We start from the raw sequence: 57120 nt of genomic DNA, 5'->3' as shown, positions 1-57120 counted from the left end.
CGAGTCGGCGCTGCTCGACCTGCTCGGCCAGCACCTGAACGTGCCGATGGCGGCACTGCTGGGCGAGGGGCAGCAGCGCGAGGCGGTGAAGATGCTCGGTTACCTGTTCTACATCGGCGACCGCCAGCAGACCGACCTGGCCTACCGCAACGAAGCCGATGCCGAGGACGACTGGTTCCGCCTGCGCCACGAAAAGGCCCTGACCCCGGACGCGGTGGTGCGCCTGGCCGAGGCCGCCAAGGCGCGCTATGGTTTCAGCGACTTCAAGCTCAAGGGCGGGGTGTTGCGCGGCGAGGAGGAGATGGAAGCGGTAACGGCGCTGGCCGAGCGGTTCCCCGAAGCCCGCATCACCCTCGACCCGAATGGTGCCTGGTCATTGAAGGAGGCCATTGCCCTGTGCCGCGACAAGCACGATGTGCTGGCCTACGCCGAAGACCCGTGCGGTGCCGAGAACGGCTATTCGGGCCGTGAGGTGATGGCCGAGTTCCGCCGTGCCACCGGCCTGCCCACCGCCACCAACATGATCGCTACCGACTGGCGGCAGATGGGCCATGCGATCCAGTTGCAGTCGGTGGACATTCCGTTGGCCGACCCGCACTTCTGGACCTTGCAGGGTTCGGTACGGGTGGCGCAGATGTGCAACGACTGGGGGCTGACCTGGGGTTCGCATTCCAACAACCACTTCGATATCTCGCTGGCAATGTTCACCCAGGTGGCGGCTGCGGCGCCGGGTGAAATCACTGCGATCGACACCCACTGGATCTGGCAGGACGGCCAGCGCCTGACCCGCGAACCACTGCGCATCGTCGACGGGCATGTGCACGTGCCGGCGCGGCCAGGGCTTGGGGTGGAGCTGGATGAAGACCAGTTGGCCAGGGCGCATGAGTGCTACCGCAACATGGGGTTGGGCGCGCGGGATGACAGCGTGGCAATGCAGTTCCTGATTCCGGGGTGGAGCTTCGATAACAAGCGGCCTTGCCTGGTGCGTTGAGGCATAGGGCCCTTTCGCGATTCCTGTTGCTAGTCCGGTGCTTCGAGCGTACCGGGCAGGCGTAGGCAGACGCCTGGCAACAGAGGCCCCGGGAGACCGGGGCTTTTTTGTGGCTGGCAGAAAGTGGTGATGCCTGCACCGGCCTTTTCGCGGGCTTGCCTGCACCCGCAGGTACACCACAGGTTTGAGGGGCGTGAAGTACCTGTGGGAGCGGGCGAGCCCGCGAAAGGGCCAGTACAGCCATAAACACACCCAAATGAAAAACAAAAGCTCCAGACGGCCTGGTGACGCGATCGGGCATGCCATTCGCGACATCTGGCGTTCGTGGAAATGCCCTGTCGTGATCGAACAGTTCCGGGGCGTTCTCGTGTAATTTCCCACAGCCCTGCGGGGCTTAAATGAAGCCCGACCTGCACTGACACGTTGCTCTGTGACGCGTGCCAAATATCAACAACAGAGCGCGAGTAACGTGTCGACTTATTGATTTCAAAGGAGATATTTTCGCCTACACCTGCCCGTCCATCCTTGTGTCAGCAAAAAGAGAACAACATCAATGAACACCGTGGGATCTGATGGCAACCTTGCACAAGGTTTCAAGCCACGTCATGTAACGATGCTGTCTATCGCCGGCATCATCGGCGCCGGACTTTTCGTCGGCTCTGGCCACGCCATCGCGGCAGCCGGGCCAGCTACCATAATTTCCTATTTCGTGGCCGGGACCCTGGTGGTACTGGTCATGCGCATGCTCGGCGAAATGGCCGTGGCACACCCGGACACCGGATCGTTTTCCACCTACGCCGAGCAGGCCATCGGCCGCTGGGCCGGCTACACCATCGGCTGGCTGTACTGGTGGTTCTGGGTACTGGTAATCCCGATCGAAGCACTGGCCGCCGGGCATGTGCTGAACGCCTGGTTCCCGCAGGTGGACAGCTGGATATTCGCCCTGGCTTCGGTGCTGCTGCTGGCTGGTACCAACCTGTTCAGCGTGGCCAAGTACGGTGAGTTCGAGTTCTGGTTCGCCATTCTCAAGGTCACGGCCATTCTCGGTTTCATCGGCCTGGGTTTCGCCGCACTGATGGGCTGGCTGCCCAACCGCGAGGTCAGCGGCCTGAGCGGCTTGATGGCCGAGCACGGCGGCTTCGCGCCGAAGGGCTGGTCGGCCGTGGTGGGTGCGTTCATCACCGTGATGTTCAGCTTCATCGGCACCGAAGCGGTGACCATCGCCGCGTCCGAATCCAGCGACCCGTCGCGCAACATCGCCAAGGCCACTCGCTCGGTGATCTGGCGCATCAGCACCTTCTACATCCTGTCGATCTTCGTGATCATTTCGGTGGTGCCGTGGAACGACCCGCAGCTGGCGGTGGTGGGTTCCTACCAGCGTGCGCTGGAGATCATGAACATCCCCAACGCGGCCTTCATGGTCGACCTGGTGGTGCTGGTGGCAGTGACCAGCTGCATGAACTCTTCGATCTACATTGCCTCGCGGATGATGTACTCGCTGGCCAAGCGCGGTGACGCACCGGCCATGCTCAACAAGACCTCCAGGGTCGGTGTGCCACGCGCTGCGGTATTCGGCAGCACGCTGATCGGCGCGGCCATTGCCATCCTCAACTACTTCGCGCCGAAGGGCGTGTTCGAGTTCCTGCTGGCCAGCTCCGGCGCCATTGCCTTGCTGGTGTACATGGTCATCGCCATTTCGCAGCTGCGCATGCGCCGCCGCCTGGAGCGGGAAAACACCGAGCTGAAGTTCCGCATGTGGCTGTTCCCGTACCTGACCTGGGCGGTGATCCTGTTCATTGGCGGAGCACTGGCGGTCATGATGTTCACGCCTGAACACCGGGCAGAAGTGAGCTCGACATTGGGCCTGGCGATCGTGATTTCCTTCCTGGGGATCGTGACCACGCGGGGCAATGCGCAACCTGTGGGGGTGCGTTCGATGGGGTGATTGAGTTCACCTGGCGGTAGGGCAAAGGGCACCAGTGGATGGGTGCCCTTTGTTTTTTCAGCCTTTCATCATCTTGATGTATCTGATTGCCGCCGGCGCTTTCTCGAAGCGCCGGTGGATCAGGCTAAGCCACGAGCTGGCCTGGCAGTCGACAATACGCCGGTAGTTCACCTGCGGCAGGCTGATGCGTTGCACCACCGATTCCGGCACCACTGCGATGCCTTGGCCGAGTGACACCAAGGTGATCACCGCCACCAGGCTGCCCGGCTGGGGGCCGAGCCTCGGGACGAAACCACCTTGTGCGGCCACCTCCAGCGTGCCGGAGATCTGTTCGGGCAGGATGAAGGTTTCATTGGCCAGGCGCGAGGCCGGGATCTGCGGCACTTCATTTATCCGTGAGCTGGCGGGCAGGGCGAGGACGAAACCTTCCTGGTGCAAGGCGATGGCTTCGAGTTCCTCGGGTAGCTCCATCGGCGAGCGCACATAGGCAAGGTCGAGCAGGCCGTCGCGGACCATGCCGGGCAGTTCGGCCATGGGCAGTTCGCGAATGTTCAGGCGCACGCCGGGGCAGGTTTCGTTATAGCGGCTGACTTGCTGCTGGAGCATGCCCGAGTACGCGGCCGAGGCCACATAGCCCAGTTCTATGCGCCCGCTTTCGCCTCGGGCCGCCCGTTGCGCGCCCAGTTGTGCAGCATCGAACTGGCGCACGGCATGTTCGGCCTCGACCAACAGGGCCTGGCCCGCTGCGGTGAGGTTGACCTCGCGCTGGTTACGCTCGAACAGGCGCACGCCCAGCTCGCGCTCCATGTCCTGGATCTGCCGGCTGAGGGTGGGCGGGGCGATCCCCAGCTGTTCGGCGGCACGGGTGAAATGACCGTGGCGGGCGACGCAGAGGAAGTAGCGGAAATGGCGGATTTCCATGGGTGTTACCTGCAGGGTAATGACGCGGGCCGCCGGGGCTAACAAGCCTGGGGGCTGGCGGCGTTATGGTGAGGCCAACACTACAAGGCTGATGGCTTGGCGGCAAAGGCTGCCGGGGAATTGCAGGGGACCGCTTTGTGGTCCATCGCAGGCAAGCCAGCTCCTACAGGTATTGCGCAATCCTTGAAGGCGGTGCGGTCCCTGTAGGAGCTGGCTTGCCTGCGATGGGCTGCAAGGCAGCCCCGGCGATTTGACCAACCAGCCCTGCATCCGGAGCCTCACCATGCCCTCTGCGCGTTTCACCCTGCTCACCGCCTCCCTGGTCTGCGCCCTGATCATCCTCGACACCAACATCGTCGCGGTCAGCCTGCCCAGCATCGCCCGCGACCTGTCCGGCTCGTTCGCCGATATCGAATGGGTGGTCAGCGCCTACCTGCTGGCCTTTGCCGCTTGCCTGCTGCCCGCTGGCAGCCTGGCCGACCGCTTTGGCCGCCGCCGCATGCTGCTGCTCGGCCTGGCCCTGTTCGGCATCGCCTCGCTGGCCTGTGGCGCGGCGCCCAACCTGCTGTTCCTCGACCTGGCCAGGGCAGCCAAGGGCGTTGGCGCGGCGCTGCTGCTGACCTCGGCACTGGCCGCGATCGGCAACCGCTTCCACCAACCCCAGGAACGCATGCGCGCCTGGGCCTTCTGGGGCGCCTGCATGGGCGCCACCATCACCTTTGCGCCGCTGCTGGGCGGGTTGATCACCAGCACCCTTGGCTGGCGCTGGATCTTCTACATCAACCTGCCGTTGGTGGCAGTGCTCGCAGTGATGGTGCTGCGCAGTGTCGAAGAGTCCCGTGACAGCACTGCGGCCCGGCTCGACCCATGGGGCAGCCTGACTTTCGCCGGCAGCCTGGGTTACCTGATCTGGGCAATGATCGATGCCAACCAGGTGGGCTGGGGCAGTGCGCAAACCCTGGGACGGCTGGTGATCAGCGCCTTCCTGTTCGGCCTGTTCGTCATGGTCGAACGCAGCCAGGATCGGCCGATGATCGACCTGCGGCTGATGCGCAGCGGGCGTTTCGTTGGTGCCTTGCTGGGCATGTTCGCCTACGCGGCCTGCGCCCAGGTGATGATGACCCTGCTGCCACTGTACTTGCAGAACGGCCTGCAGCTGTCGGCCCTGGCCGCAGGGGCGGGCATGCTGCCGTTTGCCGTGGCCATGCTGCTGACGCCACGCCTGGGCATGCGCATGGCTGCACACTTGAGCCCGGCGCAAGTGTTCGCACTCGGCCTGGTATTGGTCGGTGCGGGTAACCTGCTGTGTGCCTGGGCCACGCAGCAGGGCGGTTACGGTGTATTCGCCCTGGCCAGCCTGGTGCTGGGTGCTGGTGCCGGGCTGCTGAATGGCGATACGCAGAAGAACATCATGGCTTGCGTGCCGCGTGAGCGTACCGGCATGGCTTCGGGGTTGAGTACAACCACGCGGTTCGGGGCGATCGTGCTGGCCATCGGTGGGCTGGGTGGTGTGCTGGCTGCACGTAGTGGGCAGTTGCTGTATGAGGCCATGGCTGCCGTGGCGCCTGGGCAATCGGGCCAGGTTGCCGCAATGGTTACGCGGGTTGCTGCGGGTGATTTGCAGGCGGCGTTGGCGTTGCTTGAGCCCGGGTTGCAAGAAACGGTGGCACCCTTGGCCCGCCAGGCGTTCATCGGGGGCTTCGAAGCCGTGTTGCAGGTCGCTGGTGTGGCGGCGCTGCTGTTCGCGATGCTGGTCGGCGTGTTGCTGAGCCGGCCGCTGCCGGCCATGCCGGAGGTGTTGCTGGCCGAGGGGCGATCATGAAACGTGCGGCGGGACACCACGACACAGCGACTGGGGGCATCGAGCCCCTCGTCGCGGCATTCGACAATCAGTCATTCAACAGCCATGGCTTCAGTTCCTTGAGGTTGCTCACCACCAGTTGCTGCGCCTCGGGAAGTACTGCCAGGTTGCGGTGGTCGATCTGGTAACGCTGCAACACGTACTTAACCAGCGCCCTGCGGCTGGGCACCACCAGTTGCCCCTGCGTCATGCCGAAGTCGGTTTCGATGATTGCCTTCTGCGCCGCGTTCAATCGCCCGTCAGGTTCGAAGATGACCGGCACCTCGACATTCCAGTCTTCATCCTGCTCGCGGGTGTTCGGCGATTGGTCGAGCAAGTCTGGCTGCCCACGCAGGCGGCTGAGGACGAAGTCGCGATACTGGCCGTTCTTTTCGCAGTAAGCCCTCACGTGCCAGCGCATGCCGGTGTAGACCAGCGTGTGCGGGGCGATGAGGCGCACTTCCACGTTGGGGGTGTTGAAGGACACGTATTCGGTTTCCAGGCGCAAACCTTCACGGCAGGCCTTGAGCAAGGGGCGCAGCACTTCCGGGCGAATAGGCCGGTCCGGCACTTCCAGCACCCGGGTATGCGCATAGGCCAGTGCCAACCCGTCGATGTGCGGGGCCCGCTCATTGTTCTGATAAAGCAGGTGCAGGTAGGCGCTGGCGCTGTCGTCGATGAACAGCGGCTTGAACTGCTTGCTTGGTACATAGCCCTTGAGCTGCTTGTCATATGTCAAGTTTTTGGGCGCATGTTCGGTGATGTAGGTATTGATGTCCTTCGACGCCTGCTGGCGGCTGATGCCAAAGCTCTGCATCAGGTGGCCCGTGGTCAGCCGGCCTTCCCACCAGGCAACGGTCTCGATCAAGCGATAGCGAAGTGCCAGGTCCCAGCGTACCTGCTCGATGGATTGCTTGCGTTTCATACCCTCTCCATGTGCGCGATAACTTTACCTGTATAAGTCTACATTCTAGACCTGTCACTAAACACTACATATCGTGTTCCTGTCTTCGAAATAAATTGAAGTCACGAAAGGAAGTGGACATGACCATGTCTGAAGCGGTTTCAACAGGAGCGTTGGTGTTGATCGGGGTGATCCTGGTGGTGCTCCTGATGCAGTACCTGCGGTTGCGAGAAATCTGGCACCTGGTTTTCGCCTGTCGCCAGGACGCGCGTTGGGCGCGGATATGGGAGATGGAAAACCGGGAGCTACGTGCGGAACAGCGCGCCGACAAAGCGCACATCGCGCAGCTGCAAAGCAAGCTGGTGCTTTTGCAGAACCTGGTCTCTGCAGAAGAGTGACAAGGGAAGACATGAACAGACTTGAACGGATCAAAGGCTGCCTGCTGGGTGGCGCAGTGGGAGACGCGCTTGGCGCCCCCGTGGAGTTTCTCGAGTGGCCTGTGATCAAGGCCAGGTTTGGCGCGCAGGGCATCATTGATCTTGCCCCGGCCTACGGCATCACCGGTGCGATCAGCGACGATACGCAGATGATGCTGTTCACCGCAGAAGGCTTGCTGCGGGCTTATGTGCTTGGGAGCTCACGGCAGCGCTGTCATGTTCCCAGCATTATTCATCACGCGTTGCTGCGCTGGCTGATGACACAGGATTACCCCTCGACGATACCGGTGACCACGGATGGCTGGCTGATCAAGCACCTGGAGCTCTGGTCGCGCCGCGCCCCCGATGCAACTTGCCTGAATGCGCTCAAGAGCAGCGGGCGGCTGGGTGCGGTTGCCGAAAACAACAGCAAGGGCTGCGGTGCCCTGGTACGGGTTGCACCCTGTGCATTCTTTGCCCATGCATTTGACTACGCAGCGCAGTCCGGGCGACTGACGCACGGGCATCCGACCGGTTACCTGGCGGCAGGTCTGTTCGCCGACATTCTCCAGCGCATTGTCGATCGACAAGATAGCGTGGAGCACGCTGTGACTCAGAGCCTGGCCAGGTACGGGCAGGTGCCTGGCATGGAGGAAACGCGCAGCCTGATCGAGCGCGTGTTGTTCTTCTATTACGAGGGCTATGCACCCACCCCGCAACGCATTGACGATTTTGGCGCTGCTTGGGTCGCTGACCAGGTGCTGGCGGTTGGGTTGTGGTGTGCGCTGACAGCTCGGTCACTCGAAGAAGGGGTAGCCATGGCGGTGAATCACAGCGGCGACAGCAGCAGTACGGGGCTGGTCGTCGGGCACTTGCTGGGTGCGCAACATGGTGCTGCAGCTATTCCTGGCCGCTGGCTCGAGCACCTGGAACTGCGCCAGGTGATTGCGCAGGTAGCCGAAGATATCGAGCGCATTCCGCGGGAGTATTGTGGGGTTGGCGGGGAGTTCGATCAGCAGATCGAACTGGCTTATCCGGGTAGTTGAACGCAGTGAAGGCCATGAGTTTGCACGGGGGCCGAGGAGCCGGGACGTTTCGTTTTACAGCCCGCCCCCGGTTCTCGAGTCGAGTGGATGATATTGATATCCACTTGAAATTCGTCGATGAGCCTGTTGATCGCCTGATCGCCACTGAACCTGTTAGCCGAGACGCCTATAAAAAGTAGACCAATCCGTCAAGATGCTGGCCGGGTGGTTTTGAAACTTTATGTTGCAGCTGTTAATCGGTATCATTAAGATTAAATTTCAGGACGCAAGGAAAGCATTGTCCATATAAAAAGAAGGTCATAAAAATAATGCTGAAGATGCTCCTCGTGTATGTTCATCTGCTCGCCACCTGTATTGCCCTCGGTAGGGTCTTGCTTGCCGATCACAAGCTTTGGAGTTGGCGCAAGGAAGCGCTGGATCAGGCAAAGCATGAGTACCTGGAAGAAACCAGGAAAATTGCCACCCTCGCGTTACTGGCTCTTTGGGGCAGTGGTCTGCTGTTGATACTTCAGGGATATCTTCTCGAGGGCGCAGCGTATTTGCTCAACCAGAAGCTCTGGGCCAAGGTTGCGGTTGTCAGGCTGCTGACATTGAACGGCGGTCTTTTACATCGCATCGGCTTCCCGTTGTTGCAAAAAGCCCCTTTCGTCTTGTTACCGGGTTCCGATCGCGGTCGCCTTGCACTCTTGGGGGCGTTCTCCATGAGTGGTTGGCTGTTCGCCGCCTTTCTGGGGGTAGCCCGAGCCTGGAACCATGTCATGCCATGCATGCATGTGATGGCGGTGTTCACGGCATTCGCTTTGCTGGCTTGCATCGTGGCGCTTGTGGTCGCCAGCACGGCAGGCACCATGGAAACTACGGCTTCATAGTGGCTGTGACACGCCATAACGTCACGCATCCTTTCAGCAGCGTGGCGGTCGAGCGCACGTATGACGAATGGCAGGAGAGCGCGTACAGCCTCAACGGTGTCACCTGCCGCTATACCGGTCAGCCCTTGGCGTCATTGGCTGGCTTGGCTTTGCTTTCAGCTACAGCGGCTTCTGCTTTCTGTTTCTCTGCGAGCTGGAAGGCCTGCATCGAGGCTTTGCGGGCTGACTCCATGCGTGCGAAGGTCCGATCACCACCGCCGGAGGCCATCGCCAGAGTAGAAGCGGTCAGGGCGGCGGCAACGAAGAGAACTTTCATGGTTTTCATCTGGATATCCTCAAGTAAAACTTTGTGAACTGCTCAGCATGACCCAGCACTGTTTGGCTGGAGTGTGCTGTTGTTGGCTGAAATTGAATTTCAGCTATTCTGGTAATTAACTTGCAGAATTAGGCTTTCAAGATAATGGTGTTTCTCGCGAATGAACTTTTAATCATTCGCTCATATCCGTTTTCAGGTGATGGAAACATCATTCGCACTGAATGCGTACGAGGTTTGACTTCCGTTTCTGGGGGGGGGGCTTTAACGTTGGGCGGATCAGGCCACGCCAGTAGGGGCTGCGGGGCTTCCACCCCATTCGAGGAAGCGGATCTTGTGAATCTCGCCCTTGCTGTCTTCATAAACTACGGTTACCGGTACTACACCGGTCTTGTCGGTTGTATCGGTGCGTTGCAATACGCGTTTCACATCGATGTTCATCCCGTAGTGGTATTCGACGGCCGAGATATGCGCGCCGGGTTCTTGCCGGCTGTTATGGTCAAAGACACTTGGTGCGAGACTGGAAATCACGGCACTTACAATTGTGGCCATGCTCATAAGGCTGTACCTCTACTGAAGTTCGCTTGACAAGGACCTAATCTGACACGCCGAGAAAGTGAAGTTCATTTCACCACGACGAACGCGCTTGGCTGAAACGCCAGTAGTGGCAAAAAACTCCCAGCAATTCCCCGTGCCTGACACATTTCGACCATTCGTCCTTTGACCCCCGTATCTGTTGGGCGAAGTCCGTTTTTGAGGTTGGCTGAGCACGGGGAAGGGCAGTGCGGGGTTCAGCGCATCATGCCGAGTTCGGCATCATCCAGCAGTGCTTTGCCCAAGGCGCAGAGGTAGTGCGCGGCCCAGATCAGCTTCGGTTTGTCTTCCATCAGGCCGTCGATGGTCAGGTCCCGCGCGTAGCCGATCAGTTCCGAGGCTTGTTCACGGGCGTTCTGGCAAGGTATGCCGGGTTCGATGCGGAACAGTGGATGGGTCTGGTTTTCACCTTGGTAGAAGATGGTTTTACCGACTGTGCATTGGGTGTCTTCGTTGGCCATTGATCAATCTCCCTGGTAGTGATTCAGTGCACGGCTTGCGGGCCCGCTGGTTTGTGTATTTGCGCCAGCGCTGATTCGAGTAATTTGCGCAGGGCTTCAAGCTCGTGCATCGACGCCATGATCAACAGTGACGCTGGCGATCGCGGCTGCATCAGCATTGCCTGCTGCGCTACGGCTTCTGCACAGAGCGCGTAGTCCGAGGCCAACATGATGGTGTCTTCTAGGGAATGGAGATGGTGGGGTGGATCGGGGACTATCTTCAACATGATTGCTTCCATTTCAGGGCCGTCACCATCTGCTGTCAAACAGAGGGTGGCAGCTGTACGCGGGTTGACAGACCGGCGGAAACAACAAGTTCCGGCGCACGCAAGCGTGCCCGCACGTACAGCCGCCATAACGACGAGCCGTTTTGTTGTTTACCGTCGCGACCTGTCAAAGTCATGCCGTTGATGAGCAACGACCCACCGAGCCTAGAACGCTGAAAAAACGACCGCAACGGAAAACAGGCGTTGGGAGTATCTTTGGGAAACGCCCTACACGGAAGGGGTGAAATCTGATTTTGGGGCTCGCGCACCCCAAAACCCAGGCACAAAAAAAGACGCCCGAGGGCGCCTTCTTCTTTGGAATTTGGTGGAGCCGGGGGGATTTGAACCCCCGTCCGCCAGTACTCCGCTGTCGGTACTACATGCTTAGCCGTGTCTACTGAGTTAATCCGCAGCCGCCCGACGGGCAGGGTGCTTTGGACGAGTTGGGTAAGTTTTAGTCGCTTTGCCCCCAACGTGCTACACGACGATCCTGTTCTGTATGACAATCATTTCGGGTTTACAGGCATCCCCTGATGATTGCTGGAGCCGAAGCTACCAGAAGGTCGGGCTCGGCTGCTTACGCAGCGAGAGCGTACTCCGCCTCGAAGTTTTCGTCATTGGCAACTATAGAAAGTTGCAACAGTGGATTTACGAGTTCTGTTACCAACTCGGCATGCACCTAGAGTTTCGCTACCGGCGTCGAATCCTGATCGGCCCCACACTAGCTCTTGGCTAACGCACCTTACGGTACGTGAGGCGGAGTATACGCCATTGCGCGGGCGACGTCGACAGCCGGTCCGGTCGCCCGCTTTTGGGCTCACGCGCCGCTACCGCCGCCGCTGGTGCCGCTGCCTTTCTCGGTTTTTTCCAGGCGCTCCAGGACTTTGCTGGTAATGGCGATGCATTCCTTGGTGTCGCCCGAGGCTTGGGCAGCCTTGGCTTTGTCGACGTGCTCGGTGATGGCCTTGTCCAGGCCTTCGGAGGTGGCGCCGGCGGTGGCCATGCTGTCGTCGATCTTTTGCAGGTTGGCGGTGCACAGGTCTTCGGCAGCGAACACCGGCGAAGCCAGCAGGGTGGCGGCCGCGAACAGGGCCGAAAGCGCGGTACCTTTCATGGGAGTCTCCTTCTGGGCCTCTGGAAGGTGGGCCTGTAAGAGTGGACTGTGGGGGAATGGCGGGGGTTCAATCGGGATGGCACCGGCTTTGCCGGTGTTCGCGGCTGAAGCCGCTCCCACAGGTACAGCGTGGGCCCAAAGCCGGCGCGATACCTGTGGGAGCTGGCGTGCCCGCGAAGCAGGCAGTGCGGTGTATGACACCGGCTGCGCCGGTGTTCGCGGGCTTGCCCGCTCCCACGGGGCATTGCGGCAGCTATCAGGTTTTGCGTTAAACGGTCATATGCTACGCGGCCGGGTGACGCGGTCTACCAGGTAGACCAGCCCGTGGTAGTCGATGCCGCTATGGCTGGACAGGCCGATCTCGCAGGTGCGGCTTGTGGAAATGCCTTCGCTGCAATACTGCACCGCATCCTTCAGGCTGCGCAGCGAGTGGGCGTTGAGTTCGGGGGTGGTGAAGCCTTTGTCACCGGCAAAGCCGCAGCAGTGTATGCCCTCCGGGATCACCACCTGTTTGCTGCAACGCCGCGCCAAATCGATCAGCGCCTGGCTTTCGCCCAGGTGTTGGGTGCTGCAGGTCACATGCACAGCCACTGGTTCGTCCTGGGGGGTGAACTCCAGGCGCTCGAGCAGGTGGGTGCGGATGAAGCGCACCGGGTCGTACAGGTCCAGCCGGGTGTCGCTCAGGTCTTGCACCAGGCGCAGAGTGCAGGGGCTGGTGTCGCAGTAGATCGGGTCGAGGCCGCCGCGGCTTGCGTGCAGCAGGGCGGCAATCAGTTCCTGGCGTTTGTGCTCGGCCTGCTCGGGGTAGCCCTTGGAGGCGAACGGCTGGCCGCAGCACAGGCTGTCGGCGTTGTCGGGGAACACCACCTGGTAACCGGCCTTTTCCAGCAGGGCGCGGGTCTTGTCCAGCAGCGAACTCTGCTCGCGGTCGGCATAGGCCGGGCCCATCACCCGCGAGACGCAGGCGGCCAGGTACACCACGCGAGGGCGGGCGTCGTTGCTGGCCTGGCCGAAGTCCAGTGGGCGCAGGGGTTGTGGCATCGCCGGGGTCCACTGTGGCAGGCGGCCTTTGCTGGCTTTGTTCAGCGAGGCGCTCAGGCGGCCCAGGCGTGGAGCGCCGAGCAGCTTGCGTGCTGTGTTGGCGGCGGTCAGGGTCAGGCGCGCGCCGCCCAGGGCGGTGTGGAAGTGTTCGGCCAGCCAGTCGGCGGTTTTTTCGTGCTCGGCGGCCTGGCTGCGCAGTTTCTTCACCAGTTCGCCGGTGTTGATGCCGACCGGGCAGCGCTGGGCGCACAGGCCGGTGGCGGCGCAGGTGTCGATGCCCTGGTACTGGTAGGTCTGGCGCAGTTCGCGGGTGTCGATGCCGGCGCGCTGTTTGGCCTGGATGTCACGCCACATGACGATGCGCTGGCGCGGGCTGAGGGTCAGTCCTTTGGACGGGCACACCGGTTCGCAGAAGCCGCACTCGATGCACTTGTCGACGATCTCGTCGGCAGCGGGCAGCGGCTTGAGGTTCTTCAGGTGGATGTCGGGGTCTTCGCTCAGCACCACGTCGGGGTTGAGAATGCCATTGGGGTCGAGCAGGCGCTTCAGCTTCCACATCAGTTGGTAGGCGTCATGGCCCCATTCCAGCTCCACGAACGGTGCCATGTTGCGCCCGGTGCCGTGCTCGGCCTTGAGCGAGCCGCCGAACTCCACCGCCACCAGTTGCGCCACATCGTCCATGAAGGCCTGGTATCGGGCGACTTCCTCGGCACTGTTGAAGCCCTGGGTGAAGACGAAGTGCAGGTTGCCTTCCAGGGCATGGCCGAAAATGATCGCTTCGTCGTAGCGGTGCTTGTCGAACAGCCGGATCAGGCGGTTGACGCCTTCGGCCAGCTGCTCGATGGGGAAGGTGACGTCTTCGATGATGACTGTGGTGCCGGTCTGGCGCACGGCGCCGACGGCGGGGAAGGTGTCCTTGCGGATTTTCCACAGCTGGTTGTACACGGCCGGGTCTTCGCTGAAGTCCACCTGCTGTTCCAGCGGGAAGTCGGCGATCGAGGTCATCACCTGTTGCAGCTGTTCATGCAGCAGGCTCTGGCTGGCGGCGCGGGACTCGATCAGCAGGGCGCAGGCATTGTCCGACAGGCCTTTTACCCACAGTGGCATGCCGGGCATGTTCTGCACCGAGCGCAGGCTGCGGCGGTCGAGCAGCTCCACGGCCGAGACCGGCTGGCGCTTGAGTACGGTCACCGCGCGGCAGCAGCTTTCCACGCTGGGGAACACCAGCAGCGCGCTGGCCTTGTGCGGGTGGTCTGGCACGGTGTCATAGGTGACAGCACTGATGAAGCCCAGGATGCCTTCGGAACCGACCAGCAGGTGCTGCAGGATATCCAGCGGCTGGTCGTAGTCCACCAGTGCGTTCAGCGACAGACCGGTGGTGTTCTTCAGCCGGTATTTGTGCCGGATGCGCTCGGCGAGTGCAGTGTTGGCGCGGGTCTCGCGGCCCAGGCGGGCCAGTGCTTCCAGCAGGTCGGCGTGGCTGGCCTCGAACGCGGCGACGCTGGCCGGGTCTTCGCTGTCCAGGCGCGTGCCGTCGGCCAGCACCAGGCGCAGGCCGGCCAGGGTGTGGTAGGTGTTCTGCGCGGTGCCGCAGCACATGCCGCTGGCGTTGTTGGCGACGATGCCGCCGATCTTGCAGGCGTTGATCGAGGCCGGGTCGGGGCCGATCTTGCGCCCGAAGGGGGCCAGCCAGGCATTGGCCTGGGCGCCGATGACGCCGGGCTGCAGGCGGATCTGCTCGCCTTGGCCGCGGATTTCACGGCCGTTCCAGTTATCGCCCAGCACGATCAGCACCGAGTCGCTGATGGCCTGGCCGGACAGGCTGGTGCCGGCGGCGCGGAAGGTGACCGGCACCCGCTCGCGCTGGGCCAGTTTGATCAGGCCGACCACTTCGTCTTCGGACTCGACGCGCACCACCAGCTTGGGGATCAGCCGGTAGAAGCTGGCGTCGGTGCCGAAGGCCAGGGTGGAGGTGGGGTCGTCGAAGCGGCGTTCGGCGGGGATCAGGCGCTCGGCATCACGCAGGAACGCGGCGGGCAGGCTCATGCAGTCTCCTCGCGGGGCCGCGGCGTCTGTGCGCCACATGCCCCGGGTCAATCAGGCGGTCGTTCTTGCGGGCGTTCAGGCGCCCAGTTCGCGTACCAGCGAGTCGCGGGTGATTTCGCTGATCGACTTGGCGCCGGTCAGCACCATCGCTACGCGCATTTCCTTCTCGAACAGCTCCAGCAGGTTCTTCACCCCGGCCTGGCCGTGCACGGCAAGGGCGTAGAGGAAGGCGCGGCCGATCAGTACGGTATCGGCGCCCAGAGCGATCATGCGCACCACGTCGAGGCCGCTACGGATGCCGGAGTCGGCGAGGATCTTCAGGTCACCTTTGACCGCATCGGCAATTGCCGGCAGGGCACGGGCGCTGGACAGCACGCCGTCGAGCTGGCGGCCGCCGTGGTTGGACACGACGATGCCGTCGGCGCCGAACCTGACCGCATCGCGGGCGTCATCGGCATCGAGGATGCCCTTGATGATCATCGGGCCGTCCCAGAACTCGCGGATCCACTCCAGGTCTTTCCAGGAGATCGACGGGTCGAAGTTGTTGGCCAGCCAGCCGATGTAGTCGGCAAGGCCGGTGGGGTTGCCACGGTAGGTGGAAATGTTGCCCAGGTCGTGCGGGCGACCCATCACACCGACATCCCATGCCCACTCGGGGTGGGTCATGGCTTGCAGCACGCGGCGCAGCGGGCCGTTCTTGCCGCTCATGCCAGAGTGGGCGTCGCGGTAGCGGGCGCCGGGGGTCGGCATGTCGACGGTGAACACCAGGGTCTTTACCCCGGCGGCCTTGGCCCGCTCCAGCGCGTTGCGCATGAAGCCGCGGTCCTTGAGCACGTACAGCTGGAACCACATCGGCCGGTCGATGGCCGGGGCCACTTCTTCGATCGGGCACACCGACACGGTGGACATGGTGAACGGAATACCGTGGGCAGCCGCTGCGCGCGCCGCCTGCACTTCACCACGGCGGGCGTACATGCCGGTGAGGCCGACCGGGGCCAGGGCCACCGGCATGCTCAGGGTTTCGTCGAAGAGTTTGGTCTGAAGGCTGAGCTCGGACATGTTCTTCAGCACGCGCTGACGCAGGGCAATGCTGGCCAGGTCCGATACGTTGTGGCGCAGGGTGTGCTCGGCGTAGGCGCCGCCGTCGGCATAGTGGAACAGGAAGGGAGGCAGCTTGCGTTGGGCCGCGGCGCGATAGTCGGTAGAGGCGGAAATGATCATGGATTCTCGCAGCGTTGCGTGTGGGGATTGCCGGGCGCGCGATGGCGCCCGGCCCCTTTCACTTTAGTGATGAACCAGCATGCCGGTCAGCCAGTAGGCCTGGATCAGGGTGATCAGGCCGACGATGGTGGCGAAGAACAGGCTGTGCTTGACGGTGAAGCGGAACAGGTCGGACTCCTTGCCAACCAGGCCGGTGGCGGCGCAGGCCACGGCGATCGACTGCGGCGAGATCATCTTGCCGGTCACGCCGCCGCTGGTGTTGGCCGCTACCAGCAGAGTGTCGTTGACCCCGATCTGGTGCGCAGTGGTGGCCTGCAGCGAGCTGAACAGGGCGTTGGACGAGGTGTCGGAACCGGTCAGGAACACGCCCAGCCAGCCGAGGAACGGCGAGAAGAACGGGAACGCGGCACCGGTACCGGCCAGCACCAGGGCCATGGTCGAGGACATGCCCGAGTAGTTGGTGACGAAGGCGAAGGCCAGCACCATGCCGATCGACAGGATTGGCCAGCGCAGCTCCCAGAAGGTTTCCTTGAAAGTGGTCAGACCAGTTTTGAAATTGATCTTCAGCACGGCCATGGAGATCAGCGCCGAGAGGAAGATCGCGGTGCCGGTGGCAGAGATCGGGTCGAGCTTGAACACCGCTGGCATGGCGGTTGGCGCAGCGACGATCGGTGCGGTCTTGATCACCAGTTGGTCGAGGTGCGGGATGGCGAAGTTGAACACGAAGTTGTACATCGCGCCGCCCGGGGCGAAGGCCGCCTTGAACGGTTTCAGGGTCCAGATGGTGACCAGCACGGTGAGGATCAGGAACGGCGACCAGGCTTTGAAGATCTCGCCAAAGCTGTAGGGGCTTGGCTGGCTGCCGCTTGGCTGAACCACGGCGGCGCCGACGCTGCCTTTGGCTTCGGCGAACGAACGCTTGGGCTGCCAGACTTTCAGGAACAGGGTCAGGGCGATCAGGCTGGCCAGGGCCGAGGTGATGTCCGGCAGCTCCGGGCCGATGAAGTTCGAGGTGAAGTACTGGGTGACGGCGAAGCTCAGGCCGGCGACCAGGGCGGCAGGCCAGGTTTCTTTCACGCCACGCAGGCCGTCCATCATGAATACCAGCCAGAACGGCACGAACAGCGACAGCAGCGGCAGCTGGCGACCGGTCATGGCGCCGATGTGGAAGGCGTCGATGCCGGTGACCTGGCCGGCCACGATGATCGGGATGCCCAGGGCGCCGAAGGCCACTGGCGCGGTGTTGGCGATCAGGCACAGGCCGGCGGCGTACAGGGGGTTGAAGCCCAGGCCCACCAGCAGCGCGGCAGTGATTGCCACCGGTGCGCCAAAGCCTGCCGCACCTTCCAGGAAGGCACCGAAGCAGAAGCCGATCAGCAGCACTTGCAGGCGCTGGTCGTCGGTAATCGACAGCACCGAGCTGCGGATCACTTCGAACTGGCCGCTCTTGACCGTGAGTTTGTACAGGAACACCGCGGCAACGATGATCCAGGCAATCGGCCAGAGGCCGTAGAGGAAGCCATAACCTGCGGCGGCGAATGCCATGTCGACAGGCATCTGGAAGGCGAAGATCGCCACCAGGATCGACAATGCGAGGGTGATGCTGCCGGCCACGTGGCCTTTGAGGCGGAACACGGCGAGGGCAAGGAAGAAGAAGACGATGGGAATGACCGCCGCCAGTGCGGACAGGCCAAGACTACCAAGCGGACTATAGATTTGTTGCCAGGTTTGCATATGGGGTGGCCCCTAATTGTTGTTGGTCAGGCACTGGCATTGGATAATTGGTAAGACCAATTTACAATGGCTGGGCGCTAGGTTAAAAGCGTCTTCGTGGGTGTGTCAATTTGTCCCGTGCAAAACTTTGGTCGCGTGCCGATGAGCGGGCGCCTGGTGGGCAGGGAAAATCGTCGCCTGGTGGGTGTTTGCGCGATCTGGATCGGCGAGAATAGGCGCCCCCTGAAATCTGCCGGGGGTTTGTGGAGAGCATGTGATGGTTTTTGATCAGGTCCGCCAGCGGCGCCTGTCCGACGACATTGTCGATCGGTTGGAAGGGATGATTCTGGAGGGCACGCTGACCTCGGGGCAGCGGCTGCCGGCCGAGCGCGTCCTTGCCGAGCAGTTCGGCGTGTCCCGCCCGTCACTGCGTGAGGCGATCCAGAAGCTGGTGGCCAAGGGGCTGCTGGTCAGCCGCCAGGGTGGGGGCAATTTTGTCGCCGAGTCCCTGGGGTCCACTTTCAGCGACCCGTTGCTGCAGCTGCTCGAGCACAGTGCCGAGGCGCAGCGTGACCTGCTCGAATTCCGCCATACCCTGGAGGCTTCCTGCGCCTACTACGCGGCCCAGCGCGCGACCCAGCCGGACCGGGCGCGGCTGAAGGCGGCGTTCGATGCGCTGCAGGACTGCTATGCCAGGGCCGACGAAGTGACCCGGGCGGAGGAGGGCGCGGCCGATGCGCGCTTCCACCTGGCGATTGCCGAGGCCAGCCATAATGCCGTGCTGCTGCACACCATTCGGGGCTTGTTCGACCTGCTCAAGCGCAACGTGGTGACCAACATCGGCGGCATGTACCAGCAACGGACCGAGACCCGGGACATGCTGATCAGCCAGCACCGGGAGCTGTACCTGGCGATAGTCGAGGGCAGGGCGGAGGATGCGCGGGAAGTGTCCAGCCGGCACATTCTGTATGTGCAGGAGGTGCTGGAAGAGGCGCATGAAGAAGCGCAGCGAGTGGCGCGGGCGGAGCGGCGGAGCGGGCGTTGAGATTTGTACTGGCAGTGCTGGCCTCTTCGCGGGTAAACCCGCTCCCACAGAGACTGCACCGAATCTGAACTCGGTGTTAATCCTGTGGGAGCGGGTTTACCCGCGAAGAGGCCGGAACAGGCTGAAGAAGAGGTATTACTCTTCCTTGCCCTTGTTCCGCACAGCCCGCTGCAGCTCGCGGTTGGAATCGCGCTCGCGCATGGTGTCGCGCTTGTCGAATTCCTTCTTGCCCTTGCCCAGTGCGATTTCGCACTTGATCAGGTGCTTGCTCCAGTACAGCGCCAGGGCCACGCAGGTGTAGCCCTTTTGCGCCACGGCCGCTTCCAGGCGCTCGAGCTCGCGCTTGTTCAGCAGCAGCTTGCGAGTGCGGATGGGGTCGGCGATGACGTGGGTGCTGGCCGTGGTCAGCGGGGTGATGTGGCTGCCGAACAGCCAGGCCTCACCGTCTTTCAGCAGCACGTAGCTGTCAGTCAGGTGCGCCTTGCCGGCTCGCAGGCTTTTTACTTCCCAGCCGGACAGGACCAGCCCGGCCTCGAACTTGTGTTCGATGAAGTAATCGTGTCGCGCCTTCTTGTTCTGCGCGATGGTCCCGGTCGGATGTTTCTTTTGTTTAGCCATAGGGGCGGCATTATAGGCAGTCGCCGCGTCGTCGGCTATGGGATTTCGGTGTGCTTGAGCCACTGCAATGAATACCGGACAATACAGCCCCTGTCTTTGCGACAGAACCTGTTTTCGGCACGCTGCGAAGCGCCGCCACCCAGCCTTGGAAGTGATGCCTGGATGACTACCCATATTCAACGCTCCGCCCTGCTGCCATACCCTGCCCAGGCGCTTTACGATCTGGTCAACGATGTGGCCAGCTATCCGCAGTTCCTGCCTTGGTGCTCGGCCTCGACGGTGATCGAAGCCAGCGACACGCACATGCGCGCCAAGCTCGATGTTGCCAAGGGCGGCATGAGCCAGCACTTCGTCACGCGCAACGTACTGGTGCCGGGGCAGTCCATCGAGATGAACCTGGAAGAGGGGCCGTTCACCCAGTTGCATGGCCTGTGGGTGTTCAAGCCGTTGGGTGACAAGGCCTGCAAGATCAGCCTGGACCTGTCGTTCGATTATGCCGGCCCGCTTGTGCGCGCGACCCTGGGCCCGCTGTTCAACCAGGCAGCCAATACGCTGGTGGATGCGTTCTGCCAGCGTGCCAAGCAGCTGAATGCCTGACTGAAAAAGCGGCAACAAAAAGCCCGGACCAGGTCCGGGCTTTTTTGTATCTGCTCGCCGCTTATTGAGGCGAGGTCTCCAACGGAGCCGGAGTCGGGACCGGGGTGGTCTCGATGGTGTCGATCTCGCGCTGGATGGATTCTTCCACCGAGCCTGGCTTGGCTGGTTTTTCTTCAGGCTGCACGGCTGGCTGCTCTGGCTGGTTGGCCGGGCTGACCGTGGTATCGCTGCTGCCACCGAGGATTTCCTGGTCGCGGCTGACGCCTGGCATGAAGTCGCCAGAAAGGCTTACCAACTGGTCGCTTTCGTTGAAGAACACGCTCATGCGTTCTTGCTGGCGTTTGCCGCCGCCTGGCTGCAGGCTGTACAGGTAATCCCAACGGTTGGTGTTGAAGGTGTCCTGGATCAGCGGGTTACCCATGATAAACCTTACTTGCCGGCGGGTCATTCCGGGGCGCAATTGGTCTATCATGTCTTGCGTAACGACATTGCCCTGCTGGATGTCGATTTTGTAAACCCCGGGAAACGAGCAACCGGCGAGTGCGAGCAGTCCCACTAGGGTGAGGCTGGTTAGCAAGAGCTTGGTGTTTTGCATCGGTGGGCGACTTCCACTATCTTGGCTGGACAACGTAAACCCCGATCATACCCGTATTAAGAGAAGCTGCGAAGCAGCATCGGCGAGAAAGCTGACCATGGTTGAAAATAGCGAATTGCGCAAAGCCGGTCTCAAGGTGACCCTGCCTCGAGTCAAGATCCTTCAGATGCTCGACTCCACCGAGCAGCGTCACATGAGCGCCGAGGATGTCTACAAGGCGCTGATGGAGGCTGGCGAGGACGTGGGCCTGGCCACCGTCTACCGCGTACTGACCCAGTTCGAAGCGGCGGGTCTGGTGGTTCGCCACAACTTCGACGGCGGTCATGCGGTGTTCGAACTGGCCGATGGCGGTCACCACGACCATATGGTCAACGTGGAGACCAGTGAAGTCATCGAGTTCATGGATGCCGAGATCGAGAAACGCCAGCGCGAAATCGTGGCCGAGCATGGCTACGAGCTGGTGGACCACAATCTGGTCCTGTATGTGCGTAAAAAGAAGTAACGATTTTTTATCGTTATGAATGGCAAAGGCGACCTTCGGGTCGCCTTTGTGCTTTCTGAGGCAGAGAGCTGTGTCGTTTGTGCCGGCCTCTTCGCGGGTAAACCCGCTCCCACAGGTACTGCGCAGGCTCAGGTCCGGTGAATATCCTGTGGGAGCGGGTTTACCCGCGAATGGGCCTGAAAAAGAAGGGTTCAGGCCTTGCCGCTTACCACCATCTTGCGCGCATGCGCCAGGGATTCCTTGGTCAGGTCTATGCCGCCCAGCATCCGCGCCACTTCCTCCACTCGCTCGCGCTTGCCCAGGTTGGCCACGGCGGTATGGGTGGTGTCGCTGTTGCGCACCTTGTGCACGAACAGGTGGTGATGCCCTTGTGCCGCCACCTGCGGCAGGTGGGTAACGGTCAGCACCTGGCCGCGTTCGCCCAGGCGACGCAGCAGTTGGCCAACGATTTCGGCAGTAGGCCCGCCGATACCGACGTCGACTTCGTCGAACACCAGGGTTGGAATGCGTGAGGTCTGCGCGGTAATTACCTGGATCGCCAGGCTGATGCGGGACAGTTCGCCACCTGAAGCCACCTTGGCCAGTCCCTTGAGCGGTTGGCCAGGGTTGGCGCTGACCAGTAGCTCGATCTGCTCTAGGCCATGAGGCGAAAGATCTGCTCCCTCATTGGGGGTAAGTGCGATGCAGAAGCGCCCGCCGGGCATGCCCAGGCGTTGGATCTCCTGCTCGACGGCCACTGCCAGCTGCTGGGCAGCCTGTTGGCGTAGTGCGCTGAGCTCGCGAGCCTTCTCTTTATAGTGCTGGGCGAAGGCGGTCAGCTCTTCACCCAACCGCTCGATCGACTCGTCACTGGCGTTCAGGCCCTCCAGCTCTTCCATCAGCTGCTGTTGCAGGTGGGGCAGTTCGGTGGGGTGCACACGGTGTTTGCGCGCCAGCGTATAGATAGTGTCGAGGCGTTCTTCCAGTGCCTGCAGGCGCATGGGGTCGGCGTCGAAGTTGTCGAGAAAACGGTTGAGCTCGCCCACGGCTTCCTCGACCTGGATCTGCGCACTGGCAATCAGGTTGGCTGCTTCGCCCAGTGCCTTTGGCGAATTGGTGGCGGCACCCAGGCGGTTGAGGCTGGAGGTGAGGGCGCTGAGCACGTTGCCCGAATCGCTCTCGCTGCACTGGTCGATGACCTGGCGGCAGATGCCGAACAGGGCTTCGGCGCTGGTCAGGTTCTTGTGTTCCTGCTCCAGCTGCTCCAGCTCGTGTTCGCCCAGGCCGAGGTTGTCCAGTTCCTCCAGCTGATAGCTCAGCAGCTGATGGCGGGCGCGCTGCTCATCGCCGGAGTTGGACAGGCGCTCCAGTTCCAGGCGGGTCTGGTTCCAGCGCTTGGCCGCCAGCTGTACCTGGCGGGCCAGGTCGACGGCGCCGGCGTACTCGTCGAGCAGGCGGCGGTGGGTGTCGGTCTTGAGCAGTGACTGGTGCTCGTGCTGGCTGTGGATATCGATCAGCAACTCGCCCAGCGCCTTGAGGTCGCCGAGCGGGCAGGGCGTGCCATTGATGTAGCCGCGGCTGCGGCCTTCGGCGGTGATCACCCGGCGCAGGATGCACAGGCCGTCGTTGTCCAGGTCGCGCTCGGCCAGCCAGGCATGCGCCTCGGGGATGTCCACCAGATCGAAGGTGGCGAGGATGTCTGCCTTGTCCGTGCCGGGGCGCACCACGCCGCTGTCGGCCCGGTCGCCCAGTGCCAGGCCGAGGGCGTCGAGCATGATCGATTTGCCGGCACCGGTCTCGCCGGTAATGACGGACATGCCGCGGGCGATTTCGAGGTCGAGGTGCTCGACGATGGCGTAGTTGTGAATGGACAGGTGCACCAGCATGGGGCGGCTCCCGAAAGTCAGGTCTGGTTATTTATACAGTACTTTTTTCAGGCCTGCCAATGCCCCTTGGCAGATTCTGTTGCAGCCGGGAAAACCACCTTGCCCCTTGAAGCTGGTTTTTCCGGCCCCATATAGCCGACATCCAAGGCGAGCCTGGCTCGCAGTCCACAAAATTGCGCAGGAGAGACCCCATGGCTGACGAACAGCTGAACGAGAAAGACCTTAACGTCGAAGAGACCGGTGCAGGTAATGCTGCCGACGCCCGCGTCCTGGAACTCGAGGAGCAGCTGGCCGCCGCCAAGGACCAGGCGCTGCGCGCCGTTGCCGACGTGCAGAACGCTCGCCGTCGTGCCGAACAGGACGTCGAGAAAGCCCACAAGTTTGCCCTCGAGAAGTTCTCGGGCGACCTGCTGCCTGTGATCGACAGCCTGGAACTGGCCCTGGCGCACTCCAGTGCCGACGATGAGCACGTCAAGCAGATCCGCGAAGGTGTCGAGCTGACCCTGAAGATGTTCCAGGACACCCTCAAGCGTTACAACCTCGAAGCAGTCGACCCGCACGGCCAGCCGTTCAATCCAGAGCATCATCAAGCCATGGCCATGCAGGAAAACGCCGAAGTCGAGCCGAACAGCGTGCTGAACGTCTTCCAGAAGGGCTATCTGCTCAACGGCCGCCTGCTGCGCCCTGCCATGGTGGTGGTCAGCAAGGCGCCGAGCGCGGCGCAGCCCTCGATTGATGAAAAGGCTTGAAATCGTTCCGGGCATCCCCATCTAGGTGTCAAGCCTTCAAGTATTACTGCAGTTGGCCAAAGTAGTCGCTGCTACCAAATTCAAGTTTCGGGAGAGTTAACATGGGTAAAATCATCGGTATCGACCTGGGGACCACCAACTCGTGCGTCTCTGTTCTGGAAAACGGTAACGTCAAGGTCATCGAAAACGCCGAAGGTGCGCGTACCACCCCTTCGATCGTGGCCTACGCCAATGATGGCGAAATCCTGGTTGGTCAGTCGGCCAAGCGTCAGGCGGTCACCAATCCGCACAACACTCTGTTCGCAGTGAAGCGTCTGATTGGCCGTCGCTTCGAAGAAGACGTGGTGCAGAAAGACATCAAGCTGGTGCCTTACAAGATCGTCAAGGCCAGCAACGGCGACGCCTGGGTACAAGCCAGCGGCAAAGACATGGCTCCGCCGCAGATCAGCGCCGAAGTCCTGAAGAAAATGAAGAAAACCGCCGAAGACTACCTCGGCGAGCCAGTTACCGAAGCGGTCATCACCGTTCCGGCCTACTTCAACGACAGCCAGCGTCAGGCCACCAAGGATGCCGGTCGCATCGCTGGCCTGGACGTAAAACGCATCATCAACGAGCCGACTGCCGCTGCGCTGGCTTACGGCATGGACAAGGCCAAGGGCGACCACACCGTCATCGTTTATGACCTGGGTGGCGGTACCTTCGACGTTTCGGTCATCGAAATCGCCGAAGTCGATGGTGAGCACCAGTTCGAAGTACTGGCTACCAACGGCGACACCTTCCTGGGTGGCGAAGACTTCGACATGCGCCTGATCGACTACCTTGTCGACGAGTTCAAGAAAGAGTCCGGCATGGACCTGAAGAACGATCCGCTCGCGCTGCAGCGTCTGAAAGAAGCCGCTGAAAAGGCCAAGATCGAACTGTCCTCCGCTCAGTCGACCGACGTGAACCTGCCGTACATCACTGCAGACGCTACCGGTCCGAAGCACCTGAACGTGAAGATTTCCCGCGCCAAGCTGGAATCTCTGGTCGAAGACCTGGTTGCCCGTACCATCGAGCCTTGCCGCATCGCTCTGAAAGACGCTGGCATCGATGCCAGCAAGATCGACGACGTGATCCTGGTCGGCGGTCAGACCCGCATGCCGCTGGTGCAGAAAGCCGTTGCCGACTTCTTCGGCAAGGAAGCGCGCAAGGACGTCAACCCGGACGAAGCCGTGGCCATGGGTGCTGCCATCCAGGGCGCCGTGCTGGCCGGTGACGTGAAAGACGTACTGCTGCTGGACGTCAGCCCGCTGACTCTGGGTATCGAAACCATGGGTGGCGTGATGACTTCGCTGATCGAGAAGAACACCACCATCCCGACCAAGAAGTCGCAGGTGTTCTCGACTGCCGACGACAACCAGGGTGCCGTGACCATTCACGTGCTGCAGGGTGAGCGCAAGCAGGCTGCTCAGAACAAGTCGCTGGGCAAGTTCGACCTGGCTGACATTCCGCCGGCTCCACGTGGCGTGCCGCAGATCGAAGTAACCTTCGACATCGACGCCAACGGCATCCTGCACGTCAGCGCCAAGGACAAGGCCACCGGCAAGTCGCAGTCGATCGTGATCAAGGCCAACTCCGGCCTGTCGGACGAAGAGATCGAGCGCATGGTGCGTGACGCCGAGGCCAATGCCGAGGAAGACCGCAAGTTCGAAGAGCTGGCCGCTGCCCGTAACCAGGGTGATGCGCTGGTTCACTCGACCCGCAAGATGGTCGCTGACGCTGGTGACAAGGTTACCGCCGAAGAGAAAACCGCCATCGAGGCTGCCGTTGTTGCCCTGGAAGCCGCTGTCAAAGGCGACGACAAGGCTGCCATCGACGCCAAGGTCGAAGAGCTGTCCAAGGTATCGGCACCGGTTGCCCAGAAGATGTACGCCGAGCAGTCGGCCGAACAGCCTCAGGGCGGCGCGCAGCAGGCCGAGCCGGAAGCCAAGCACGATGACGTGGTTGACGCTGAGTTCGAAGAAGTGAAAGACAACAACAAGCAGTAATCCCTGCATGTTGTCGGCCGGTTCACCGCCGTTTGGCGGTGAGCTGGTAGGATGTCGCCGCGCGGGGGCTTGCTCCCGCGTTGGCGTATCTGGAATTCGAGAATTTTTACAGCATCTGTCAGTGGCCCTGGTGGGCAAAAGGCAGGTGCTGATGGCGCGGCGCAGATGCCAGACGCCCAACAAGGTGCAAATGACCTATGTCCAAGCGTGATTATTATGAGGTACTGGGTGTCGAGCGCGGCGCCAGCGAAGCTGACCTCAAGAAGGCTTACCGCCGCCTGGCGATGAAGTACCACCCGGACCGCAACCCGGGCGACAAAGAGTCGGAAGACAAGTTCAAGGAGGCCAACGAGGCCTACGAAGTGCTGTCTGACGCCAGCAAGCGTGCGGCCTTCGACCAGTACGGCCATGCGGGTGTAGACCCGAGCATGGGTGGCGGTGGCGCCGGTTTCGGCGGTGCCAACTTCTCCGACATCTTCGGCGATGTGTTCAGCGACTTCTTCGGTGGCGGCCGCGGCGGCTCGCGTGGCGGCGCCCAGCGCGGCAGCGACCTGCGCTACACCCTGGAACTGAACCTGGAAGAGGCGGTGCGTGGCACCACGGTCAGCATCCGCGTGCCCACCCTGGTCAATTGCCAGCCTTGCGACGGCTCCGGTGCCAAGAAGGGCTCGACCCCGTCCACCTGCCCGACTTGTGGCGGTATCGGCCAGGTGCGCATGCAGCAGGGCTTCTTCTCGGTACAGCAGACCTGCCCGCGCTGCCATGGCCAGGGCAAGATCATTACCGACCCCTGCACCTCGTGCCACGGCGAAGGTCGTGTCGAGGAATACAAGACGCTGTCGGTCAAGGTGCCGGCAGGTGTCGATACCGGCGACCGCATCCGCCTGTCGGGCGAGGGCGAGGCTGGTACCCATGGTGGCCCGACTGGCGACCTGTATGTGGTGATCAACGTGCGTGAGCACGAGATCTTCCAGCGTGATGGCAAGCACCTGTACTGCGAAGTACCGATCAGCTACACCGATGCCGCCCTGGGTGGCGAGCTGGAAGTGCCGACCCTCGATGGTCGGGTGAAGCTGAAGATCCCGGAAGGTACCCAGACCGGCAAGCAGTTCCGCCTGCGCGGCAAGGGTGTTGCCCCGGTGCGTGGTGGTGGTGCGGGTGACCTGCTGTGCCGCGTGGCGGTGGAAACTCCGGTCAACCTCAGCCGCCGCCAGCGCGAGTTGCTCGAAGAGCTGCGTGATTCGCTGGAAGGCGATAGCTCCCACTCGCCCAAGGCCAGTGGCTGGTTCGATGGCGTGAAGCGCTTCTTCGGCGATCTCTGACAAGGAAATGGCTATGCGACGTATTGCAGTGATGGGCGCGGCAGGGCGGATGGGCAAGACCCTCGTCGAAGCCGTGCAGCAGCAGGCTCCCCAGGCGGGCCTGACGGCGGCGATCGACCGCCCGGACAGCTCGCTGGTGGGGGCTGATGCTGGTGAGCTGGCGGCCCTGGGCCGTATTGGTGTGCCGATTTCCGACGACCTGAGCAAGGTGGTCGATGAGTTCGACGTGCTGATCGACTTCACCCACCCTTCGGTAACCCTGAAGAACCTGGCGTTCTGCCGCAAGGCGGGCAAGGCCATGGTCATCGGCACCACTGGCTTCACTCCAGAAGAGAAGCAGCAGTTGGCCGAAGCCGGCAAGGACATCCCGATCGTCTTCGCCGCCAACTTCAGCGTCGGCGTCAACCTGTGCCTGAAGCTGCTGGATACCGCGGCGCGCGTGCTGGGGGACGATGTGGATATCGAAATCCTCGAAGCGCACCACCGGCACAAGGTCGATGCACCGTCGGGCACCGCGCTGCGCATGGGTGAAGTGGTTGCCCAGGCGCTGGGTCGCAACCTGCAGGAAGTGGCCGTGTATGGTCGTGAAGGGCAGACCGGTGCGCGTGAGCGTCAGACCATCGGCTTCGCCACCGTGCGTGCCGGTGATGTGGTGGGTGACCATACCGTGCTGTTCGCTGCTGAAGGCGAGCGCGTCGAGATTACCCACAAGGCTTCCAGCCGCATGACCTTCGCCAAGGGCGCTGTGCGTGCGGCGCTGTGGCTGGACGGGCGTGAACCCGGCCTGTACGACATGCAGGATGTGCTCGAGCTGCGTTAAGCAGTTGGAGTGGTGTTGGCTTCTTCGCGGGCTTGCCCGCTCCCACAGGGATAGCGCAAGCCTTGAGGTTTGTGGAGCCTTGTGGGAGCGGGCAAGCCCGCGAAGAACCCAACACAGATGTCAGCCTGTCGCATTGATGTGTTTTAGAGGCACATCCGCGGTAGACCGAAAACGCACTTTTCTGTAAGCTACAGCTTTAGTGTGTCCACTAAAAGCGCGCAGCGAATTGAATTCAGCACATGAAAGCGGGGTGACGTGTCCATACGTCACTCCGCTTTTTTGCAACCTGCGATCGCCCTTTCATGCTTGATTTACGGGAGGTCTTCTTGACAAAGCCAGCCATACTCGCCCTTGCCGACGGCAGTATTTTCCGCGGTGAAGCTATCGGTGCCGACGGTCAGACCGTTGGTGAGGTGGTATTCAACACCGCTATGACCGGCTACCAGGAAATCCTTACAGACCCTTCCTACGCGCAGCAAATCGTTACCCTGACCTACCCGCACATCGGCAACACCGGTACTACCCCGGAAGACGCCGAGTCGAACCGCGTCTGGTCCGCTGGCCTGGTCATTCGTGACCTGCCGCTGCTGGCCAGCAACTGGCGTAACACCCAGTCGCTGCCTGAGTACCTCAAGGCTAACAACGTCGTCGCCATCGCCGGCATCGACACCCGTCGCCTGACCCGAATCCTGCGTGAAAAGGGCGCTCAGAACGGTTGCATCCTCGCCGGTGACAACATCAGCGAAGAAGCCGCCATCGCCGCTGCACGCGCCTTCCCGGGCCTGAAGGGCATGGACCTGGCCAAGGTCGTTTCCACCAAGGAACGCTACGAGTGGCGCTCCAGCGTGTGGGAACTGAAGACCGACAGCCACCCGACCATCGAAGCCGCTGACCTGCCATACCACGTGGTCGCCTTCGACTACGGCGTCAAGTTGAACATCCTGCGCATGCTGGTTGCCCGTGGCTGCCGCGTGACCGTGGTGCCGGCCCAGACCCCGGCCAGCGAAGTGCTGGCACTCAACCCGGACGGCGTGTTCCTGTCCAACGGCCCTGGCGACCCCGAGCCGTGCGACTACGCCATCCAGGCGATCAAGGACATCCTCGAGACCGAGATCCCGGTATTCGGCATCTGCCTGGGCCACCAGCTGCTGGCCCTGGCCTCTGGCGCCAAGACCGTGAAAATGGGCCACGGCCACCACGGTGCCAACCACCCGGTCCAGGACCTGGACACCGGCGTGGTCATGATCACCAGCCAGAACCACGGCTTTGCCGTTGACGAGGCCACCCTGCCGGGCAACGTCCGCGCCATCCACAAGTCGTTGTTCGACGGCACCCTGCAGGGTATCGAGCGTACCGACAAGAGCGCGTTCAGCTTCCAGGGCCACCCTGAAGCGAGCCCAGGCCCGACCGACGTCGCGCCACTGTTCGATCGTTTCATCGATGCCATGGCCAAGCGCCGCTGAGCATCCTGCTTCAAGGCCCCGGGCCGGCTTGCGCCGCGCCCGGAAGCGCCTGACCCAGATTGTTCAAAGCGGCTTGCCGACTGACCCCGGATTTGAGTGACAACCATGCCAAAACGTACAGACATCAAAAGCATCCTGATTCTCGGCGCTGGCCCGATCGTGATCGGCCAGGCCTGCGAATTCGACTACTCCGGCGCCCAGGCCTGTAAAGCCCTGCGCGAGGAAGGTTTCCGCGTCATCCTGGTGAACTCCAACCCGGCCACCATCATGACCGACCCGGCCATGGCCGACGCCACCTACATCGAGCCGATCAAGTGGCAGTCGGTGGCCAAGATCATCGAGAAAGAGCGCCCGGACGCACTGCTGCCGACCATGGGTGGCCAGACTGCACTGAACTGCGCCCTGGACCTGGAGCGCCACGGCGTTCTGGAAAAGTTCGGCGTGGAAATGATCGGTGCCAACGCCGACACCATCGACAAGGCCGAAGACCGCTCGCGCTTCGACAAGGCGATGAAGGACATCGGCCTGGAGTGCCCGCGCTCCGGTATCGCCCACAGCATGGAAGAAGCCAACGCCGTCCTCGAACGCCTGGGCTTCCCGTGCATCATCCGTCCGTCGTTCACCATGGGCGGCACCGGTGGTGGTATCGCCTACAACCGTGAAGAATTCGAAGAAATCTGCGCCCGTGGCCTGGACCTGTCGCCGACCAAGGAACTGCTGATCGACGAATCGCTGATCGGCTGGAAGGAATACGAGATGGAGGTGGTCCGCGACAAGAAGGACAACTGCATCATCGTCTGCTCGATCGAGAACTTCGACCCGATGGGCGTGCACACCGGTGACTCGATCACCGTTGCCCCGGCCCAGACCCTGACCGACAAGGAATACCAGATCATGCGCAACGCCTCGCTGGCGGTGCTGCGTGAAATCGGTGTGGAAACCGGCGGTTCCAACGTGCAGTTCGGTATCTGCCCGAACACTGGCCGCATGGTCGTGATCGAGATGAACCCGCGCGTTTCGCGCTCCTCGGCGCTGGCCTCCAAGGCCACCGGCTTCCCGATCGCCAAGATCGCTGCCAAGCTGGCTGTCGGCTACACCCTCGACGAACTGCAGAACGACATCACCGGCGGCCGCACCCCGGCGTCCTTCGAACCGTCGATCGACTACGTCGTCACCAAGCTGCCGCGTTTCGCCTTCGAGAAATTCCCGAAAGCCGACGCCCGCCTGACCACCCAGATGAAGTCCGTGGGTGAAGTCATGGCCATCGGCCGTACCTTCCAGGAGTCCCTGCAGAAAGCCCTGCGCGGCCTGGAAGTCGGCGCCTGCGGCCTCGACCCGAAAGTCGACCTGGCCAACCCTGAAGCCAGCAGCATCCTCAAGCGCGAGCTGACCGTACCGGGCGCCGAGCGTATCTGGTACGTGGCTGACGCCATGCGTGCCGGCATGACCTGCGAGCAGATCTTCGACCTGACCGGCATCGACATGTGGTTCCTGGTGCAGATGGAAGACCTGATCAAGGAAGAGGAGAAGGTCAAGACCCTGGCCCTGTCGTCGATCGACAAGGACTACATGCTGCGCCTCAAGCGCAAGGGCTTCTCCGACCAGCGCCTGGCCAAGCTGCTGGGTATCACAGACAAGAACCTGCGCCGTCACCGCCACAAGCTGGAAGTGTTCCCGGTGTACAAGCGCGTCGACACCTGCGCTGCCGAGTTCGCCACCGACACCGCCTACCTGTACTCCACCTACGAGGAAGAGTGCGAGGCCAACCCGTCGACCCGCGACAAGATCATGATCCTGGGTGGCGGCCCTAACCGTATCGGCCAGGGTATCGAGTTCGACTACTGCTGCGTACACGCCGCACTGGCGCTGCGTGAAGACGGTTACGAGACCATCATGGTCAACTGCAACCCGGAAACCGTCTCCACCGACTACGACACCTCCGACCGCCTGTACTTCGAGCCGCTGACCCTGGAAGACGTGCTGGAAGTGTGCCGCGTCGAGAAGCCGAAAGGCGTGATCGTCCACTACGGCGGCCAAACCCCGCTGAAGCTGGCCCGCGCCCTGGAAGAAGCCGGCGTACCGATCATCGGTACCAGCCCGGACGCCATCGACCGCGCCGAAGACCGCGAGCGCTTCCAGCAGATGGTTCAGCGCCTGAACCTGCTGCAGCCGCCAAACGCCACCGTGCGCAGCGAAGAAGAAGCCATCAGCGCCGCTGGCGGCATCGGCTACCCGCTGGTAGTGCGCCCGTCGTACGTGCTGGGCGGCCGTGCCATGGAAATCGTCTACGAACTGGACGAGCTCAAGCGCTACCTGCGTGAAGCCGTACAGGTGTCCAATGACAGCCCGGTACTGCTCGACCACTTCCTCAACTGCGCCATCGAGATGGATGTGGATGCGGTGTGCGACGGCACCGATGTGGTAATCGGCGCGATCATGCAGCACATCGAACAGGCCGGCGTTCACTCCGGTGACTCGGCGTGCTCGCTGCCACCTTACTCGCTGAGCAAGGAAGTGCAGGACGAAGTCCGCGTACAGGTCAAGAAAATGGCCCTGGAGCTGGGCGTGGTCGGCCTGATGAACGTGCAGCTGGCCCTGCAGGGCGACAAGATCTACGTGATCGAAGTCAACCCGCGCGCTTCGCGTACCGTGCCGTTCGTCTCCAAGTGCATCGGCACCTCCCTGGCGATGATCGCGGCCCGCGTCATGGCTGGCAAAACCCTCAAAGAGCTGGGCTTCACCCAGGAAATCATCCCGAACTTCTACAGCGTCAAGGAAGCCGTCTTCCCGTTCGCCAAGTTCCCGGGGGTTGACCCGATCCTCGGCCCTGAGATGAAATCGACCGGTGAAGTCATGGGTGTCGGTGACAGCTTCGGTGAAGCCTTCGCCAAGGCCCAGATGGGTGCCAGCGAAGTGCTGCCGACTGGCGGTACCGCCTTCATCAGCGTGCGTGACGACGACAAGCCGCAAGTGGCTGGCGTTGCCCGCGACCTGATCGCCCTGGGCTTCGAAGTGGTTGCAACTGCCGGCACTGCCAAGGTTATCGAAGCGGCTGGCCTGAAAGTGCGCCGTGTGAACAAGGTGACCGAAGGTCGCCCGCACGTGGTCGACATGATCAAGAACGACGAAGTGTCGCTGATCATCAACACCACCGAAGGCCGCCAGTCGATCGCCGATTCCTACTCGATTCGTCGCAATGCGCTGCAGCACAAGATTTACTGCACCACTACCATTGCGGCCGGTGAAGCCATCTGCGAGGCGCTGAAATTCGGTCCGGAAAAGACCGTTCGTCGCCTGCAGGATCTGCATGCAGGACTGAAAGCATGAGCATTACCAAGTACCCTATGACCGTCCAGGGCGCTCGCGCCCTGGAAGAGGAGCACCTGTTCCTGAGCAAGACCGAGCGCCCGCGCCTGAGCCAGGCCATCGGCGAAGCACGTGAACTGGGCGACCTCAAGGAAAACGCCGAATACCATGCCGCCCGTGAAGAGCAGGGCATGGTCGAGGCGCGTATCCGCGATATCGAAGGCCGCCTGCAGAACTCGGTGGTGATCGACGTGACCACCATCCCTCACACCGGCAAGGTGATTTTCGGTACCACCGTGGTACTGGCCAACACCGAAACCGATGAAGAGGTGACCTACCAGATCGTCGGCGAGGATGAAGCTGACGTGAAGCAGGGCAAACTCTCGAGCGGTGCGCCGATTGCCCGTGCCATCATCGGCAAGGAAGAAGGTGATACTGTCGTCGTCAAGACGCCTAGCGGGACGGTCGAGTACGAGATTGTCGAAGTCAAGCACATCTGACCGGCGCCTGCGGGCGCCATCCCTCGAGGGGATCCTCTGGCAGCTGGCCCAGGTTTTCTGGGTCGGTGGCTTGTGGGTGTTTCACGTGGGGCTGGTGCCCGCGCTCAAGGTCAGTGGCCTGGCGCCGCTGCTGGTGCAGGATATCGCCGGGCAGATCGACCGCTGGTTGATCGGTGTGGCGCTGCTTGGCTTGTTGACCCAGCTGGCGGTGCTGGCAAGGGTGGACGGCCTGTCGGCCTGGTGGCAGCAGTTCCGTGGCCAGATGCTGTTGCTCGGCTTCGGTGCCTGCGTGGGGTATTACACCTTGCGCTACGGTATTTCCGTTGGCGAGCGCTGGCAGCTGCTCTGTTTCCTGGTGCTGGGCTTTTCCGGCATCGTGCTGGTGGCCCAGCCGGTTCCGGTCAAGGTGCGCCGCTAAACGGCTCGAGATCGCTGGGGCCGCTTTGCGGCCCTTTCGCGACACAAGGCCGCTCCCACAGGGATTGCGTTGTGCCGCAGGTCGGTGCAATCCCTGTGGGAGCGGCCTTGTGTCGCGATGGGCTGCGCAGCAGCCCCCGTGCCGTTACTTGTAACGGTGGATATTGGACAGCTGCTTGTTCGGCTGTGGGTTCTTGCGGTAGATCAGGGCTTTCTTGCCAATGGTCTGCACCAGCTCGGCACGGCCGGCCTTGCACAGTTCGGCAATGGTCTCGGCCCGCTCTTCGCGGTCTTCCGAGCGAATTTCGACCTTGATCAGCTCATGGTCGACCAGGGCGCGCTCCAGTTCGGCGATGACGCCTTCATTCAAACCGTTGCCAGCAACGATCAGGACCGGCTTCAGGTCATGACCAATGGACTTGTATTGCTTCTTCTGCTCGTTGTTGAGCGGCATAATCTGACCCTTTCCGTCTGATTCTGTAAAATTGACCGGCATTTTACCCGAGGGCCACCGGCTCCGCCCAGTCAATCACGACGCATATCATCGAGGTGCCCCGTGGTACAACGTTCCAAAAGCAGCGCAAACTGGCTGCGAGAGCATTTCAACGATCCTTTTGTGAAACAGGCACAAAAGGATGGCTACCGCTCGCGTGCGAGCTACAAATTGCTGGAGATCCAGGAAAAGGACCGGCTGATCCGCCCAGGCATGAGCGTGATCGACCTCGGCGCGGCTCCTGGTGGCTGGTCGCAGGTGACCAGTCGTCTGATTGGTGGCCAGGGCCGCCTGATCGCCTCCGACATCCTGGAGATGGACTCGATCCCCGATGTGACCTTCATCCAGGGTGATTTCACCCATGATGAAGTGCTGCAGCGCATTCTCGAGGCCGTCGGCGATTCACACGTGGACCTTGTGATTTCCGACATGGCCCCCAATATGAGTGGTACGCCTGCGGTGGACATGCCGCGTGCCATGTTCCTCTGCGAGCTGGCCCTCGATCTGGCAACCCGCGTGCTGAAGCCCGGCGGCGATTTCCTGATCAAGATTTTCCAGGGCGAAGGTTTTGACGTGTACCTCAAGGACGTGCGCAGCAAGTTCGACAAGGTACAGATGCGCAAGCCGTCGTCGTCGCGTGACCGTTCCCGCGAGCAGTACCTGCTGGGCAGGGGTTTCAAGGGGGCATGAAAGGCGTGAAGCGTGGTGGCCGATAGTTATTTCCAATCGGCCGCTGCGTCAGGATCGTCCGAACTTCGTGTAGTCTAGCTTTCACAAAGGGTTACAGACGGTGCCTGCGGCTGCGTAGGTAATGTAGTAAGTTAGGGCGATGAATATCATGCGAGGAACGGCTGCGTCGTGCGCCGACCTCAGAGGGTAGCGAATTGAACGACATGGCAAAGAATCTGATCCTGTGGTTGATCATCGCAGCTGTCCTGGTGACAGTGATGAACAACTTCTCCAGCCCTAACGAGCCGCAGACCCTCAACTATTCCGACTTCATCCAGCAGGTCAAGGATGGCAAGGTCGAGCGTGTGACCGTCGACGGCTACATCATTACCGGCAAGCGCGCCGACGGCGACAATTTCAAGACCGTTCGCCCGGCCATTACCGACAACGGCCTGATCGGCGACCTGGTCGACAACCACGTCATCGTCGAAGGCAAGCAGCCTGAGCAGCAGAGCATCTGGACCCAGCTGCTGGTGGCGAGCTTCCCGATCCTGGTGATCATCGCCGTCTTCATGTTCTTCATGCGCCAGATGCAGGGCGGCGCGGGCGGCAAGGGCGGGCCGATGAGCTTCGGCAAGAGCAAGGCGCGCCTGCTGTCCGAAGACCAGGTCAAGACCACTCTGGCCGACGTTGCAGGTTGCGACGAAGCCAAGGAAGAGGTCGGCGAGCTGGTCGAGTTCCTGCGCGACCCGGGCAAGTTCCAGCGCCTGGGCGGCCGTATCCCGCGTGGCGTGCTGATGGTCGGCCCGCCCGGTACCGGTAAGACCTTGCTTGCCAAGGCCATCGCCGGCGAGGCGAAGGTGCCGTTCTTCACCATTTCCGGTTCGGACTTCGTGGAAATGTTCGTCGGTGTCGGTGCCAGCCGTGTGCGCGACATGTTCGAGCAGGCCAAGAAGCACGCCCCGTGCATCATCTTCATCGACGAGATCGACGCCGTTGGTCGCCACCGTGGCGCCGGCATGGGTGGCGGTCACGACGAACGTGAGCAAACCCTCAACCAGTTGCTGGTGGAGATGGACGGCTTCGAGATGAACGATGGCATCATCGTCATCGCCGCTACCAACCGTCCGGACGTGCTCGACCCGGCTCTGCTGCGCCCCGGCCGCTTCGACCGCCAGGTGGTGGTTGGCCTGCCGGACATTCGTGGTCGCGAACAGATCCTCAAGGTTCACATGCGCAAGGTGCCGGTCGGCGAGAACGTCAACCCGGCGGTCATTGCTCGTGGTACCCCTGGCTTCTCCGGTGCGGACCTGGCCAACCTGGTCAACGAGGCCTCGCTGTTTGCCGCGCGCGCCAACAAGCGCCTGGTCGAAATGAAAGAGTTCGAGCTGGCCAAGGACAAGATCATGATGGGCGCCGAGCGCAAGACCATGGTCATGTCCGAGAAAGAAAAGCAGAACACCGCCTACCACGAGGCTGGTCACGCCATTGTCGGTCGCCTGGTGCCTGAGCACGATCCGGTCTACAAGGTTTCGATCATTCCGCGCGGTCGTGCCCTGGGCGTGACCATGTTCCTGCCGGAAGAAGACCGCTACAGCCTGTCCAAGCGCGCACTGATCAGCCAGATCTGCTCGCTGTACGGCGGCCGTATTGCCGAAGAAATGACCCTGGGCTTCGACGGTGTCACTACCGGCGCGTCCAACGACATCATGCGTGCCAGCCAGATCGCCCGAAACATGGTGACCAAGTGGGGCCTTTCCGAAAAACTCGGCCCGCTGATGTACGCCGAGGAAGAAGGCGAGGTGTTCCTGGGTCGCAGTGCTGCCAGCCAGCACGCCAGCGTTTCCGGCGAAACTGCCAAGCTGATCGACTCGGAAGTGCGCAGCATCATCGACCAGTGCTACGCCACGGCCAAGCAGTTGCTCACCGACAACCGTGACAAGCTCGATGCCATGGCCGAAGCGCTGATGAAGTACGAGACCATCGACGCCGAGCAGATTGACGATATCATGGCCGGCCGTACCCCCCGCGAACCGCGCGACTGGGATGATGACTCGGCTTCGGGCAAGCCTGCTGCCCAGGGTGATCGCCCGGAATCGCCGATCGGCGGTCCAGCGGCTCAACACTAAGGGCATCTATGAGCTCAGCGCAGTACCCGACCCGGTTGCCTTGCGGCAACCGGGTTCTTGATTTGTCGCGTACCCATGTCATGGGTATTCTCAATATCACCCCTGATTCCTTCTCCGATGGCGGGCGCTTCAACCAGCGCGACGAGGCGTTGCGTCATGCCGAAGCGATGGTTGCCGCAGGCGCCACGCTGATCGACATCGGCGGCGAGTCCACGCGTCCGGGCGCGCGCGCGGTATCGGTGACCGAGGAGCTGGAGCGGGTAGCCCCCATGGTCGAGGCGATCAACAGCCGCCTCGATGTGGTCATCTCGGTCGATACCTCCACCCCGGCGGTCATGCGTGAATCGGCGCGCCTCGGTGCGGGGCTGATCAACGACGTGCGAGCCCTGGAGCGCGATGGCGCCCTGGATGCTGCCGCGGATACCGGCCTGCCGGTATGCCTCATGCACATGCGCGGCGAGCCGGGTAACATGCAGGACGACCCACATTACGAAGATGTGACCGCCGACGTTACGCGTTACCTTGAGCAGCGAATGGCCGCCTGCGCTGCGGCGGGCATCGACGCAAACAGAATCATCCTTGATCCGGGCTTCGGTTTTGCCAAGACACTGGCGCACAACCTGAGCCTGTTCAAGCATATGGAAGCGCTCTATCGCCTTGGGCGCCCGCTGCTGGTGGGTGTTTCACGCAAGAGCATGATCGGCCTGACGCTGGAACGTCCGGTCGGCGAGCGGTTGTACGGCAGCCTCGCGCTGGCGGCGTTGGCCATGACCAAGGGGGCGAGCATCCTTCGTGTCCATGACGTGGCCGAAACCGTTGATGTGGTGCGCATGATCGCTGCGGTGCAAAACGCCGAATAAGAACATTGGAGCCCCTATGAGCAGAAAATACTTTGGTACCGACGGCATTCGTGGCCGTGTCGGCGAATACCCGATCACGCCTGACTTCATGCTGAAGCTTGGTTGGGCGGCCGGCATGGCCTTCCGCAAGCAAGGCCACTGCCGGGTGCTGGTTGGCAAGGACACGCGTATTTCCGGCTACATGTTCGAGTCCGCACTCGAAGCCGGCCTGTCTGCGGCAGGTGCCGACGTGATGCTGCTCGGGCCGATGCCTACGCCGGCCATCGCCTACCTGACGCGTACCTTCCACGCCGAAGCCGGCATCGTCATCAGCGCCTCGCACAACCCGCACGATGACAACGGCATCAAGTTCTTCTCGGGCCAGGGGACCAAGCTGCCGGATGAAGTCGAGCTGATGATCGAGGAATTGCTCGACCAGCCGATGACCGTTGTCGACTCGGGCAAGCTGGGCAAGGTTTCGCGCATCAACGATGCCGCCGGCCGCTACATCGAGTTCTGCAAGAGCAGCGTGCCGAGCAGCACCAGTTTCGACGGCCTCAAGCTGGTGGTCGATTGCGCCCATGGCGCCACCTACAAGGTTGCGCCAAGCGTGTTCCGCGAGCTGGGTGCCGATGTGACCGTGCTGCATGCTCAGCCCGACGGCCTGAACATCAACGAAGGCTGTGGCTCGACTCACATCGAATCGCTGCAGGCTGCCGTGCTGGTCGGTCATGCCGACCTGGGCATCGCCTTCGACGGTGATGGCGACCGCGTGCTGATGGTCGACCACACCGGCGCCATCGTCGATGGTGACGAACTGCTGTTCATCATCGCCCGCGACCTGCAGGACCGAGGCAAGCTGCAGGGCGGGGTAGTGGGCACGCTGATGAGCAACCTGGGCCTTGAGCTTGCGCTGAAGGACCTGGATATCCCGTTTGTGCGGGCCAAGGTCGGTGACCGTTACGTCATGGCCGAGCTGCTGGAGCGTGAGTGGCTGGTCGGTGGTGAAAACTCCGGTCACGTCGTGTGCTGCAATCACACCACCACTGGTGACGCGATCATCGCTGCGCTGCAGGTGCTGATGGCACTCAAGCGCCGTGGCGAAACCCTGGCCCAGGCTCGTCAGGCCCTGCGCAAGTGCCCGCAGGTGCTGATCAATGTGCGCTATGGCGCCAGCAAGGTCGACCCGCTGGAGCACCCGGCGGTCAAGGAAGCCAGTGCCAAGGTGACCGAGGCCTTGGCCGGTCGCGGCCGCGTCCTGCTGCGCAAATCCGGTACCGAGCCGTTGGTGCGGGTGATGGTCGAGGGCGAGGACGAAAGCCAGGTGCGTGCGCACGCAGAAGCGTTGGCCAAACTGGTTGGCGAAGTTTGTGTCTGAAGGCGCTTGCCAGCGCAGATAGGGTTGGGTACTATCTGCGCCCACTTTGACCGACGAGGTAAAGCATGCGTCGCCCTATGGTAGCTGGTAACTGGAAGATGCACGGTACCCGCGCTAGCGTCGCTGAGCTGACCGAAGGCTTGAGAAATCTGGCCTTGCCGAGCGGAGTGGAAGTCGCGGTGTTTCCACCGGCCTTGTTCATCAATCAAGTGATCGATGGTCTGGCAGGCAAGGAAATTACTGTCGGCGCACAGAATTCTGCAGTACAACCCGAACAGGGTGCGCTGACCGGAGAAGTTGCTCCGGAACAGCTGGTTGAAGCAGGCTGCAAGTTGGTGTTGATTGGTCATTCGGAGCGTCGCCAGATCATTGGTGAAACCGACGAAGTGCTCAATCGCAAGTTTGCAGCGGCCCAAGCCAAAGGTTTGAAGCCAGTGCTTTGCATCGGGGAAACCCTTGAAGAGCGCGAGGCCGGCAAAACGCTCGAAGTTGTCGGGCGTCAACTAAGCAGTATCATCGAGGCATTCGGTGTTAAGGCTTTTGCCAATGCAGTAATTGCCTATGAGCCTGTATGGGCCATTGGCACTGGCCTTACGGCCACGCCACAGCAGGCCCAGGATGTGCATGCAGCCATCCGCGGCCAGCTGGCGGCAGAAGATGCTGAAGTGGCTGCGAAGGTGCAGTTGCTCTACGGCGGCAGCGTGAAGGCGGCCAATGCGGCCGAACTGTTCGGCATGCCGGATATCGATGGGGGGCTCATTGGTGGAGCTTCCCTGAACGCAGACGAATTCGGTGCAATTTGTCGCGCCGCAGGAAACTGAACAAATGCTGGAAACAGTCATCGTTGTTTTTCATCTGTTGGCAGCGCTGTCGCTTGTAGTGCTGGTTCTGTTGCAACAGGGTAAAGGTGCGGAAGCAGGTGCATCTTTCGGCGCGGGTGCTTCAAATACCGTGTTCGGGAGCCAGGGCTCTGCAACGTTCCTGAGTAAATTAACTGCTATACTCGCTGCCACTTTCTTTTTGACAGCACTTGGGTTAGGATACTTCGCGAAGCAACAAGCTCACCAGCTTAGCCAAGCAGGTCTTCCAGATCCAGCAGTGCTAGAAGTGAAAGAGCCGCAGAAACCGGCAGTTAATGATGATGTACCGGTGCTCCAGCAGCAGAAGAGCGAAACCACTCCTAATACGGGTGATGTACCTCCTCCGGCACAAGAGCAGAAGTAACGGGTTTCAAGTAGTAGTATTGCCGAGGTGGTGGAATTGGTAGACACGCAACCTTGAGGTGGTTGTGCCCATAGGGTGTAGGGGTTCGAGTCCCCTTCTCGGTACCAATTAAAGCTTGAGAGCCCGCTTTAGCGGGCTTTCTTGCAGGTGAAGGTTCGGATTTGACCCTCAGGAGGGTTCGGTCTTATACTTTTGCCCCAGCTTTGTCGCGGGGTGGAGCAGCTTGGTAGCTCGTCGGGCTCATAACCCGAAGGTCGTTGGTTCAAATCCAGCCCCCGCAACCAGCTTCAGCGGAGCCCCTTTTCAGGGGCTTTTTGCTAACCGAACAGTTTTCGGCGTCGTTGTCCAACGGCGCTTTCAGGGATGGGCGCTTCGCCCATTTTTTATTTGCACAGCATGCACGAGGGGGTTCAGGTGTCGAGCAAGCTAGAACAGTTGCAGGCCTTGTTGGCCCCGGTTGTCGAGGGTCTGGGCTATCAATGCTGGGGGATCGAATACGTTTCCCAGGGTAAGCATTCGGTACTGCGCATCTACATCGACAAGGAAGGCGGCATCCTGGTGGACGACTGCGAAGCGGTCAGCCGTCAGGCCAGCGCAATTCTCGATGTGGAAGATCCGATCAGCAGTGAATACACCCTCGAGGTGTCTTCTCCAGGCATGGATCGCCCACTGTTCACTCTGGAACAGTTTGCCTCGCATGCCGGCGAACAAGTGAAGATCAAGCTGCGCTCACCCTTCGAGGGTCGTCGTAACTTCCAGGGCCTTCTCCGCGGTGTGGAGGAGCAGGACGTGGTGGTCCAGGTGGACAATCAAGAGTTCCTGTTGCCGATCGACTCGATCGACAAGGCCAATATTATTCCCAGTTTTGACTGAGACGTGCCGGGCCCGGCGGACTATCCGGGCCCAATGGCTTGCGCAAGGCGAGGCGTACGATGAGCAAAGAAGTACTGCTGGTTGTTGAATCGGTATCCAACGAAAAAGGTGTACCGCCCGGCGTCATTTTCGAAGCGCTGGAAGTGGCACTGGCCACTGCAACCAAAAAACGTTTTGAAGACGAAGTCGACCTGCGTGTGGAAATCAACCGCCACACCGGTAGCTACGAGACCTTCCGTCGCTGGACCGTGGTCGACGAAGCCGATCTTGATGATCCGGCGATCGAGACCTGGTTGAGCAAGATTCACGAAACCCACCCTGAAGCCAAGGTCGGTGACGTGATCGAAGAGAAGATCGAGTCCATCGAGTTCGGTCGTATTGCCGCCCAGACCGCCAAGCAGGTCATCGTGCAGAAGGTCCGTGAGGCCGAGCGTGCCCAGGTGGTCGATGCCTACCGCGAGCGCGTTGGAGAGATCATCTCCGGCACCGTCAAAAAGGTTACCCGCGACAACGTCATCGTTGACCTGGGCAACAACGCCGAGGCCCTGCTGGCCCGCGAAGACATCATTCCGCGTGAGACCTTCCGTGTTGGCGTGCGCCTGCGTGCGCTGCTCAAGGAAATTCGCACCGAGAACCGTGGCCCTCAGCTGATCCTGTCGCGCACCGCGCCACAGATGCTGATCGAGCTTTTCCGCATCGAAGTGCCGGAAATTGCCGAAGGCCTCATCGAAGTCATGGCTGCCTCCCGTGATCCGGGTTCGCGAGCCAAGATCGCCGTCCGCTCCAAGGACAAGCGCATCGACCCGCAAGGCGCCTGCATCGGCATGCGTGGTTCGCGCGTCCAGGCCGTATCCGGGGAGCTGGGTGGTGAGCGTGTGGATATCGTCCTGTGGGACGATAACCCGGCGCAGTTTGTCATCAACGCCATGTCGCCGGCTGAAGTCGCGGCGATCATCGTTGATGAAGATGTCCATGCCATGGACATCGCCGTTGCCGAGGACAACCTGGCCCAGGCCATTGGTCGTGGCGGTCAGAACGTTCGCCTGGCCAGTCAGCTGACCGGCTGGACCCTGAACGTGATGACCGAGAAGGACATCCAGGCCAAGCAGCAGGCCGAAACCGGTGACATCCTGCGCAATTTCATCGATGAACTGGAAGTCGACGAGGAGCTGGCCCAAGTGCTGGTCGACGAAGGCTTCACCAGCCTCGAAGAAATTGCCTACGTACCGTTGGAAGAAATGCTCAACATCGATGGCTTTGACGAAGATATCGTCAACGAGCTCCGCGCTCGAGCCAAGGACCGTTTGTTGACCAAGGCCATCGCTACCGAAGAAAAACTGGCAGACGCCCATCCGGCTGACGACCTGCTCTCCCTCGAGGGCATGGACAAGGACCTGGCGGCGGAACTGGCGGTGCGCGGCGTGGTTAACCGCGAAGACCTGGCCGAGCAGTCGATCGACGATCTGCTCGACATCGACGGCATCGACGAAGAGCGTGCCGGCAAGTTGATCATGGCCGCCCGAGCCCACTGGTTCGAGTAATTAGGCGCGGCCTGAGGAGAGAAGTGCATGACGCAAGTCACGGTGAAAGAACTGGCCCAAGAGGTCGAGGCACCGGTAGAGCGCCTGCTGCAGCAGATGCGTGAGGCAGGTCTGCCGCACACCGACGCCGGTCAGGTAGTGACCGACAATGAGAAGCAGACCTTGCTGACTCATTTGAAGAGCAGCCACAAGAGCAAGGCGGAAGAACCGCGCAAGATTACCTTGCAGCGCAAAACCACCAGCACCCTGCGTGTCGCCGGTAGCAAGAGCATCAGCGTAGAAGTACGCAAGAAGAAAGTATTCGTGCAGCGCAGCCCGGAAGAAATCCAGGCTGAGCAGAAGCGTGAACTGGATGAGCGCCGCGCGGCTGAAAATGCCGCTCGCGAGAAGGTCGAGGCCGAAGTTCGCCAGCGCAACGAAGAGCAGGCTCGCCGTCAGGCCGCCGATACCGCTGCTGCAGCCCCTGCGCCTGCCGCCAAGCCAGAGGCGGCGCCTGCCGCTGCCCCGGCCCCGGTAGTTGCCGATGCCCCGGCGTCCGAAGACGCCGCAGCCCGTGCCGCCGAGCGCAAGAAGGACGAAGCCCGTCGCAACGAAGGCCGCACCCGTGACGAAGACCGTCGTGGTGGCGAGCGTCGTGGCGAGGCCCCGCGCGTGTCGATCAAGGTCAAGGTCAAGGAGAAGGAAAAGGCTCCGACTCCTCGTGCCGCACCGCGCACCACCGATGAAGAGAGCGATGGCGTACGCCGTGGCCGCGGTGGCAAGAGCAAGCTGAAGAAGCGCAACCAGCACGGCTTCCAGAACCCGACCGGTCCAGTCATCCGTGACGTGACCATCGGCGAGACCATCACCGTCTCGGAACTGGCCCAACAGATGTCGGTCAAGGCCGCTGAAGTGGTCAAGTTCATGTTCAAGCTGGGTACCCCGGTCACCATCAACCAGGTGCTCGACCAGGAAACCGCTCAGCTGGTCGCCGAAGAACTGGGCCACAAAGTGACCCTGGTCAGCGATACCGCCCTGGAAGACTCCCTGGCCGAATCGCTGAAGTTCGAAGGTGAAGTCGAATCGCGTGCGCCGGTCGTTACCGTCATGGGTCACGTTGACCACGGCAAGACCTCGCTGCTCGACTACATCCGTCGTGCCAAGGTTGCCGCTGGCGAGGCCGGTGGTATTACCCAGCACATCGGTGCCTACCACGTGGAAACCGACCGCGGCATGGTCACCTTCCTCGATACCCCAGGCCACGCTGCGTTCACCGCAATGCGTGCCCGTGGTGCCAAGGCTACCGACATCGTCATCCTGGTGGTGGCAGCGGACGACGGCGTGATGCCGCAAACCCGCGAAGCCGTTCAGCATGCCAAGGCAGCTGGCGTTCCGCTGGTGGTTGCGGTGAACAAGATCGACAAGCCGGGTGCCGATATCGATCGCATCCGCAACGAGCTGGCCGTCGAAGGCGTGACCTCCGAGGACTGGGGTGGTGACACTCCGTTCGTCAAGGTTTCGGCGAAGATGGGTACCGGCGTCGACGAACTGCTCGAAGCTGTCCTGCTGCAGGCCGAGATCCTCGAGCTGACCGCTACCCCGACCGCTCCAGGTCGTGGCGTGGTTGTCGAATCTCGCCTGGACAAGGGCCGTGGCCCGGTGGCGACCATCCTGGTTCAGGACGGTACCCTGCGTCAGGGCGACATGGTCCTGTGCGGTTCCAACTATGGCCGCGTGCGCGCCATGCTCGACGAGAACGGCAAGCCTGTGAAGGAAGCCGGCCCGTCGATCCCGGTCGAAATCCTCGGCCTGGACGGTACCCCGGAAGCCGGTGACGAGCTGTCCGTGGTTGCCGACGAGAAGAAGGCCCGTGAAGTTGCCCTGTTCCGTCAAGGCAAGTACCGCGAGGTCAAGCTGGCCCGTGCTCACGCCGGCAAGCTGGAAAACATCTTCGAGACCATGGGTCAGGAAGAGAAGAAGACCCTCAACATCGTCCTCAAGACCGACGTGCGTGGTTCCCTGGAAGCACTGCAGGGTTCGCTGTCGGGCCTGGGCAACGACGAAGTTCAGGTGCGCGTGATCGGTGGCGGCGTCGGTGGTATCACCGAGAGCGACGCCAACCTGGCGCTGGCTTCGAATGCAGTACTGTTCGGCTTCAACGTGCGTGCCGATGCCGGCGCGCGCAAGATCGTCGAGCAGGAAGGTCTGGATATGCGTTACTACAACGTGATCTACGACATCATCGAAGACGTCAAGAAGGCCCTGACCGGCATGCTCGGCAGCGATGTTCGCGAGAACATCCTGGGTGTCGCCGAAGTACGTGACGTGTTCCGTTCGCCGAAGTTCGGCGCCATCGCTGGCTGTATGGTCATCGAGGGTACCGTGTACCGCAACCGTCCGATCCGCGTACTGCGCGAAGACGTTGTTATCTTCGAAGGCGAACTGGAGTCGCTGCGTCGCTTCAAGGACGACGCCTCCGAAGTGCGTAACGGCATGGAGTGCGGTATTGGCGTGAAGAGCTACAACGACGTCAAGGTCGGCGACAAGATCGAAGTCTTCGAGAAAGTCCAGGTTGCTCGTACCCTCTAAGGGTGAGCAGGGCGCCAGCCCCCGCCGCAGGGCGGTGGGCAGTGCCTCAGTAGGTAGCGCCCGGTCAGGCATCAGCCTGACCGGGCGTTTGCCGCTTTAAGTTACAGGTAGCAAGAATGGCCAAAGAATACAGCCGTACCCAACGTATCGGTGATCAGATGCAGCGCGAGCTGGCCGAGCTGATCCGCCGTGAAGTCAAGGACCCCCGCGTCGGTCTGGTCACCATCACCGCTGTGGATGTCAGCCGCGACCTAGGCCATGCCAAGGTCTTCATCACCGTCATGGGCGAAGAAACGCCAGACGCAGTGCAGCAGTCGCTCAAGGCCCTGAACAGCGCCGCCAGCTTCCTGCGCCTGCACCTGGGCCGCTCGATGCAGCTGCGCAGCGTGCCGCAACTGCATTTCCACTTCGACGAAAGCGTCAGCCGCGGTGTCCACCTGTCGGCACTGATCGAGCGCGCGGTCGCCGAAGACCGTCTGCACAAGGATGCCGACAAGCCGGACGCCGAGGAGTAAGCGGTGGCCCAGGTCAAACGTATCCGCCGCAACGTCAGCGGCATCATCCTGCTCGACAAGCCGCTGGGCTTCACCTCCAACGCCGCCCTGCAAAAGGTGCGCTGGCTGCTCAATGCGGAAAAAGCCGGCCATACCGGCAGCCTCGACCCGCTGGCAACCGGCGTGCTGCCGCTGTGCTTCGGCGAAGCGACCAAGTTTTCGCAGTACCTGCTCGATTCCGACAAGGGCTACGAAACGGTCATGCAGATGGGGCAGACTACCAACACCGGTGATGCCGAAGGTGAGGTGCTGCAGACCCGCGAGGTGACCGTTGGTCGCGCCGACATCGAGGCCCTGCTGCCGCGTTTTCGTGGCCAGATCAGCCAGATACCGCCGATGTACTCGGCGCTCAAGCGTGACGGCCAGCCGCTGTACAAGCTGGCACGTGCAGGAGAGGTAGTGGAGCGCGAGGCGCGTTCTGTTACTATTGGCCGCTTGGAGTTGCTCGAGTGCGAAGGCACCCGTGCACGGTTGAGCGTAGGATGCAGCAAAGGCACCTATATCCGCACCCTGGTGGAGGATATCGGCGAGGCCCTTGGTTGCGGCGCCTATGTCGCCGAGCTGCGCAGGACCCAGGCCGGGCCTTTCGCGCTGGCACAGACGGTCACCCTCGAGGAACTCGAACAGGCCCACGCCGAAGGCGGCAACGAAGCGCTCGACCGCTTCCTCATGCCCTCGGACAGCGGCCTGCAGGACTGGCCGCTGGTGTGCCTGTCCGAACACAGTGCGTTCTACTGGCTGCATGGGCAGGCGGTACGCGCGCCGGACGCGCCACAATTTGGCATGGTCCGGGTACAGGATCACAATGCACGCTTCATCGGTATCGGTGAAGTGAGCGAAGACGGGCGCATTGCGCCGCGTCGGCTGATTCGGTCGGAATGACCGAAACCGCGGGGCCAGGCAGTTGCCAGGCCCCACGGCACCAAGGGTGGCTGTCAGTAGGCACGGTCACACCTTTTTTATTAATACAGGGATTTGTCCCTGGCCTATTGGACCCCGCATGCGGGATCCGTTATCAGGAGAAGCCAAATGGCCCTCAGCGTTGAAGAAAAAGCTCAGATCGTTGCCGAATACCAGCAAGCCGCCGGCGATACCGGTAGCCCGGAAGTGCAGGTTGCTCTGCTGACCGCCAACATCAACAAGCTGCAAGGCCACTTCAAGGCCAACGACAAAGACCACCACTCCCGTCGTGGTCTGATTCGTATGGTCAACCAGCGTCGTAAGCTGCTGGACTACCTGAAGGGCAAAGACACCACTCGTTACAGCGCCCTGATCGGTCGCCTGGGTCTGCGTCGCTAATAGCGGCCTGGCCAGTGGTGTGCATGGCGTGTCGCAGGCTTCGGCAGGGCTGTTTTGCAGTGCTGCCGTTGGACACGCCACGCGTATCTCCGAGGTTGGCAGCCTGGCAATGCTGAGCGGATTTTCCGCTTGGTGCCAGGCTCCCAGCCTCGTGTTGTATCTGGACGGTCAATGGGGCCGATTCCCCGTTCTGCCCAAGAATTCGCAAGAAACCAGTTCCCCCAAGAGCCACTGAAAAAGGTAGGAAACCGTGAACCCGGTAATCAAGACTTTCCAGTTCGGTCAATCGACCGTTACTCTCGAAACGGGCCGTATTGCCCGTCAGGCAACCGGCGCCGTGCTGGTGACCGTCGACAACGACGTCACCGTGCTGGTGACTGTGGTAGGCGCCAAACAGGCCGATCCAGGCAAGGGTTTCTTCCCGTTGTCGGTCCACTACCAGGAAAAGACCTACGCCGCCGGCAAGATCCCGGGTGGCTTCTTCAAGCGTGAAGGCCGTCCTTCCGAGAAAGAGACCCTGACCTCGCGCCTGATCGACCGTCCGATCCGTCCGCTGTTCCCGGAAGGCTTCATGAACGAAGTGCAGGTCGTCTGCACCGTGGTTTCCACCAGCAAGAAGACCGACCCGGACATCGCTGCGATGATCGGTACCTCGGCTGCCCTGGCCATTTCCGGCATTCCGTTCGAAGGCCCGATCGGCGCCGCTCGCGTTGCCTTCCACGAAAGCACCGGCTACCTGCTGAACCCGACCTACGAGCAACTGGCTGCCTCGAGCCTGGACATGGTCGTTGCCGGTACCTCCGACGCTGTACTGATGGTTGAATCGGAAGCCAAAGAGCTGACCGAAGACCAGATGCTGGGCGCCGTACTGTTCGCCCACGACGAATTCCAGGCCGTGATCCAGGCCGTCAAGGAACTGGCCGCCGAAGCCGGCAAGCCGACCTGGGACTGGCAGCCAGCCCCAGCCAACGTCGAGCTGATGAACCTGGTGCGTGGCGAGTTCGGCGAAGCCGTTTCGCAGGCCTACACCATCACTCAGAAGGCTGACCGTTACAACCGCCTGGGCCAGCTGCGCGACGAGGCTGTTGCCCGTCTGAGCAACGAAGAGACCGGCCCGTCCGCCAGCGCCATCAAGGACATCTTCGGCGAGCTGGAATACCGCACCGTCCGCGAGAACATCGTCAACGGCAAACCGCGTATCGACGGCCGTGACACCCGCACCGTGCGCCCGCTGAACATCGAAGTCGGCGTATTGCCGAAGACCCACGGTTCGGCGCTGTTCACCCGTGGCGAAACCCAGGCCCTGGTCGTCGCGACCCTGGGTACTGCCCGTGACGCCCAGCTGCTGGACACCCTGGAAGGCGAGAAGAAAGACCCGTTCATGCTGCACTACAACTTCCCGCCATTCTCGGTGGGTGAGTGCGGCCGCATGGGCGGCGCCGGCCGTCGTGAAATCGGCCACGGCCGCCTGGCCCGTCGTGGCGTGCAGGCCATGCTGCCGAGCGACAGCGACTTCCCGTACACCATCCGCGTGGTATCGGAAATCACCGAATCCAACGGTTCCAGCTCCATGGCTTCGGTCTGTGGTGCTTCCCTGGCCCTGATGGACGCCGGTGTACCGATGAAGGCACCGGTTGCCGGTATCGCCATGGGCCTGGTCAAGGAAGGTGACAAGTTCGCCGTCCTGACCGACATCCTGGGTGACGAAGACCACCTGGGCGACATGGACTTCAAGGTAGCCGGTACCGCCAAGGGTGTTACTGCGCTGCAGATGGACATCAAGATCAACGGCATCACCGAAGAGATCATGGAAATCGCCCTGGGCCAGGCCCTGGAAGCGCGCCTGAACATCCTCGGCCAGATGAACCAGATCATCGCCCAGTCGCGTAGCGAGCTGTCGGCCAACGCCCCGACCATGATCGCGATGAAGATCGACACCGACAAGATCCGCGACGTCATCGGTAAAGGCGGCGCCACCATTCGCGCCATCTGCGAAGAGACCAAGGCTTCGATCGACATCGAAGACGATGGCTCGATCAAGATCTTCGGCGAAACCAAGGAAGCGGCAGAGGCTGCCAAGCAGCGCATCCTGGGCATCACCGCCGAGGCCGAGATCGGCAAGATCTACGTCGGCAAGGTCGAGCGCATCGTCGACTTCGGTGCCTTCGTCAACATCCTGCCTGGCAAGGACGGCCTGGTGCACATCTCCATGCTGAGCGATGCTCGCGTCGAGAAAGTCACCGACATCCTGAAAGAAGGCCAGGAAGTCGAAGTACTGGTACTGGACGTGGACAACCGCGGCCGTATCAAGCTGTCGATCAAGGACGTTGCCGCGGCCAAGGCCTCGGGCGTCTAAGCGACTGCCACGCAACAGGAAAAGGGCCCTTCGGGGCCCTTTTTTCATGGGCGAAAGGGAACCTTTTGCGGACTTGCATCTTGCATGCAGGTTTACCGTGCAGATTGCAAAATGCACGACGACGGGAATGCTGGTTTTTCGCTAACTTATTGATTTTAAAGGAAACAAGCGAAGCGGAAAATCTGGCACAGCGCGTGCAACTACCTTCATACCTGACGCCAGGACATACGGCGCAGACCTTTCGAAAAACAGGAGTGACTCACATGAAGAAGTTCGCCATTGCTGCCGCTACTGCTACCGCCCTGACCCTGACCATGGCTAACGGCGCATTCGCTGCAGAGCCAACCCAGGCTCCAGTCATGTTGGCCGCCAATACCGTGGACAACGCCAAGCAGGAAGGTTCTGACACCTGGATCACCACCAAAGTGAAAGCGGACCTGCTGACTGAAAAAGGTATTCCAGGCAGCGACATCAAAGTCGAGACCAGCCAAGGTGTCGTCTCGCTGTCGTCTGACGTGGCGGTGACTCAGTCCCAGAAAGAAGAAGCTGTTCGTATTACCAAGAACATCAAAGGCGTCAAAAGTGTGATGTCGGACGGCCTGAAAGCCGAATAAGGAATGTCCCGTCGGCCAAAAGGATTTGGCCACCTTCGCTCCGAGCCCCGGCTATTTGCCGGGGTTTTTCATTGGTAGCTAGTACGCCGGATTACGCGCAATCACATCACTCTCGAAGCACTCCTGCTCGACGATCAGCGGCTCGACCAACGGCCGGCTATCGCGAAAGTGCGCAGTCTGGGTATGCGCGTCATACGCCGCATCATCGCGGTAGATCTCGTACAGGTAGATCACCTCCGGGTCGACCCGGTCCTGCGACACATCGAACACCAGGCAGCCAGGTTCGGTGGCGACAGAAGCTGCGGCATTGACCTTGATCGCAGTCAGAAAATCCTCGGCGCAACCGGGTTTTACTCGGGTCTTGATGAACAGGCTATACACAAGGCTCTCCTTTTGTTTTAAATTCTACTGTGAATTGTATACAAAAATGGAGCCTCGCCAATGTCCGAATTGCCTGCACGCCCTGGCCGCCTGAACGGCCTGCGTCATATTGCCTTGTTGGTACCCAACCTGGAGGAGTGTGAACGCTTCTACGTCGATGTGCTGGGCATGGAAGTGCTGAACCGCGCCAACGAAGACCTGGTGTACCTCACTTGTGGTAACGACAACCTGTCGCTGGGGCGCGGGGCAGGGGCGGCCAATGGGTTGCAGACCCTGGACCACTATGGGTTCATCGTCGATAGCGTGGAGGAGCTGGAAGCCTGGTACCAGTACTTCAAGGCGCACGGCGTGACCTTGCTGGACCGGCCGTTCAACCATGGTGACGGGGCGCGCAGCTTCCACCTGTTGGACCCGGCAGGGAACAAGGTGCAGCCGTTGTACCATCCGGCGGTGTCGGGGCAGCGTTTGGTGTGAAGCCTGTACCGGCCTCTTCGCGGGCTTGCCCGCTCCCACAGGTACTGCACAGGCCTTGAACTGTGCAGTACCTGTGGGAGCGGGCAAGCCCGCGAAGAGGCCAGACCTGCTAGTAGAAGTTACTCGGCATCCAGATGCATCGGTGTCACCACCCGCCCATCGCTCTCGGCCTGGCCCAGGTTGGTATCGATGAAGTACACCCGGTCATCTTCCAGCTGGCCCTTGTCCACCAGGTAATCCTTGATGCTGCTGGCCCGCTCCTGGCCCAGCGTGCGCAGTAGCGCAGTACTCTCGGCCCAGGACTTGATCACCGCCTCGCGCAGCTTGGCGGTGCGCTCTTCGCGGCCCAGTTGCTCCCATTCGGCAGGCGGCTGCTGCTTCAGGCGGTTACGGTAGATACCTTCGAGCATCGCCGGTTTGTCACTGTCGTCGACCACCAGCATCGAGGCATTGGCCGGCACCTTGTCACCGCGACGCTGCAGGATCTTGTACCAGGTGGCCTGGTACTCGCGCTCCAGGCGCTGCTGGGCGATCAGCGGGCCATCGCTGGCCTGGGCGCTGGTGCCTTCGATTTCCAGGCGCAGTTCCGGGCGTTCCTTCAGGGCCGACGCCAGCTTGTCCAGCGATGCCTGGGCGTCGCTACCGAGCTCGCTGGAGCCCGGGGCGAAGGCCACGTTGCCCAGGTCTTCCGAGCCACCGCCGGCAATCAGCCCGCCAATGAACTTGAACGGTGCCTGCGCCGCACGCAACACCAGGTTGCGCAGGGTTTGCCAGACGATCGGCATCACGCTGAACTGCGGGTTGTTGAGGTCGCCGGACACCGGCAGCTCGATCGAGATCTTGCCTTCAGTATCCTTCAGCAGCGCCACCGCCAGGCGGATCGGTAGGTCCACGGCGTCCGGGCTGTCGACCTTCTCGCCCAACTGCAGCTGCTCCACCACCACCTTGTTCTCGGCCTTCAGCTGGCCATTGGTGATCAGGTAGTGCAGGTCGAGGTTGAGCCGGCCCTTGCGGATGCGGAAGCCGGCGAACTTGCCGGAGTAGGGGGTGAGTGTGGTCAGCTCGACCCGCTTGAAGCTGGTGGCGATGTCCAGGCTGGCCAGCGGGTTGAACGGGTTGAGGGCGCCTTTGATGGTGACCGGCGCGTAGCGGTCGACCTTGCCCTTGACGTCGACCTTGGCCGGCACCGGCTTGCGGTTGTCGATGGTGCCGATCCGGCCGTTGAGCTGCTGGATGGCCGTGGCGAAGTTGGGGGTGAGGGACAGGTCGGCGAAGTTGGCCGAGCCGTCGTTGATGTCGATCTGGCCGATGTGGATGCCCAGCGGCTTGTCGTTGCTGGCAGCGGCCGGCTTGGCCTGGCTGGTCGCCGGGGCGCCGGCCGGCTGCGGGATCAGCAGGTCGTTGATGTTGGTGGTGCGGTCCTCGTTGATGATGAAGCGCGCATAGGGTTGCAGCAGAGTCACCTTGTCGATCGATAGCGCATCGCCGTGCACGTAGGACAGGCCGTCGACGTTCACCTGCTGCCATTTGACGAAGTCACGGCTTTTGATGGTGTCGAGGGTGTGCAGCTGGCTGACCTGTGCCTTGCCGGTAACGCTGAAGGCCAGCGGTGCGGTGTTCTTCAGGTCGACCTTGAGGTCGCTGGCGAGCATGCCGCTGCGTAGCTCCAGCAGGATGAACGGGCTGATATAGGCCTGGGCCACTCGCAGGTCGATGTCGCGGGTGCTCACGTCCAGCTTGGCCCAGATGGGCGCCAGGTTGACCTGGCCGGCCGCCTGCAGTTTGCCTTGCTTGCCCACGCCGGTATCGAGCTTGAGGGTGAAGGGCGACTTGTTGAGGCTGTCGAAACCTTGCAGGTCGGCGTTGAGCGGGCCGACGTCGAGGGCCACCGGCTCCTTCTGGGTACGGTCTGCCAGGTGCACCAGGTAGTTACGCAGTTGCACATCCTTGAGCAGCACCTGCCAGGGTTTGCTCGGCTCCTTGGCGGCTTGCTGTTCGGGCGTGGGTTCGGCGGCTGCCGGCTCGGCCTTTTCCTTCGGCGTAGCCTTGGCCGGCTGGCTGGCGAACAGCTTCTGCCAGTCAAGCTGGCCGTCCTTTTCCAGCGCAGCCCAGGTTTCCAGTTTTTCGCTGCGGATCTTGCCCACGGTGACCAGCTGCTTGACCAGGTCGACCGAGGTTTCGCTTACTTCCAGGCTGGCCAGGCGTGCCAGCGGGCGGCCATCCGGGGCCTTGATGGCAAACGGGGCGATGCGCACCGACGCGTTGTCCAGCAACAGTTCGGTCTGTTTGGCAAGGTTGAGCTTGTAGTGGGTGTCGAGGCTGACCACGCCCTCTTCCAGCACCAGTGGCACGGCATCGCGCACATAGGGCCAGAATGCCTTCATCTTGCCTTCGGTGATCTTCAGTGTGCCTTCAGAGGCGATCGGCGCCAGGCTCAGGGTACCTTTCCAGTCGATACGCCCGCCGTTGGGGCCGATGGCCACCAGGGTCATGTCGGCATTGTCGTTGGGCAGGGTGCTGAGGTTTTTCAGCTCCAGATTCATGTTGTCGTAGAGGAACTCGATCGCCTCGCTCGGGCGCAGGTCCTCGAAGTGCAGGTAGCCGTCGCTGAGCTTGATGCTGCCGATGCGTAGCGGGAACGGGTCGCTGGGCGGCTCGTCAGGCTTGGCTTCGCTGGCTGGCAGCTTGAACAGGCGGGTCAGGTTGAGGGTACCGTCCTTGGCGAACAGCACTTCGTTGCGTGGCTTGACCAGTTCCACTGCGTCCAGGTGCAGGGCACCGCTCCACAGGCTGTCGAGCGAGAGGTTGGCGTACAGGCGCTCGAAGCCGACCTGCTCCTTGCCCGGCTCGCCGATCTGCAGGCCCCACAGCGTCAGCTCGAGGCTGAAGGGGTTGAGCTCGATCCGTTCGAGGTGGGCAGGCACGGTCGCGTACTGGGCCAACTGCTGGTTGGCGATGCGCAGCGCGACACCGGGGAGAACGAGAAAGCCGAGAAGGCTGTACAGGGCTACGAGGGCCAGCAGTGCGCCAGCGGCGCGAGTCAATCCTTTGTACATGTGTCGCTTCGTCTGTCTAAGCAGGAGAGCTTGGAGTATGGCACGTTAAATCAGTTCCGCTGAGGCGACCATCTGACCTCATTCGATACCCATGCGCCGTTTGGCCCGATGCGCCGAGCCGTCGCGCATCGCCCAGCGCAATATCGGCGCGGTGCGTTGCAGGCCCAGGCGGATCATGCGCCGCTGCAACGGGCCGTGCTGCAGGTCGAGCATGGCCTGGGCCCAGGCCGGCAGCAGGTCGATGCCGGCGTGCAGCATCAGCTTGCCCACCGGCTGTGCCAGGCGGCTGGGGGCGGGGGCATCGAGCAGGATGCTGACCACCTCATGGCTACGGGCGTCGCAGTGCAACTGCGGCCGCATGCGCTGCAGGTAGTCCTCGACTTGCTGGCACGAGCGCGGCACGTCGCGGGCGCCAAGGCGCTCGGCAATCAGCGCGATCTCTGCGTAGTAGGCATCCTGCTCGGCGCGCGCAAGGTGCGGGTTGCGGTAACGCAGGTGGGCGGCGAGGAAGCTGCTGACTTCCGCCACATGCACCCAGGTCAGCAGGTCCGGGTCGCTGGCTGCATATGGGCGGCCATCCGGCGCGGTGCCGGTCACCTGCAGGTGGATGGTGCGCACCTTGTCGATCAGCCACTCGGCATCGCGGGTGGCGCCGAAGGTGGTGCCGGAGATGAATTGGCTGGTGCGGCGCAGGCGGCCGAGCAGGTCTTCACGGAAGTTGGAATGGTCCCACACCCCGGCCAGGGCCAGCGGGTGCAGCAATTGCAGCATGAGGGCGCTGATGCCACCGACCAGCATGCTCGGGAAGTCGCCATGTACCCGCCAGCTGATACTGTGCGGGCCGAACAGGCCGGGGTCGCCCTTGGGCGATTCCAGGTCGAGCTGGCCGAGGGCCAGCCCGGTAAGGCTCATGACCTGGGTTTCGATGCGGCGGCGAAGGGCTTCCATGGCGACCTGTGGTTCAGGGCGGCCATGAACAGCGGCCGCCGGTTACTGGTTGAGGCGTTTGTCGATCAGGCCCTGCACCACACTTGGGTCGGCCAGGGTCGAGGTATCGCCCAGGTTGTCGAGTTCGTTGCAGGCGATCTTGCGCAGTATACGCCGCATGATCTTGCCTGAGCGTGTCTTGGGCAGCGCCGGCGCCCACTGGATCAGCTCGGGCTTGGCGAAACTGCCGATTTCCTTGCTGACCAGGGCCAGCAACTCGGCCTTGAGCGCGTCGTCCGGCGTTACGCCATTCATGGGCGTGACGAAGGCATAAACGCCCTGGCCCTTGAGGTCGTGGGGGTAACCGACCACCGCCGCTTCGGCGACGCTGTCATGCAGCACCAGCGCGCTTTCCACTTCGGCGGTACCGATACGGTGGCCGGAAACGTTGATCACATCATCGATACGCCCGGTGATCCAGTAATCACCATCGGCATCGCGGCGGGCACCGTCGCCGGTGAAGTAATAGCCGGGCATCGGCTTGAAGTAGGTGTCGACCATGCGCTGATGGTCGCCATAGACGCTACGGATCTGCCCGGGCCAGCTGGCCTTGATCACCAGCAGGCCGGCACCGGGGCCTTCGATCAGCTTGCCCTTTTCGTCCAGCAGCACTGGTTGTACGCCGAACATGGGCTGGGTGGCACAGCCGGGCTTGAGCGACTGCGAGCCGGGCAACGGGGTGAGCATGATGCCGCCGGTTTCGGTCTGCCACCAGGTATCGACGATGGGGCAGCGCTTTTGCCCGACTTCCTCGAAATACCACTCCCAGGCTTCGGGGTTGATCGGCTCGCCGACGCTGCCCAGCAGGCGCAGGCTCTGGCGTGAAGTGTTTTGCAGCGGCGCGGAGCCTTCGCGCATCAGCGCGCGCAGGGCAGTCGGGGCGGTGTAGAAGATGTTCACCTGGTGCTTGTCCACCACTTGCCAGAAGCGCGAGGTGTCCGGGTAGTTGGGCACGCCTTCGAACATCAGCGAGATCGCGCCATTGGCCAGTGGACCATAGACGATGTAGCTGTGGCCGGTGACCCAGCCGACATCGGCGGTGCACCAGAACACCTCGCCGTCACGGTAGTCGAACACCACCTTGAAGGTGAGGGTGGCCTGCAGCAGGTAGCCGCCGGTAGTGTGCAGCACGCCCTTGGGTTTGCCGGTGCTACCGGAAGTGTAGAGGATGAACAGCGGATCTTCGGCGCCCATCGGCTCGGGAGCGCAGTCGTCGCCGGCCTTTTCCGTTGCCTCGTGGTACCAGAGGTCACGGCCTTCGGCCCAGGCGAAATCGCCGCCGGTGCGGCGCACCACGAATACGCTGCTGACCGCGGGGCAGCTGGCCAGGGCCTTGTCGACGTTCTGTTTCAGCGGGATGCGTTTGCCGCCGCGCACGCCTTCATCGGCGGTGATCACCGTACGGCAGTCGGCATCGAGGATACGGTCGCGCAGGGCATCGGGCGAGAAGCCGCCGAACACCACCGAGTGGATGGCACCGATGCGGGTGCAGGCAAGCATGGCGAAGGCGGCCTCGGGGATCATCGGCATGTAGATGCACACCCGGTCGCCTTTCTTCACCCCGCGTGCTTTCAGCGCATTGGCCAGGCGGCAGACCTGGCGGTGCAGTTCGCGGTAGGTAATGGCCTTGGAATCCTTGGGATCGTCGCCTTCCCACAGCAGGGCGGTCTGTTCGCCGCGTCGGGCCAGGTGGCGGTCGATGCAGTTGTAGCTGACGTTGAGCTGGGCGCCGTCGAACCAGCGGGCGCTGCCGGTCTTCAGGTCGCATTGCTGCACGCTCGACCAGGGTTTTATCCAATCCAGGCGCTTGGCCTGTTCGGCCCAGAAGGTGTCGGGGTCATCCACCGACTGGCGGTAGAGGCGGCGATACTCGTCGGGGGTGAGGGCGGCGGACTGGCTGACGGCCAGGGCCTGGGGGTAGTTGCGGATATCGAACATGGCGGGTGGTCCTGCTCTTGTAAGGGGCGATGGACTGCAACGGCTATTCGATAGGACAGTGTAGCTGGGAGAGGTGTTCAACCTGTGCCGGCCTCTTCGCGGGCTCGCCCGCTCCCACAGGTACTGAACAGTTCTTGAGGCCTGTGCGGTACCTGGACTGCCCCCAAGAAGTTGGACACCA

Annotated in this window: 50 protein-coding genes, 2 tRNA genes and 1 other RNA gene (1 of these 53 only partly in view); 34 read left to right on the top strand and 19 right to left on the bottom strand. The window is 61.9% G+C overall.

What is annotated here, in order from left to right; genetic code table 11:
• Window positions 1-991, top strand: the 3' portion of a protein-coding gene (gene gudD / locus RYH74_RS11495) for a glucarate dehydratase (RefSeq protein WP_075046445.1). 356 nt of this gene lie to the left of the window's left edge; the window shows 991 of its 1347 coding nt (coding positions 357-1347); its start codon lies beyond the left edge, outside the window; the stop codon is at window positions 989-991.
• Window positions 992-1544: 553 nt separating this feature from the next.
• A complete protein-coding gene (gene gabP / locus RYH74_RS11490) occupies window positions 1545-2936 on the top strand; it encodes a GABA permease (protein WP_317409419.1) in 1392 nt (463 codons plus the stop codon).
• 57 nt (window positions 2937-2993) lie between these two features.
• On the opposite strand, the gene RYH74_RS11485 is transcribed toward gabP, so the two are convergent.
• Complete coding sequence (locus RYH74_RS11485) at window positions 2994-3857, bottom strand: LysR family transcriptional regulator (protein WP_075046443.1); 864 nt, start codon at window positions 3855-3857, stop codon at window positions 2994-2996.
• 283 nt (window positions 3858-4140) lie between these two features.
• Here RYH74_RS11485 and RYH74_RS11480 point away from each other — a divergent pair, with 283 nt between their 5' ends.
• Complete coding sequence (locus tag RYH74_RS11480) at window positions 4141-5679, top strand: MFS transporter (RefSeq protein WP_317409418.1); 1539 nt, start codon at window positions 4141-4143, stop codon at window positions 5677-5679.
• A 67-nt stretch (window positions 5680-5746) separates the two neighbouring features.
• On the opposite strand, the gene RYH74_RS11475 is transcribed toward RYH74_RS11480, so the two are convergent.
• Window positions 5747-6622, bottom strand: coding sequence for a WYL domain-containing protein (locus RYH74_RS11475; RefSeq protein ID WP_025340723.1), 876 nt, complete (start codon window positions 6620-6622; stop codon window positions 5747-5749).
• Window positions 6623-6741: 119 nt separating this feature from the next.
• On the opposite strand from RYH74_RS11475, the gene RYH74_RS11470 reads away from it, so the two are divergent.
• The 3 genes from RYH74_RS11470 (at window position 6742) to RYH74_RS11460 (ending at window position 8932) form a co-directional block, all read left to right on the top strand.
• Window positions 6742-6999, top strand: coding sequence for a hypothetical protein (locus RYH74_RS11470; RefSeq protein ID WP_286100605.1), 258 nt, complete (start codon window positions 6742-6744; stop codon window positions 6997-6999).
• An 11-nt stretch (window positions 7000-7010) separates the two neighbouring features.
• Window positions 7011-8063 (top strand): ADP-ribosylglycohydrolase family protein, encoded by a 1053-nt coding sequence (locus tag RYH74_RS11465; RefSeq protein ID WP_286100604.1) that lies wholly within the window; start codon window positions 7011-7013, stop codon window positions 8061-8063.
• A gap of 308 nt (window positions 8064-8371) precedes the next feature.
• Complete coding sequence (locus RYH74_RS11460; RefSeq protein WP_317409417.1) at window positions 8372-8932, top strand: hypothetical protein; 561 nt, start codon at window positions 8372-8374, stop codon at window positions 8930-8932.
• Window positions 8933-9050: 118 nt separating this feature from the next.
• On the opposite strand, the gene RYH74_RS11455 is transcribed toward RYH74_RS11460, so the two are convergent.
• From RYH74_RS11455 to RYH74_RS11415, 9 genes are all read right to left on the bottom strand, one after another.
• A complete protein-coding gene (locus tag RYH74_RS11455) occupies window positions 9051-9257 on the bottom strand; it encodes a co-regulatory protein PtrA N-terminal domain-containing protein (RefSeq protein WP_061303556.1) in 207 nt (68 codons plus the stop codon).
• Between the two features lie 267 nt (window positions 9258-9524).
• Window positions 9525-9803, bottom strand: a complete 279-nt coding sequence (locus tag RYH74_RS11450; protein ID WP_317409416.1) for a DUF2790 domain-containing protein — start codon at window positions 9801-9803, stop codon at window positions 9525-9527.
• A 233-nt stretch (window positions 9804-10036) separates the two neighbouring features.
• Window positions 10037-10300, bottom strand: a complete 264-nt coding sequence (locus RYH74_RS11445; protein ID WP_317409415.1) for a DUF3077 domain-containing protein — start codon at window positions 10298-10300, stop codon at window positions 10037-10039.
• Window positions 10301-10323: 23 nt separating this feature from the next.
• Complete coding sequence (locus tag RYH74_RS11440) at window positions 10324-10566, bottom strand: hypothetical protein (protein ID WP_025340715.1); 243 nt, start codon at window positions 10564-10566, stop codon at window positions 10324-10326.
• A gap of 362 nt (window positions 10567-10928) precedes the next feature.
• Window positions 10929-11323, bottom strand: a transfer-messenger RNA (tmRNA) gene (gene ssrA / locus RYH74_RS11435).
• 99 nt (window positions 11324-11422) lie between these two features.
• Entirely contained in the window at window positions 11423-11719 is a 297-nt protein-coding gene (locus tag RYH74_RS11430) for a hypothetical protein (RefSeq protein WP_013974305.1), read from the bottom strand.
• A gap of 276 nt (window positions 11720-11995) precedes the next feature.
• Window positions 11996-14806 carry an FAD-binding and (Fe-S)-binding domain-containing protein gene (locus RYH74_RS11425; protein ID WP_075046432.1) on the bottom strand — a complete coding sequence of 937 codons (2811 nt, stop codon included), beginning with the start codon at window positions 14804-14806 and terminating at the stop codon, window positions 11996-11998.
• A gap of 75 nt (window positions 14807-14881) precedes the next feature.
• On the bottom strand, window positions 14882-16027 hold the full coding sequence (lldD, locus tag RYH74_RS11420) for an FMN-dependent L-lactate dehydrogenase LldD (RefSeq protein WP_013974303.1): 1146 nt from the start codon (window positions 16025-16027) through the stop codon (window positions 14882-14884).
• Window positions 16028-16090: 63 nt separating this feature from the next.
• Entirely contained in the window at window positions 16091-17761 is a 1671-nt protein-coding gene (locus RYH74_RS11415) for a lactate permease LctP family transporter (RefSeq protein WP_015271872.1), read from the bottom strand.
• 256 nt (window positions 17762-18017) lie between these two features.
• On the opposite strand from RYH74_RS11415, the gene RYH74_RS11410 reads away from it, so the two are divergent.
• Window positions 18018-18785 carry an FCD domain-containing protein gene (locus RYH74_RS11410; RefSeq protein ID WP_013974301.1) on the top strand — a complete coding sequence of 256 codons (768 nt, stop codon included), beginning with the start codon at window positions 18018-18020 and terminating at the stop codon, window positions 18783-18785.
• Window positions 18786-18920: 135 nt separating this feature from the next.
• On the opposite strand, the gene smpB is transcribed toward RYH74_RS11410, so the two are convergent.
• The gene (gene smpB, locus RYH74_RS11405; protein WP_013974300.1) at window positions 18921-19403 is read right to left on the bottom strand and encodes an SsrA-binding protein SmpB; all 483 of its coding nucleotides are present in this window, start codon (window positions 19401-19403) and stop codon (window positions 18921-18923) included.
• A gap of 162 nt (window positions 19404-19565) precedes the next feature.
• On the opposite strand from smpB, the gene RYH74_RS11400 reads away from it, so the two are divergent.
• Window positions 19566-20000 carry a type II toxin-antitoxin system RatA family toxin gene (locus RYH74_RS11400; RefSeq protein ID WP_025340712.1) on the top strand — a complete coding sequence of 145 codons (435 nt, stop codon included), beginning with the start codon at window positions 19566-19568 and terminating at the stop codon, window positions 19998-20000.
• Window positions 20001-20061: 61 nt separating this feature from the next.
• Here RYH74_RS11400 and RYH74_RS11395 read toward each other — a convergent pair whose 3' ends face one another.
• Window positions 20062-20595 (bottom strand): outer membrane protein assembly factor BamE, encoded by a 534-nt coding sequence (locus tag RYH74_RS11395; protein ID WP_075046430.1) that lies wholly within the window; start codon window positions 20593-20595, stop codon window positions 20062-20064.
• A 97-nt stretch (window positions 20596-20692) separates the two neighbouring features.
• Between RYH74_RS11395 and fur the strand changes: the two genes are divergently transcribed.
• The gene (gene fur, locus RYH74_RS11390) at window positions 20693-21097 is read left to right on the top strand and encodes a ferric iron uptake transcriptional regulator (RefSeq protein ID WP_015271870.1); all 405 of its coding nucleotides are present in this window, start codon (window positions 20693-20695) and stop codon (window positions 21095-21097) included.
• 191 nt (window positions 21098-21288) lie between these two features.
• Here the strand turns inward: fur and recN are convergent, their stop codons facing one another.
• Window positions 21289-22962 (bottom strand): DNA repair protein RecN, encoded by a 1674-nt coding sequence (gene recN, locus RYH74_RS11385; protein ID WP_317409413.1) that lies wholly within the window; start codon window positions 22960-22962, stop codon window positions 21289-21291.
• A gap of 191 nt (window positions 22963-23153) precedes the next feature.
• Between recN and grpE the strand changes: the two genes are divergently transcribed.
• The 8 genes from grpE to RYH74_RS11345 all read left to right on the top strand — a co-directional run bounded on the left by grpE (window position 23154) and on the right by RYH74_RS11345 (window position 33567).
• Window positions 23154-23711, top strand: a complete 558-nt coding sequence (grpE, locus tag RYH74_RS11380; protein WP_025340709.1) for a nucleotide exchange factor GrpE — start codon at window positions 23154-23156, stop codon at window positions 23709-23711.
• A 101-nt stretch (window positions 23712-23812) separates the two neighbouring features.
• A complete protein-coding gene (gene dnaK, locus RYH74_RS11375; RefSeq protein ID WP_025340708.1) occupies window positions 23813-25738 on the top strand; it encodes a molecular chaperone DnaK in 1926 nt (641 codons plus the stop codon).
• A 197-nt stretch (window positions 25739-25935) separates the two neighbouring features.
• On the top strand, window positions 25936-27060 hold the full coding sequence (dnaJ, locus tag RYH74_RS11370) for a molecular chaperone DnaJ (RefSeq protein WP_025340707.1): 1125 nt from the start codon (window positions 25936-25938) through the stop codon (window positions 27058-27060).
• Window positions 27061-27073: 13 nt separating this feature from the next.
• The gene (dapB, locus tag RYH74_RS11365; RefSeq protein WP_286100601.1) at window positions 27074-27880 is read left to right on the top strand and encodes a 4-hydroxy-tetrahydrodipicolinate reductase; all 807 of its coding nucleotides are present in this window, start codon (window positions 27074-27076) and stop codon (window positions 27878-27880) included.
• 326 nt (window positions 27881-28206) lie between these two features.
• Window positions 28207-29343, top strand: coding sequence for a glutamine-hydrolyzing carbamoyl-phosphate synthase small subunit (gene carA, locus RYH74_RS11360; protein WP_025340706.1), 1137 nt, complete (start codon window positions 28207-28209; stop codon window positions 29341-29343).
• Window positions 29344-29448: 105 nt separating this feature from the next.
• Window positions 29449-32670, top strand: coding sequence for a carbamoyl-phosphate synthase large subunit (gene carB, locus RYH74_RS11355; RefSeq protein WP_015271865.1), 3222 nt, complete (start codon window positions 29449-29451; stop codon window positions 32668-32670).
• Between the two features lie 2 nt (window positions 32671-32672).
• Window positions 32673-33149: a transcription elongation factor GreA gene (gene greA, locus RYH74_RS11350; protein ID WP_024717413.1), complete on the top strand. Its 477-nt coding sequence runs from the start codon at window positions 32673-32675 to the stop codon at window positions 33147-33149.
• A complete protein-coding gene (locus RYH74_RS11345) occupies window positions 33127-33567 on the top strand; it encodes a hypothetical protein (RefSeq protein ID WP_049798463.1) in 441 nt (146 codons plus the stop codon). The genes greA and RYH74_RS11345 overlap by 23 nt, the downstream gene beginning before the upstream one ends.
• Window positions 33568-33711: 144 nt before the next feature.
• Here RYH74_RS11345 and yhbY read toward each other — a convergent pair whose 3' ends face one another.
• Window positions 33712-34020, bottom strand: a complete 309-nt coding sequence (gene yhbY / locus RYH74_RS11340) for a ribosome assembly RNA-binding protein YhbY (RefSeq protein ID WP_003249945.1) — start codon at window positions 34018-34020, stop codon at window positions 33712-33714.
• Window positions 34021-34122: 102 nt separating this feature from the next.
• On the opposite strand from yhbY, the gene rlmE reads away from it, so the two are divergent.
• From rlmE to RYH74_RS11260, 16 genes are all read left to right on the top strand, one after another.
• A complete protein-coding gene (gene rlmE, locus RYH74_RS11335; RefSeq protein WP_025340705.1) occupies window positions 34123-34749 on the top strand; it encodes a 23S rRNA (uridine(2552)-2'-O)-methyltransferase RlmE in 627 nt (208 codons plus the stop codon).
• 203 nt (window positions 34750-34952) lie between these two features.
• Window positions 34953-36857, top strand: coding sequence for an ATP-dependent zinc metalloprotease FtsH (ftsH, locus tag RYH74_RS11330; RefSeq protein ID WP_025340704.1), 1905 nt, complete (start codon window positions 34953-34955; stop codon window positions 36855-36857).
• Window positions 36858-36865: 8 nt separating this feature from the next.
• The gene (gene folP, locus RYH74_RS11325; RefSeq protein ID WP_075046426.1) at window positions 36866-37717 is read left to right on the top strand and encodes a dihydropteroate synthase; all 852 of its coding nucleotides are present in this window, start codon (window positions 36866-36868) and stop codon (window positions 37715-37717) included.
• 16 nt (window positions 37718-37733) lie between these two features.
• Window positions 37734-39074, top strand: coding sequence for a phosphoglucosamine mutase (gene glmM, locus RYH74_RS11320; protein ID WP_075046425.1), 1341 nt, complete (start codon window positions 37734-37736; stop codon window positions 39072-39074).
• Window positions 39075-39139: 65 nt separating this feature from the next.
• Entirely contained in the window at window positions 39140-39895 is a 756-nt protein-coding gene (gene tpiA, locus RYH74_RS11315) for a triose-phosphate isomerase (protein WP_025340701.1), read from the top strand.
• A gap of 4 nt (window positions 39896-39899) precedes the next feature.
• Window positions 39900-40298: a preprotein translocase subunit SecG gene (secG, locus tag RYH74_RS11310; RefSeq protein WP_015271857.1), complete on the top strand. Its 399-nt coding sequence runs from the start codon at window positions 39900-39902 to the stop codon at window positions 40296-40298.
• 21 nt (window positions 40299-40319) lie between these two features.
• Window positions 40320-40405, top strand: a tRNA-Leu gene (locus RYH74_RS11305).
• A 100-nt stretch (window positions 40406-40505) separates the two neighbouring features.
• Window positions 40506-40582 (top strand) — tRNA-Met (locus RYH74_RS11300).
• A 130-nt stretch (window positions 40583-40712) separates the two neighbouring features.
• Window positions 40713-41171 (top strand): ribosome maturation factor RimP, encoded by a 459-nt coding sequence (gene rimP, locus RYH74_RS11295; protein ID WP_003249960.1) that lies wholly within the window; start codon window positions 40713-40715, stop codon window positions 41169-41171.
• A gap of 59 nt (window positions 41172-41230) precedes the next feature.
• Window positions 41231-42712, top strand: coding sequence for a transcription termination factor NusA (gene nusA, locus RYH74_RS11290; protein ID WP_317409411.1), 1482 nt, complete (start codon window positions 41231-41233; stop codon window positions 42710-42712).
• Window positions 42713-42739: 27 nt separating this feature from the next.
• Window positions 42740-45280 carry a translation initiation factor IF-2 gene (gene infB, locus RYH74_RS11285; RefSeq protein WP_025340700.1) on the top strand — a complete coding sequence of 847 codons (2541 nt, stop codon included), beginning with the start codon at window positions 42740-42742 and terminating at the stop codon, window positions 45278-45280.
• 116 nt (window positions 45281-45396) lie between these two features.
• Window positions 45397-45795 (top strand): 30S ribosome-binding factor RbfA, encoded by a 399-nt coding sequence (gene rbfA, locus RYH74_RS11280; RefSeq protein ID WP_025340699.1) that lies wholly within the window; start codon window positions 45397-45399, stop codon window positions 45793-45795.
• A 3-nt stretch (window positions 45796-45798) separates the two neighbouring features.
• On the top strand, window positions 45799-46716 hold the full coding sequence (gene truB / locus RYH74_RS11275) for a tRNA pseudouridine(55) synthase TruB (RefSeq protein ID WP_013974284.1): 918 nt from the start codon (window positions 45799-45801) through the stop codon (window positions 46714-46716).
• A gap of 147 nt (window positions 46717-46863) precedes the next feature.
• Window positions 46864-47133, top strand: coding sequence for a 30S ribosomal protein S15 (gene rpsO / locus RYH74_RS11270; RefSeq protein ID WP_003249971.1), 270 nt, complete (start codon window positions 46864-46866; stop codon window positions 47131-47133).
• A 250-nt stretch (window positions 47134-47383) separates the two neighbouring features.
• Entirely contained in the window at window positions 47384-49489 is a 2106-nt protein-coding gene (pnp, locus tag RYH74_RS11265) for a polyribonucleotide nucleotidyltransferase (protein WP_075046423.1), read from the top strand.
• Between the two features lie 263 nt (window positions 49490-49752).
• Entirely contained in the window at window positions 49753-50103 is a 351-nt protein-coding gene (locus RYH74_RS11260) for a BON domain-containing protein (RefSeq protein ID WP_025340697.1), read from the top strand.
• A gap of 78 nt (window positions 50104-50181) precedes the next feature.
• Here RYH74_RS11260 and RYH74_RS11255 read toward each other — a convergent pair whose 3' ends face one another.
• Entirely contained in the window at window positions 50182-50484 is a 303-nt protein-coding gene (locus RYH74_RS11255; RefSeq protein WP_075046422.1) for a putative quinol monooxygenase, read from the bottom strand.
• Window positions 50485-50544: 60 nt separating this feature from the next.
• On the opposite strand from RYH74_RS11255, the gene RYH74_RS11250 reads away from it, so the two are divergent.
• Window positions 50545-50958, top strand: a complete 414-nt coding sequence (locus tag RYH74_RS11250) for a VOC family protein (protein WP_010955354.1) — start codon at window positions 50545-50547, stop codon at window positions 50956-50958.
• A gap of 119 nt (window positions 50959-51077) precedes the next feature.
• Here the strand turns inward: RYH74_RS11250 and RYH74_RS11245 are convergent, their stop codons facing one another.
• From RYH74_RS11245 to acs, 3 genes are all read right to left on the bottom strand, one after another.
• Window positions 51078-54014 carry a DUF748 domain-containing protein gene (locus RYH74_RS11245; RefSeq protein ID WP_075046421.1) on the bottom strand — a complete coding sequence of 979 codons (2937 nt, stop codon included), beginning with the start codon at window positions 54012-54014 and terminating at the stop codon, window positions 51078-51080.
• 78 nt (window positions 54015-54092) lie between these two features.
• Entirely contained in the window at window positions 54093-54962 is an 870-nt protein-coding gene (locus RYH74_RS11240; protein ID WP_025340694.1) for an oxygenase MpaB family protein, read from the bottom strand.
• A gap of 42 nt (window positions 54963-55004) precedes the next feature.
• Complete coding sequence (gene acs, locus RYH74_RS11235; RefSeq protein ID WP_317409409.1) at window positions 55005-56939, bottom strand: acetate--CoA ligase; 1935 nt, start codon at window positions 56937-56939, stop codon at window positions 55005-55007.
• Between the last annotated feature and the right edge of the window lie 181 nt (window positions 56940-57120).

Source organism: Pseudomonas sp. LSJ-87, assembly GCF_032971465.1.
In the GTDB taxonomy this organism is placed as follows: Bacteria; Pseudomonadota; Gammaproteobacteria; order Pseudomonadales; family Pseudomonadaceae; genus Aquipseudomonas; species Aquipseudomonas putida_Z.
This window is presented reverse-complemented; position numbering and strand designations above follow the sequence as displayed.

What these genes read in the sequence shown, in the direction of transcription:
- RYH74_RS11460 (WP_317409417.1), top strand. Translation starts at nt 8,372, where the DNA reads ATGCTGAAGATGCTCCTCGTGTATGTTCATCTGCTCGCCACCTGTATT.
- acs (WP_317409409.1), bottom strand. Translation starts at nt 56,939, where the DNA reads ATGTTCGATATCCGCAACTACCCCCAGGCCCTGGCCGTCAGCCAGTCC.
- dnaK (WP_025340708.1), top strand. Translation starts at nt 23,813, where the DNA reads ATGGGTAAAATCATCGGTATCGACCTGGGGACCACCAACTCGTGCGTC.
- RYH74_RS11395 (WP_075046430.1), bottom strand. Translation starts at nt 20,595, where the DNA reads ATGCAAAACACCAAGCTCTTGCTAACCAGCCTCACCCTAGTGGGACTG.
- ftsH (WP_025340704.1), top strand. Translation starts at nt 34,953, where the DNA reads ATGGCAAAGAATCTGATCCTGTGGTTGATCATCGCAGCTGTCCTGGTG.
- rbfA (WP_025340699.1), top strand. Translation starts at nt 45,397, where the DNA reads ATGGCCAAAGAATACAGCCGTACCCAACGTATCGGTGATCAGATGCAG.
- lldD (WP_013974303.1), bottom strand. Translation starts at nt 16,027, where the DNA reads ATGATCATTTCCGCCTCTACCGACTATCGCGCCGCGGCCCAACGCAAG.
- dapB (WP_286100601.1), top strand. Translation starts at nt 27,074, where the DNA reads ATGCGACGTATTGCAGTGATGGGCGCGGCAGGGCGGATGGGCAAGACC.
- RYH74_RS11470 (WP_286100605.1), top strand. Translation starts at nt 6,742, where the DNA reads ATGACCATGTCTGAAGCGGTTTCAACAGGAGCGTTGGTGTTGATCGGG.
- RYH74_RS11260 (WP_025340697.1), top strand. Translation starts at nt 49,753, where the DNA reads ATGAAGAAGTTCGCCATTGCTGCCGCTACTGCTACCGCCCTGACCCTG.
- tpiA (WP_025340701.1), top strand. Translation starts at nt 39,140, where the DNA reads ATGCGTCGCCCTATGGTAGCTGGTAACTGGAAGATGCACGGTACCCGC.
- gabP (WP_317409419.1), top strand. Translation starts at nt 1,545, where the DNA reads ATGAACACCGTGGGATCTGATGGCAACCTTGCACAAGGTTTCAAGCCA.
- recN (WP_317409413.1), bottom strand. Translation starts at nt 22,962, where the DNA reads ATGCTGGTGCACCTGTCCATTCACAACTACGCCATCGTCGAGCACCTC.
- nusA (WP_317409411.1), top strand. Translation starts at nt 41,231, where the DNA reads ATGAGCAAAGAAGTACTGCTGGTTGTTGAATCGGTATCCAACGAAAAA.
- fur (WP_015271870.1), top strand. Translation starts at nt 20,693, where the DNA reads ATGGTTGAAAATAGCGAATTGCGCAAAGCCGGTCTCAAGGTGACCCTG.
- RYH74_RS11250 (WP_010955354.1), top strand. Translation starts at nt 50,545, where the DNA reads ATGTCCGAATTGCCTGCACGCCCTGGCCGCCTGAACGGCCTGCGTCAT.
- glmM (WP_075046425.1), top strand. Translation starts at nt 37,734, where the DNA reads ATGAGCAGAAAATACTTTGGTACCGACGGCATTCGTGGCCGTGTCGGC.
- RYH74_RS11485 (WP_075046443.1), bottom strand. Translation starts at nt 3,857, where the DNA reads ATGGAAATCCGCCATTTCCGCTACTTCCTCTGCGTCGCCCGCCACGGT.
- RYH74_RS11400 (WP_025340712.1), top strand. Translation starts at nt 19,566, where the DNA reads ATGACTACCCATATTCAACGCTCCGCCCTGCTGCCATACCCTGCCCAG.
- folP (WP_075046426.1), top strand. Translation starts at nt 36,866, where the DNA reads ATGAGCTCAGCGCAGTACCCGACCCGGTTGCCTTGCGGCAACCGGGTT.
- RYH74_RS11440 (WP_025340715.1), bottom strand. Translation starts at nt 10,566, where the DNA reads ATGTTGAAGATAGTCCCCGATCCACCCCACCATCTCCATTCCCTAGAA.
- RYH74_RS11410 (WP_013974301.1), top strand. Translation starts at nt 18,018, where the DNA reads ATGGTTTTTGATCAGGTCCGCCAGCGGCGCCTGTCCGACGACATTGTC.
- dnaJ (WP_025340707.1), top strand. Translation starts at nt 25,936, where the DNA reads ATGTCCAAGCGTGATTATTATGAGGTACTGGGTGTCGAGCGCGGCGCC.
- RYH74_RS11430 (WP_013974305.1), bottom strand. Translation starts at nt 11,719, where the DNA reads ATGAAAGGTACCGCGCTTTCGGCCCTGTTCGCGGCCGCCACCCTGCTG.
- RYH74_RS11475 (WP_025340723.1), bottom strand. Translation starts at nt 6,622, where the DNA reads ATGAAACGCAAGCAATCCATCGAGCAGGTACGCTGGGACCTGGCACTT.
- rpsO (WP_003249971.1), top strand. Translation starts at nt 46,864, where the DNA reads ATGGCCCTCAGCGTTGAAGAAAAAGCTCAGATCGTTGCCGAATACCAG.
- grpE (WP_025340709.1), top strand. Translation starts at nt 23,154, where the DNA reads ATGGCTGACGAACAGCTGAACGAGAAAGACCTTAACGTCGAAGAGACC.
- smpB (WP_013974300.1), bottom strand. Translation starts at nt 19,403, where the DNA reads ATGGCTAAACAAAAGAAACATCCGACCGGGACCATCGCGCAGAACAAG.
- RYH74_RS11465 (WP_286100604.1), top strand. Translation starts at nt 7,011, where the DNA reads ATGAACAGACTTGAACGGATCAAAGGCTGCCTGCTGGGTGGCGCAGTG.
- infB (WP_025340700.1), top strand. Translation starts at nt 42,740, where the DNA reads ATGACGCAAGTCACGGTGAAAGAACTGGCCCAAGAGGTCGAGGCACCG.
- RYH74_RS11245 (WP_075046421.1), bottom strand. Translation starts at nt 54,014, where the DNA reads ATGTACAAAGGATTGACTCGCGCCGCTGGCGCACTGCTGGCCCTCGTA.
- RYH74_RS11450 (WP_317409416.1), bottom strand. Translation starts at nt 9,803, where the DNA reads ATGAGCATGGCCACAATTGTAAGTGCCGTGATTTCCAGTCTCGCACCA.
- RYH74_RS11480 (WP_317409418.1), top strand. Translation starts at nt 4,141, where the DNA reads ATGCCCTCTGCGCGTTTCACCCTGCTCACCGCCTCCCTGGTCTGCGCC.
- RYH74_RS11425 (WP_075046432.1), bottom strand. Translation starts at nt 14,806, where the DNA reads ATGAGCCTGCCCGCCGCGTTCCTGCGTGATGCCGAGCGCCTGATCCCC.
- RYH74_RS11455 (WP_061303556.1), bottom strand. Translation starts at nt 9,257, where the DNA reads ATGAAAACCATGAAAGTTCTCTTCGTTGCCGCCGCCCTGACCGCTTCT.
- RYH74_RS11415 (WP_015271872.1), bottom strand. Translation starts at nt 17,761, where the DNA reads ATGCAAACCTGGCAACAAATCTATAGTCCGCTTGGTAGTCTTGGCCTG.
- carB (WP_015271865.1), top strand. Translation starts at nt 29,449, where the DNA reads ATGCCAAAACGTACAGACATCAAAAGCATCCTGATTCTCGGCGCTGGC.
- secG (WP_015271857.1), top strand. Translation starts at nt 39,900, where the DNA reads ATGCTGGAAACAGTCATCGTTGTTTTTCATCTGTTGGCAGCGCTGTCG.
- RYH74_RS11240 (WP_025340694.1), bottom strand. Translation starts at nt 54,962, where the DNA reads ATGGAAGCCCTTCGCCGCCGCATCGAAACCCAGGTCATGAGCCTTACC.
- yhbY (WP_003249945.1), bottom strand. Translation starts at nt 34,020, where the DNA reads ATGCCGCTCAACAACGAGCAGAAGAAGCAATACAAGTCCATTGGTCAT.
- RYH74_RS11445 (WP_317409415.1), bottom strand. Translation starts at nt 10,300, where the DNA reads ATGGCCAACGAAGACACCCAATGCACAGTCGGTAAAACCATCTTCTAC.